The sequence below is a fragment of the Micromonospora sp. NPDC047620 genome, from assembly GCF_043205005.1.
In the GTDB taxonomy this organism is placed as follows: Bacteria; Actinomycetota; Actinomycetes; order Mycobacteriales; family Micromonosporaceae; genus Micromonospora.
This window is the reverse complement of the sequence record NZ_JBIDDG010000024.1, coordinates 1-55417: the sequence shown is the minus strand read 5'-3', so window position 1 is coordinate 55417 and position 55417 is coordinate 1. Positions and strand designations below refer to the sequence as shown.

60 protein-coding genes and 1 riboswitch (1 of these 61 cut by a window edge) are annotated in these 55417 nt (G+C 73.6%); of the genes, 38 read left to right on the top strand and 22 right to left on the bottom strand.

Annotated features, from left to right (window positions below):
* On the top strand, positions 1-772 hold the 3' portion of the coding sequence (gene holA / locus ACGF5C_RS25605) for a DNA polymerase III subunit delta (protein ID WP_393305585.1). It extends 209 nt beyond the left edge of the window; 772 of the gene's 981 nt are visible here — the last part of the coding sequence; its start codon lies beyond the left edge, outside the window; its stop codon occupies positions 770-772.
* On the top strand, positions 769-1209 hold the full coding sequence (locus ACGF5C_RS25600; protein ID WP_393305514.1) for a hypothetical protein: 441 nt from the start codon (positions 769-771) through the stop codon (positions 1207-1209). The genes holA and ACGF5C_RS25600 overlap by 4 nt, the downstream gene beginning before the upstream one ends.
* A gap of 191 nt (positions 1210-1400) precedes the next feature.
* On the opposite strand, the gene rpsT is transcribed toward ACGF5C_RS25600, so the two are convergent.
* Positions 1401-1667, bottom strand: a complete 267-nt coding sequence (gene rpsT / locus ACGF5C_RS25595; RefSeq protein ID WP_091104033.1) for a 30S ribosomal protein S20 — start codon at positions 1665-1667, stop codon at positions 1401-1403.
* Positions 1668-1901: 234 nt separating this feature from the next.
* Complete coding sequence (locus tag ACGF5C_RS25590) at positions 1902-3113, bottom strand: phosphotransferase (RefSeq protein WP_393305512.1); 1212 nt, start codon at positions 3111-3113, stop codon at positions 1902-1904.
* Between ACGF5C_RS25590 and ACGF5C_RS25585 the strand changes: the two genes are divergently transcribed.
* The 8 genes from ACGF5C_RS25585 (at position 2995) to ACGF5C_RS25550 (ending at position 10788) form a co-directional block, all read left to right on the top strand.
* Positions 2995-3531 carry a DUF4240 domain-containing protein gene (locus ACGF5C_RS25585; protein WP_393305510.1) on the top strand — a complete coding sequence of 179 codons (537 nt, stop codon included), beginning with the start codon at positions 2995-2997 and terminating at the stop codon, positions 3529-3531. The genes ACGF5C_RS25590 and ACGF5C_RS25585 overlap by 119 nt on opposite strands.
* Positions 3532-3709: 178 nt before the next feature.
* Positions 3710-5587 (top strand): translation elongation factor 4, encoded by a 1878-nt coding sequence (lepA, locus tag ACGF5C_RS25580; RefSeq protein WP_393305509.1) that lies wholly within the window; start codon positions 3710-3712, stop codon positions 5585-5587.
* A gap of 292 nt (positions 5588-5879) precedes the next feature.
* Positions 5880-6101, top strand: coding sequence for a hypothetical protein (locus tag ACGF5C_RS25575; protein WP_393305507.1), 222 nt, complete (start codon positions 5880-5882; stop codon positions 6099-6101).
* A gap of 315 nt (positions 6102-6416) precedes the next feature.
* Entirely contained in the window at positions 6417-6704 is a 288-nt protein-coding gene (locus ACGF5C_RS25570; protein ID WP_091104043.1) for a GlsB/YeaQ/YmgE family stress response membrane protein, read from the top strand.
* Positions 6705-6918: 214 nt separating this feature from the next.
* Positions 6919-8208: a sugar ABC transporter substrate-binding protein gene (locus ACGF5C_RS25565; protein ID WP_393305506.1), complete on the top strand. Its 1290-nt coding sequence runs from the start codon at positions 6919-6921 to the stop codon at positions 8206-8208.
* The gene (locus ACGF5C_RS25560) at positions 8205-9191 is read left to right on the top strand and encodes a carbohydrate ABC transporter permease (protein ID WP_393305504.1); all 987 of its coding nucleotides are present in this window, start codon (positions 8205-8207) and stop codon (positions 9189-9191) included. Before ACGF5C_RS25565 ends, ACGF5C_RS25560 begins: the two co-directional genes overlap by 4 nt.
* Before the next feature lie 23 nt (positions 9192-9214).
* Entirely contained in the window at positions 9215-10045 is an 831-nt protein-coding gene (locus ACGF5C_RS25555; protein WP_357704552.1) for a carbohydrate ABC transporter permease, read from the top strand.
* A 101-nt stretch (positions 10046-10146) separates the two neighbouring features.
* Positions 10147-10788 carry an MOSC domain-containing protein gene (locus ACGF5C_RS25550; protein WP_393305502.1) on the top strand — a complete coding sequence of 214 codons (642 nt, stop codon included), beginning with the start codon at positions 10147-10149 and terminating at the stop codon, positions 10786-10788.
* A 133-nt stretch (positions 10789-10921) separates the two neighbouring features.
* Here the strand turns inward: ACGF5C_RS25550 and ACGF5C_RS25545 are convergent, their stop codons facing one another.
* From ACGF5C_RS25545 to ACGF5C_RS25535, 3 genes are all read right to left on the bottom strand, one after another.
* Positions 10922-11857 (bottom strand): phytanoyl-CoA dioxygenase family protein, encoded by a 936-nt coding sequence (locus ACGF5C_RS25545; protein WP_350710905.1) that lies wholly within the window; start codon positions 11855-11857, stop codon positions 10922-10924.
* 248 nt (positions 11858-12105) lie between these two features.
* Positions 12106-12969, bottom strand: coding sequence for a hypothetical protein (locus tag ACGF5C_RS25540; protein WP_393305500.1), 864 nt, complete (start codon positions 12967-12969; stop codon positions 12106-12108).
* Positions 12970-13203: 234 nt separating this feature from the next.
* Positions 13204-14007 carry an enoyl-CoA hydratase family protein gene (locus ACGF5C_RS25535; protein WP_393305498.1) on the bottom strand — a complete coding sequence of 268 codons (804 nt, stop codon included), beginning with the start codon at positions 14005-14007 and terminating at the stop codon, positions 13204-13206.
* Positions 14008-14026: 19 nt separating this feature from the next.
* Between ACGF5C_RS25535 and hemW the strand changes: the two genes are divergently transcribed.
* Positions 14027-15250, top strand: coding sequence for a radical SAM family heme chaperone HemW (gene hemW / locus ACGF5C_RS25530; protein ID WP_357704548.1), 1224 nt, complete (start codon positions 14027-14029; stop codon positions 15248-15250).
* 85 nt (positions 15251-15335) lie between these two features.
* On the opposite strand, the gene ACGF5C_RS25525 is transcribed toward hemW, so the two are convergent.
* Entirely contained in the window at positions 15336-15998 is a 663-nt protein-coding gene (locus tag ACGF5C_RS25525; RefSeq protein ID WP_393305497.1) for a DUF4870 domain-containing protein, read from the bottom strand.
* 245 nt (positions 15999-16243) lie between these two features.
* On the opposite strand from ACGF5C_RS25525, the gene hrcA reads away from it, so the two are divergent.
* From hrcA to ACGF5C_RS25510, 3 genes are all read left to right on the top strand, one after another.
* Entirely contained in the window at positions 16244-17266 is a 1023-nt protein-coding gene (gene hrcA, locus ACGF5C_RS25520) for a heat-inducible transcriptional repressor HrcA (RefSeq protein ID WP_393305495.1), read from the top strand.
* Between the two features lie 73 nt (positions 17267-17339).
* Complete coding sequence (dnaJ, locus tag ACGF5C_RS25515) at positions 17340-18485, top strand: molecular chaperone DnaJ (RefSeq protein WP_350710901.1); 1146 nt, start codon at positions 17340-17342, stop codon at positions 18483-18485.
* Between the two features lie 150 nt (positions 18486-18635).
* Positions 18636-19370 (top strand): 16S rRNA (uracil(1498)-N(3))-methyltransferase, encoded by a 735-nt coding sequence (locus ACGF5C_RS25510; protein ID WP_393305493.1) that lies wholly within the window; start codon positions 18636-18638, stop codon positions 19368-19370.
* A 3-nt stretch (positions 19371-19373) separates the two neighbouring features.
* Here the strand turns inward: ACGF5C_RS25510 and ACGF5C_RS25505 are convergent, their stop codons facing one another.
* On the bottom strand, positions 19374-20135 hold the full coding sequence (locus ACGF5C_RS25505; RefSeq protein WP_393305491.1) for an SDR family NAD(P)-dependent oxidoreductase: 762 nt from the start codon (positions 20133-20135) through the stop codon (positions 19374-19376).
* 93 nt (positions 20136-20228) lie between these two features.
* Here ACGF5C_RS25505 and ACGF5C_RS25500 point away from each other — a divergent pair, with 93 nt between their 5' ends.
* The 8 genes from ACGF5C_RS25500 (at position 20229) to ACGF5C_RS25465 (ending at position 27897) form a co-directional block, all read left to right on the top strand.
* Complete coding sequence (locus ACGF5C_RS25500; protein ID WP_357702713.1) at positions 20229-20588, top strand: histidine triad nucleotide-binding protein; 360 nt, start codon at positions 20229-20231, stop codon at positions 20586-20588.
* The gene (locus tag ACGF5C_RS25495) at positions 20585-21961 is read left to right on the top strand and encodes a serine hydrolase domain-containing protein (protein ID WP_393305489.1); all 1377 of its coding nucleotides are present in this window, start codon (positions 20585-20587) and stop codon (positions 21959-21961) included. The genes ACGF5C_RS25500 and ACGF5C_RS25495 overlap by 4 nt, the downstream gene beginning before the upstream one ends.
* A gap of 308 nt (positions 21962-22269) precedes the next feature.
* Positions 22270-23328, top strand: a complete 1059-nt coding sequence (locus tag ACGF5C_RS25490) for a PhoH family protein (RefSeq protein ID WP_393269360.1) — start codon at positions 22270-22272, stop codon at positions 23326-23328.
* Positions 23329-23346: 18 nt separating this feature from the next.
* Positions 23347-23817: an rRNA maturation RNase YbeY gene (gene ybeY, locus ACGF5C_RS25485; protein ID WP_350684821.1), complete on the top strand. Its 471-nt coding sequence runs from the start codon at positions 23347-23349 to the stop codon at positions 23815-23817.
* A complete protein-coding gene (locus ACGF5C_RS25480; protein ID WP_393305583.1) occupies positions 23793-25205 on the top strand; it encodes a hemolysin family protein in 1413 nt (470 codons plus the stop codon). Before ybeY ends, ACGF5C_RS25480 begins: the two co-directional genes overlap by 25 nt.
* Positions 25198-25584, top strand: a complete 387-nt coding sequence (locus ACGF5C_RS25475; RefSeq protein ID WP_350710790.1) for a cytidine deaminase — start codon at positions 25198-25200, stop codon at positions 25582-25584. The genes ACGF5C_RS25480 and ACGF5C_RS25475 overlap by 8 nt, the downstream gene beginning before the upstream one ends.
* 40 nt (positions 25585-25624) lie before the next feature.
* Complete coding sequence (gene era, locus ACGF5C_RS25470; protein ID WP_393305487.1) at positions 25625-26521, top strand: GTPase Era; 897 nt, start codon at positions 25625-25627, stop codon at positions 26519-26521.
* Positions 26522-26688: 167 nt separating this feature from the next.
* Positions 26689-27897: an acyltransferase gene (locus ACGF5C_RS25465; RefSeq protein ID WP_393305485.1), complete on the top strand. Its 1209-nt coding sequence runs from the start codon at positions 26689-26691 to the stop codon at positions 27895-27897.
* Here ACGF5C_RS25465 and ACGF5C_RS25460 read toward each other — a convergent pair.
* Complete coding sequence (locus ACGF5C_RS25460; RefSeq protein WP_393305483.1) at positions 27884-28714, bottom strand: DUF4097 domain-containing protein; 831 nt, start codon at positions 28712-28714, stop codon at positions 27884-27886. The two genes, ACGF5C_RS25465 and ACGF5C_RS25460, sit on opposite strands and share 14 nt — an antisense overlap.
* 100 nt (positions 28715-28814) lie before the next feature.
* On the opposite strand from ACGF5C_RS25460, the gene recO reads away from it, so the two are divergent.
* The 5 genes from recO to ACGF5C_RS25435 all read left to right on the top strand — a co-directional run bounded on the left by recO (position 28815) and on the right by ACGF5C_RS25435 (position 32050).
* Positions 28815-29657: a DNA repair protein RecO gene (recO, locus tag ACGF5C_RS25455; protein ID WP_350710784.1), complete on the top strand. Its 843-nt coding sequence runs from the start codon at positions 28815-28817 to the stop codon at positions 29655-29657.
* Between the two features lie 8 nt (positions 29658-29665).
* Positions 29666-30466 (top strand): isoprenyl transferase, encoded by an 801-nt coding sequence (locus ACGF5C_RS25450; RefSeq protein ID WP_357460517.1) that lies wholly within the window; start codon positions 29666-29668, stop codon positions 30464-30466.
* A 64-nt stretch (positions 30467-30530) separates the two neighbouring features.
* Positions 30531-30716 (top strand): hypothetical protein, encoded by a 186-nt coding sequence (locus ACGF5C_RS25445; protein WP_393305481.1) that lies wholly within the window; start codon positions 30531-30533, stop codon positions 30714-30716.
* A gap of 280 nt (positions 30717-30996) precedes the next feature.
* Positions 30997-31218 (top strand): thioredoxin reductase, encoded by a 222-nt coding sequence (locus ACGF5C_RS25440; protein WP_350710780.1) that lies wholly within the window; start codon positions 30997-30999, stop codon positions 31216-31218.
* Between the two features lie 70 nt (positions 31219-31288).
* On the top strand, positions 31289-32050 hold the full coding sequence (locus ACGF5C_RS25435) for a pirin family protein (RefSeq protein ID WP_393305479.1): 762 nt from the start codon (positions 31289-31291) through the stop codon (positions 32048-32050).
* A gap of 147 nt (positions 32051-32197) precedes the next feature.
* Here the strand turns inward: ACGF5C_RS25435 and gndA are convergent, their stop codons facing one another.
* Positions 32198-33640, bottom strand: a complete 1443-nt coding sequence (gene gndA, locus ACGF5C_RS25430; RefSeq protein WP_393305477.1) for an NADP-dependent phosphogluconate dehydrogenase — start codon at positions 33638-33640, stop codon at positions 32198-32200.
* 400 nt (positions 33641-34040) lie between these two features.
* On the opposite strand from gndA, the gene ACGF5C_RS25425 reads away from it, so the two are divergent.
* Positions 34041-34277, top strand: coding sequence for a hypothetical protein (locus ACGF5C_RS25425; protein ID WP_393305475.1), 237 nt, complete (start codon positions 34041-34043; stop codon positions 34275-34277).
* 117 nt (positions 34278-34394) lie between these two features.
* On the opposite strand, the gene ACGF5C_RS25420 is transcribed toward ACGF5C_RS25425, so the two are convergent.
* From ACGF5C_RS25420 to ACGF5C_RS25410, 3 genes are all read right to left on the bottom strand, one after another.
* Positions 34395-35195 (bottom strand): energy-coupling factor transporter transmembrane component T family protein, encoded by an 801-nt coding sequence (locus ACGF5C_RS25420; RefSeq protein WP_393305473.1) that lies wholly within the window; start codon positions 35193-35195, stop codon positions 34395-34397.
* Positions 35196-35295: 100 nt separating this feature from the next.
* Positions 35296-36711, bottom strand: coding sequence for an ABC transporter ATP-binding protein (locus ACGF5C_RS25415; protein ID WP_393305471.1), 1416 nt, complete (start codon positions 36709-36711; stop codon positions 35296-35298).
* A gap of 110 nt (positions 36712-36821) precedes the next feature.
* Positions 36822-37412, bottom strand: coding sequence for an ECF transporter S component (locus ACGF5C_RS25410; RefSeq protein WP_393305469.1), 591 nt, complete (start codon positions 37410-37412; stop codon positions 36822-36824).
* 72 nt (positions 37413-37484) lie between these two features.
* Positions 37485-37590: riboswitch (TPP riboswitch) on the bottom strand.
* A gap of 199 nt (positions 37591-37789) precedes the next feature.
* Between ACGF5C_RS25410 and ACGF5C_RS25405 the strand changes: the two genes are divergently transcribed.
* The 6 genes from ACGF5C_RS25405 to ACGF5C_RS25380 all read left to right on the top strand — a co-directional run bounded on the left by ACGF5C_RS25405 (position 37790) and on the right by ACGF5C_RS25380 (position 44149).
* Positions 37790-38791 carry a permease gene (locus ACGF5C_RS25405; protein ID WP_393305581.1) on the top strand — a complete coding sequence of 334 codons (1002 nt, stop codon included), beginning with the start codon at positions 37790-37792 and terminating at the stop codon, positions 38789-38791.
* Positions 38788-39615, top strand: a complete 828-nt coding sequence (locus ACGF5C_RS25400; protein ID WP_393305467.1) for a TIGR03943 family putative permease subunit — start codon at positions 38788-38790, stop codon at positions 39613-39615. Before ACGF5C_RS25405 ends, ACGF5C_RS25400 begins: the two co-directional genes overlap by 4 nt.
* Before the next feature lie 29 nt (positions 39616-39644).
* Positions 39645-40475, top strand: coding sequence for an alpha/beta fold hydrolase (locus tag ACGF5C_RS25395; protein WP_393305465.1), 831 nt, complete (start codon positions 39645-39647; stop codon positions 40473-40475).
* A gap of 71 nt (positions 40476-40546) precedes the next feature.
* Positions 40547-41296, top strand: a complete 750-nt coding sequence (locus tag ACGF5C_RS25390; protein ID WP_393269401.1) for a sugar isomerase domain-containing protein — start codon at positions 40547-40549, stop codon at positions 41294-41296.
* Positions 41297-41427: 131 nt separating this feature from the next.
* Complete coding sequence (locus ACGF5C_RS25385) at positions 41428-41931, top strand: DUF6328 family protein (RefSeq protein WP_350710755.1); 504 nt, start codon at positions 41428-41430, stop codon at positions 41929-41931.
* A gap of 115 nt (positions 41932-42046) precedes the next feature.
* A complete protein-coding gene (locus ACGF5C_RS25380; protein ID WP_393305463.1) occupies positions 42047-44149 on the top strand; it encodes an acyl-CoA dehydrogenase family protein in 2103 nt (700 codons plus the stop codon).
* Between the two features lie 59 nt (positions 44150-44208).
* Here ACGF5C_RS25380 and ACGF5C_RS25375 read toward each other — a convergent pair whose 3' ends face one another.
* From ACGF5C_RS25375 to ACGF5C_RS25335, 9 genes are all read right to left on the bottom strand, one after another.
* Positions 44209-44376: a hypothetical protein gene (locus ACGF5C_RS25375; RefSeq protein ID WP_350684698.1), complete on the bottom strand. Its 168-nt coding sequence runs from the start codon at positions 44374-44376 to the stop codon at positions 44209-44211.
* A gap of 31 nt (positions 44377-44407) precedes the next feature.
* On the bottom strand, positions 44408-45754 hold the full coding sequence (locus ACGF5C_RS25370; RefSeq protein ID WP_393305579.1) for an RNA-guided endonuclease InsQ/TnpB family protein: 1347 nt from the start codon (positions 45752-45754) through the stop codon (positions 44408-44410).
* A gap of 137 nt (positions 45755-45891) precedes the next feature.
* Positions 45892-46497, bottom strand: coding sequence for a hypothetical protein (locus ACGF5C_RS25365; RefSeq protein ID WP_393305461.1), 606 nt, complete (start codon positions 46495-46497; stop codon positions 45892-45894).
* Positions 46498-46666: 169 nt separating this feature from the next.
* Positions 46667-47059 (bottom strand): Fur family transcriptional regulator, encoded by a 393-nt coding sequence (locus ACGF5C_RS25360; RefSeq protein ID WP_393305459.1) that lies wholly within the window; start codon positions 47057-47059, stop codon positions 46667-46669.
* Positions 47056-47355 carry a metalloregulator ArsR/SmtB family transcription factor gene (locus ACGF5C_RS25355; protein ID WP_091104136.1) on the bottom strand — a complete coding sequence of 100 codons (300 nt, stop codon included), beginning with the start codon at positions 47353-47355 and terminating at the stop codon, positions 47056-47058. Before ACGF5C_RS25355 ends, ACGF5C_RS25360 begins: the two co-directional genes overlap by 4 nt.
* A 43-nt stretch (positions 47356-47398) precedes the next feature.
* Positions 47399-48265 (bottom strand): metal ABC transporter permease, encoded by an 867-nt coding sequence (locus tag ACGF5C_RS25350; protein ID WP_393305457.1) that lies wholly within the window; start codon positions 48263-48265, stop codon positions 47399-47401.
* A complete protein-coding gene (locus ACGF5C_RS25345) occupies positions 48265-49026 on the bottom strand; it encodes a metal ABC transporter ATP-binding protein (RefSeq protein WP_393305455.1) in 762 nt (253 codons plus the stop codon). Before ACGF5C_RS25345 ends, ACGF5C_RS25350 begins: the two co-directional genes overlap by 1 nt.
* Positions 49023-49994 (bottom strand): metal ABC transporter substrate-binding protein, encoded by a 972-nt coding sequence (locus ACGF5C_RS25340; RefSeq protein ID WP_393305453.1) that lies wholly within the window; start codon positions 49992-49994, stop codon positions 49023-49025. The genes ACGF5C_RS25345 and ACGF5C_RS25340 overlap by 4 nt, the downstream gene beginning before the upstream one ends.
* A gap of 54 nt (positions 49995-50048) precedes the next feature.
* Complete coding sequence (locus ACGF5C_RS25335; protein ID WP_393305451.1) at positions 50049-50306, bottom strand: hypothetical protein; 258 nt, start codon at positions 50304-50306, stop codon at positions 50049-50051.
* A 26-nt stretch (positions 50307-50332) separates the two neighbouring features.
* On the opposite strand from ACGF5C_RS25335, the gene ACGF5C_RS25330 reads away from it, so the two are divergent.
* The 3 genes from ACGF5C_RS25330 (at position 50333) to ACGF5C_RS25320 (ending at position 52769) form a co-directional block, all read left to right on the top strand.
* The gene (locus ACGF5C_RS25330; protein WP_393305449.1) at positions 50333-50674 is read left to right on the top strand and encodes an antibiotic biosynthesis monooxygenase family protein; all 342 of its coding nucleotides are present in this window, start codon (positions 50333-50335) and stop codon (positions 50672-50674) included.
* A gap of 126 nt (positions 50675-50800) precedes the next feature.
* Positions 50801-51274 carry a hypothetical protein gene (locus ACGF5C_RS25325; RefSeq protein WP_393305577.1) on the top strand — a complete coding sequence of 158 codons (474 nt, stop codon included), beginning with the start codon at positions 50801-50803 and terminating at the stop codon, positions 51272-51274.
* Between the two features lie 115 nt (positions 51275-51389).
* Positions 51390-52769 (top strand): glycine--tRNA ligase, encoded by a 1380-nt coding sequence (locus ACGF5C_RS25320; protein ID WP_350710736.1) that lies wholly within the window; start codon positions 51390-51392, stop codon positions 52767-52769.
* A 71-nt stretch (positions 52770-52840) separates the two neighbouring features.
* Here ACGF5C_RS25320 and ACGF5C_RS25315 read toward each other — a convergent pair whose 3' ends face one another.
* The gene (locus tag ACGF5C_RS25315; RefSeq protein WP_393305447.1) at positions 52841-53815 is read right to left on the bottom strand and encodes a type IV toxin-antitoxin system AbiEi family antitoxin domain-containing protein; all 975 of its coding nucleotides are present in this window, start codon (positions 53813-53815) and stop codon (positions 52841-52843) included.
* A 177-nt stretch (positions 53816-53992) separates the two neighbouring features.
* On the opposite strand from ACGF5C_RS25315, the gene dusB reads away from it, so the two are divergent.
* Entirely contained in the window at positions 53993-55165 is a 1173-nt protein-coding gene (gene dusB, locus ACGF5C_RS25310; protein ID WP_393305445.1) for a tRNA dihydrouridine synthase DusB, read from the top strand.
* Positions 55166-55417 lie beyond the last annotated feature (252 nt).

Genomic DNA, 55417 nt, shown 5'->3' with positions numbered 1-55417 from the left:
GCTGGTGCTCCGCGCCGGCCAGGACGCCCGCAAGGACCTGGTGGCGGCCCTGCTGGCGTACGCGAAGAACCCCGACCCCGAGGTGCAACTCGTCGTGCTGCACCTCGGCGGGGCCAAGGGCAAGGCGTTCGCCGACGGGCTGAAGGCGGCCGGCGCGACGGTCGTGCCGGCGGCCAAGCTCAAGGGGCACCGCGACCGGGTGGCGTTCGTCCGCGACGAGATCCGCCGCGCCAGCGGGAAGTGCACCGACGACGCCGCCGAGGCGCTCATCGCGGCGGTCGGCAACGACCTGCGCGAGCTGGCCGCCGCCTGTTCCCAGCTGATGGCCGACACCGACGGCCGGATCGGTGCCGACACGGTCGCCCGCTACTACCGGGGCCGGGTCGAGGTGAGCGGCTTCACGGTCGCCGACGCCACCATGGTCGGCGACGTGCCGGCGGCCCTGGAGGCGCTGCGCTGGGCGCTGCACGTCGGGGTCGACCCGGTGCCGATCTCCGACGCGATCGCCGACGGCGTGCGCACCGTGGCGCGGGTCGCGTCCGCCGGGCGGGGCAGCCCCTACCAGTTGGCGAGCAGCCTGGGCATGCCGGCGTGGAAGATCGAGCGGGCGCAGCGCCAGGGGCGCGGATGGACGCCCGAGGGCCTGGTCGAGGCGATGCGGGCCGCCGCCGAGTGCAACGCGGCCGTCAAGGGCGGGGCGGACGACCGGGCGTACGCGCTGGAGCGGGCCGTCTTCTCGGTCGCGGCCGCCCGGCAGGGTGGCGCCCGGTGAGCGGAGCCCTCCGCGGCTCGTGGGCCACGATCCCCGCCGACGAGGAGCGCTACCGGCCGCTCTACGCCCGGGTCCTCGGGCTGCGCGTCGTCAACCCGGGCGGGGTGCTCTGCTTCCTCTTCTTCGAGGGTGCCGTCGCGCTCGCCGCGCTGCTCGCCCTCGCCGAGCTGGTCACCTGGTGGGCGGTGCTGATCCTGCCCGCGACGGTGGCGGTGATGGTGAAGTTCAACGACATGGTGGCCGCCATGGTGGTCCGGTCCGCGGCCCTCGTGCCGGAGCAGGAGCGGGACCGCTTCCGCCAGCAGATGCAGCCCGTGGTCGGGCGGGCCAGGGTCGACTGGATCACGCACAGCGTGCCCGGCGTGGTCGTCACGGCCGAGCCGGTGGCGCGGGCGGCCAGCGACGGGACGGAGACCGGTCGGCCCGCTCGGCCATGATCGTCGGCCCGCCTAGCCGTGATCCGCGGCCGCTCGGCCGTGATCCGCAGCCCGCTCAGCCGTGATCCTCGGCATGCCGGAGGCCCGGCCGGGTTCTCCCGGCCGGGTGGTGGTGCGGAACGCAGAAGGGGCAGACAGCCGGAAGCCCCGGGCAGTGCCCGGGGCTTCCGGTCAGGTCTGAGGTCGCCGCGTCAGGCGGAGAGCGACACCACGCGCTTGGCGATCGCGGACTTGCGGTTCGCGGCCTGGTTCGAGTGGATCACGCCCTTGCTGACCGCCTTGTCCAGCTTGCGCGAGGCGTCGCGCATGAGGATGGTGGCCTTCTCGACGTCACCAGCCTCCGCGGCCTCGTGGAACTTCCGGACGGCGGTCTTCAGCGACGACTTGACCGACTTGTTACGCAGCCGGCGCTTCTCGTTCTGCCGGTTGCGCTTGATCTGGGACTTGATGTTCGCCACGCGACAGCCTCGTCTTGATAGCTCGGGTTGGTCTGCTTCTGCGCGCGACGAGCATGCGTCATCGCTGCGCGAAAAGCCAGGTTACCAGGTCGTCCGGGACGAGCCAAAACGGCTCCGCTCGGTCCTGGTGGGGCGGGCCGGTCGGGAGCCGGAACCGACCGGGCACGGGCAGCCGGGGCGGGAGTCCGGCCGGCGCGTGCGGCGAGGCCCCGGTGCCGGCCGAGGGCACGGGGATCAGGCCCAGCCCTGCCGGCGGGCGAGCCAGGCGAGTGACTGCTCGCCGCTCCACCGCTGGTGCGCCGGCAGGTGCGGCGACGCCGTCGCGGGCGCCGAGGCGGCTGTGGTGAGAAAGTAGCCGGACAGGGCGGCCAGCGTGACGTCCAGCGCGTCCGGGGGCGCGCCCACCGCCGCCGGATGCCGGGCGAAGTGCGCGTCGGCGTCCAGGCCGCCGGCGTGCGCGGTGAGGAGCAGGCTGGCCAGGTCGAACCAGGCGGGACCGTGGCAGAGCCAGGTCCAGTCGCAGAGCCAGGCCCGGCCGGTCCCGTCGATCAGCACGTTGTCCAGCCGGAGGTCGCCGTGGATCAGGCCGCTCGCCCCGGCGGCGTACCCGGGGAGGCGGGACTCCAGCGCGACCAGGTCCGGCAGGCGGTCGCGCACCCGCTCGGGCAGCGGCGGCGACGGCTCCCGGCCGGCGGCCACCTCGCCCCACCAGAGGATGTCCTCGCGGGCCAGGTCGGCGAGGTGGGGCAGCCCGAGCGCGGCCAGCGGGGCCGGGGGCGCGGCCAGCGCGGCGGCGACCTCGGCGTACGCGGCGAGGGTGGCGGTCAGCTCGGCCGGGTCCCAGGGCAGCCGGGGCGTGTGGCCGTCGACGGCGTCCAGGCAGAGCGCGAACCAGCCGGCCTCGTACAGCGTCCAGCGGGGCCGGGGAGCCGGCAGGCCGTCCGGGAGCCGGTCGAGGATCGCGGCCTCCCGGGCGTACCAGTCGACCAGGCGCGGTTGCTCGGCGGCGGACGCGGCCTTGACGAAGGCCCGGTCCCCGGCGGCGGTGGTGAGGACGGCGGCGAAGCCCCGGGTGAAGCCGGCGCCGGCCACGCGGGCGGCGACCACCGGGGCGCCGATCCGGGCGGCGATCGCGGTGCGCAGGGCCGCGGGCAGCGTCTCCCACGCCGGCCGGCGGGCGGTGGCGTGGTACGGCACCGGGGGTGGGAACGTCGGGGTCACGCCACAATGCTGCACGGGCACGGGGCACCGTGACACGGGCCGCGACTCGTCGGGGGTGTTCCCGCTGCGGCCGGACGGGCGGCGCGGTCTGCCAGACTGCCAGGCCATGAGGACCGACGACTTCTGGCAGTTGATCGACCGGGCCCGGGCGGGCGGCGGGGGAGAGCCGCACGCGGTCGCCGCGCGGGCCGTCGCCCTGCTCGCCGAGCGCGACCCGGACGACATCGTCGGGTATGCCCGCCACCAGGCCCGGGTGCTGTCGGCCTCGCACAAGGCCGACCTCTGGGGCGCGGCCTACCTGATCAACGGCGGGGTGTCCGACGAGGGCTTCCACCATTTCCGGGGCTGGCTGATGGCCCAGGGCCGCGAGGTCTTCGCCCGCGCCGTCGGCGACCCGGACTCGCTGGCCGGGCTGCCGCAGGTGCGGGCGGCGTCGCTCAGCGGCGAGGAGTTCTCGGCCGAGGAGATGCTGGCGGTGCCGTGGGACGCCTACCGCAGGGCCACCGCCACCGAGCTGCCGGCGGACCGGGAGCCGGCGCCGGTGCCGGACCTCAACGACTTCTGGGACTTCGACGACGAGGAGGAGGCCAGGCGGCGGTTGCCCCGGCTCGCCGCCCTCTTCGTCGAGCCGCCCGCCGAGTGACGCCGGCCGGGGCATCGGCGCAGTGACGCCGTGCGCCGGCGTGCCCGGCGCGGGGTCCGTAGGTGATCCTCGGCGGCGGGGATCGCCCGCGCAGCGGGCGCGCGGCGGCGACGTGGGAGCATAGAGGGGGCCGGCGTCGCGCCGGCCCGCTCACGTCAGCCGACCAGAACGGACCGCTGTGCCACCGACGCTCGATTCCGGCGCGAACGCTCCTGGTGCCACCGACCCGGCGCGCATCAGGAACTTCTGCATCATCGCCCACATCGACCACGGGAAGTCGACCCTGGCCGACCGGATGCTGCAGCTCACCGGCGTGGTCGACCCCCGGCAGATGCGTGCGCAGTACCTCGACCGGATGGACATCGAGCGCGAGCGCGGCATCACGATCAAGAGCCAGGCCGTCCGGATGCCCTGGACCGTCCGGGAGGGCGACCGGGCCGGCGAGACCGCCGTGCTCAACATGATCGACACTCCGGGCCACGTCGACTTCACCTACGAGGTGTCCCGGTCGCTGGCGGCCTGCGAGGGCGCGATCCTGCTGGTCGACGCCGCCCAGGGCATCGAGGCGCAGACCCTGGCGAATCTCTACCTGGCGCTCGAGAACGACCTGCACATCATCCCGGTGCTCAACAAGATCGACCTGCCGGCCGCCCAGCCGGAGAAGTACGCCGAGGAGTTGGCGCGCCTCATCGGCGGCGACCCGGCGGACTGCATCAGGGTCTCCGGCAAGACCGGCGAGGGCGTGCCGTACCTGCTCGACGAGATCGTCCGGCAGTTCAAGCCCCCGGTCGGCGACGCCGAGGCGCCCGCCCGCGCGATGATCTTCGACTCGGTCTACGACGTCTACCGTGGCGTGGTCACCTACGTCCGGGTCATCGACGGGCGGATCAGCGCGCGTGACCGGATCAAGATGATGTCCACCGCCGCCGTGCACGAGCTGCTGGAGATCGGCGTCATCTCGCCGGAGATGGTGAAGGCCGACGCGCTCGGCGTCGGCGAGGTGGGTTACCTGATCACCGGCGTGAAGGACGTCCGCCAGTCCCGGGTGGGTGACACGGTCACCATCAACTCGCGGCCGGCTACCGAGGCCCTGGGCGGCTACAAGGACCCGAAGCCGATGGTCTACTCGGGCCTCTACCCGATCGACGGCTCCGACTACCCCAACCTGCGCGAGGCGCTCGACAAGCTCAAGCTCAACGACGCCGCGCTCGACTACGAGCCGGAGACGTCGGGTGCGCTCGGCTTCGGCTTCCGCTGCGGCTTCCTCGGCCTGCTGCACCTGGAGATCATCCGGGAGCGGCTGGAGCGCGAGTACAACCTCGACCTGATCTCGACCGCGCCGAACGTGGTCTACCGGGCCATCACGGAGGACGACCAGGAGATCGTCGTGACGAACCCGAGCGAGTACCCCACGGGCAAGATCGCCGAGGTGTACGAGCCGGTCGTGCGCGCCACCGTGCTCACCCCGAACGACTACGTCGGCGCGGTGATGGAGCTCTGCCAGGGCCGCCGGGGGAGTCTGCTCGGCATGGACTACCTCTCCGCCGACCGGGTGGAGCTGCGCTACACGCTGCCCCTCGCGGAGATCATCTTCGACTTCTTCGACCAGTTGAAGAGCCGCACCAAGGGCTACGCCTCGCTGGACTACGAGCCCTCGGGTGAGCAGTCGTCCGACCTGGTCAAGGTCGACATCCTGCTGCACGGCGAGCCGGTGGACGCGTTCAGCGCGATCGTGCACAAGGACAAGGCGTACAACTACGGGGTCACCATCGCGGCGAAGCTGCGCAACCTGATCCCGCGCCAGCAGTTCGAGGTGCCGATCCAGGCGGCCATCGGCAGCCGCGTGATCGCCCGGGAGACCATCCGCGCGATCCGCAAGGACGTGCTCGCCAAGTGCTACGGCGGTGACATCAGCCGCAAGCGCAAGCTGCTGGAGAAGCAGAAGGAGGGCAAGAAGCGGATGAAGATGGTGGGCCGCGTGGAGGTCCCCCAGGAGGCCTTCATCGCCGCGCTCTCGTCCGACTCCGGGGACGGCAAGGCCCCCGGCAAGAAGTGACGCGCCGCCGGTCCGCCGGCGGATGACGACGTACGACGGCCGGCGCCCCCGGCCGGGCAGCGGACCTCGGTGGTCCCGCCCGGGCCGGGGCGCCGGCCGTTCGCGTCCGGAGAATTCTTGCGGCCCGCCCCGAGGACGGGCCGGCCCGCGACGGGACGGGCCGCCACCTGCGCGGACGGTTCCGCGGCGGTATCCGGCCGGCCCGGCCCTCACCTTCGGGCCAGCGGCGTGGCGCGCATTCACCGCGGCGCGCCATTGACAGCCGACGCCGCCTGTCCGGGTGCGAACCGGTTTGGCTTTTCCACGACTCGGGCACATTGCGGTCACGACAGGAACACCACAGATCGGTGTCGGCGCCGCGCTGCTGGGCACCGTCCTGGCTCGGGCGATGGGCATCGCCACCGAGACCGCCGGTATCGACTGGGGGGAGCTGCTGGTCCAGGTCGTGCTGGCGGCCATCGCCGTGGCGCTGGTCGCCGGCGTGGGTGGTCGCCGCAGCGTCACCCACCGGTAACTCCCGCACCGCGTTCGACGGGCGTCCGACCACCGGGTCGGGCGCCCGTTTCACGTGCGCCGACGGTCGGCCTCCCGGACGCCCCGGGCGGGGCCGGCCGGTGGGGGCGCGGCCCGCGTGAGCACGTGTCCGGTCTCCGCCTTCCGGGGGTGACGCCGCCTCGGCCCTTTTCGCGGTCGGCGTCCCGTCTGGGTGGGCGGGCCATCCGGTGTTCCGGAAAGCCGGTTTGGGGCTGTGGCGGGCAGGGAACCTATCGGTCACGACAGGAACACCACAGATCGTGGAACTCATTTCTTTCATCCGAAGGAGGGCGACGTGGAGCTCACCGTTTGGGGCATCATCACTGCGCTCATCGTTGGTCTGATCGTCGGCGCTCTGGGTCGCCTGCTCGTGCCGGGCCGCCAGAACATGCCGATGTGGCTGCACATGCTGATCGGTGTCGGCGCCGCGCTGCTGGGCACCGTCCTGGCTCGGGCGATGGGCATCGCCACCGAGACCGCCGGTATCGACTGGGGGGAGCTGCTGGTCCAGGTCGTGCTGGCGGCCATCGCCGTGGCGCTGGTCGCCGGCGTGGGTCGTCGCCGCAGCGTCACCCACCGGTAACAATCACAGCTGAACTCGACGGGCGTCCGACCGGCAGGTCGGGCGCCCGTTCGCGTGGGTACGACCTGATTCGCCCCGCTGCCGACCCCCGCGGGATCCTCCCCTGCGGTACCGTCGCCTCTCTTCCGCCGAACCGCCCACTGTCGTAAAGGATTTTTTCCTACTAAGGTGCGGCGGAGAAGGTTAGTGCCAAGTGGCGCGAGGGAGATATGGCGTGAACAGGTGGAAGCGGCTGGCCCCGGTCACCGCCGTCGTGGCCTCGGCCGCGATGGTGCTGGCCGGCTGCGGTGGCTCCGATGACGAGAAGGCCGCGGACAACAGCAAGCTGACGGTCTGGATGATGGGCGAGGGAAGCGAGGCCCAGACCAAGTTCCTCGACGGCGTCGAGGCCGAGTTCCGGCAGAAGCACCCGGACACCGACGTGGTGGTCCAGTACATCCCCTGGCTCGAGGCGCCGAAGAAGTTCCAGGCCGCCCTCGCCGGCGGTGAGGGGCCGGACGTCACCGAGCTGGGCAACACCGAGACCCAGGGCTGGGCGGCGCAGGAGGCGCTGGCCGACGTCACCGACAAGATGAACGGCTGGGCCGAGGGCAAGGACATCCTCCCCGACCTGGTGAAGAACGCCCAGCTCGACGGCAAGCAGTACGGCGTGCCGTGGTACGCCGGCGTCCGGGCGATGTACTACCGCACCGACTGGTTCGCCGAGGCGGGCGTGAAGCCGCCGACGAACTGGGACGACCTGGTGGCCGCCGCCAAGGCCGTGCAGGCCAAGAAGCCCGGCACCTACGGCATCGCCCTGCCGGGCAACTCCGAACTGCCCTTCTACTCCTTCCTCTGGGGCGCCGGCGCGGAGATCGCCACCCAGCAGGGCGACACCTGGAAGTCCGGCTACACCACGCCGGAGGCCCAGAAGGCCGTCAAGTTCTGGACCGACCTGGTGACGGTGCACAAGGTGGCGCCGCCGGCCGCCGCGGGCTGGAACGAGATCGACGCCCGGACCCAGTTCGCCACCGGCAAGGCGGCGATGGCCTTCGGCGGCAGCTGGCAGCAGGGCGCCATCAAGAAGGACAACCCGGAGATCGAAAAGGTCTGGGGCACGTTCCCGATCCCCGGCCCGGACGGCAAGGCCGCGCCCGGCTTCGCCGGCGGCTCCGACATCGCGATCTGGAAGGACAGCGAGCGGCAGAACCTCGCGTGGGACTACCTGACCGTGCTGCTGAGCAAGAAGAACGACCAGGCCTTCGCCGACAGCCTCGGCTTCTTCCCGGTCTACAAGGACCTGGTCGGTGGCGACAAGTACGCCAGCGACAAGATCATGGCGGCGTTCGCCACCACGATGCAGAACACCAAGCTCACGCCGCTCACCCCGAAGTGGGTGGAGGTCAGCCGCACCAAGACGGTGACCCAGGCGATGAACAGCTCGGTCATGAAGGGTCAGAAGACGGTCGAGAAGGCTACCGCCGACGCGGCCGCGGAGATGGAAAGCATCCTCAACGCCAAGTGACCACGCTGACCGAGGCGCCGGAGGCGGCCGCCGCGCGGGAGACCCCCGCGCGGCGGCGCCGCCGGGTGGACCGCCTGCCGTACCTGCTGCTCCTGCCCTGCCTGGTGATCATCGGCGTGCTGCTGCTCTGGCCGCTCGGCCAGGTGGTGGTGATGTCCTTCCACCAGCTCAACAACGTCCGCCAGCTACGCGGTGACCGCGAGTGGCCGTGGGTGGGGCTCGGTAACTACGCCGAGATCCTCGGCGACCCGTTCTTCCTGACGGTGCTGCGCAACACCGTCCTCTTCGCCGCCGCCAACGTCGTGCTCACCATGATCCTGGGCACCCTGGTCGGGCTGCTGCTCAACCGGCTCGGCAAGCGGATGGCCACCTTCGTCGCCAGTTGTGTGATGCTCGCCTGGGCCACCCCGGCGCTGACCGGCACGATCGTCTGGAAGTGGATCTTCGACGACACCAGTGGCCTGGTCACCTGGCTGTTCAACGCGCTGCCCGACGGGCTTTCGCAGAGCCTCTTCGGGCGCAGCGACTGGACCGGGTACGGCTGGTTCAACTCGCCCCTGTTGTTCTTCTCGATCCTGACCCTGGTGGTGGTCTGGCACTCGTTCCCGTTCATCGCGGTCAGCGTGCTGGCCGGGCTGAAGAGCGTGCCGAGCGAGCTGCACGAGGCGGCGCGGGTCGACGGCGCCGGGCCCTGGAGGGTGTTCTGGAAGATCACCTTCCCGCTGCTGCGGCCGGTGTTCGGGATCCTGATCGTGCTCTCCACCATCTGGGACTTCAAGGTCTTCACCCAGCAGTTCGTGCTGGCCGGCGGCACGCAGGACCGGCCGACGTTCATGCTCTCCATCTACTCGTACGCGGAGGCGTTCTCGCCCCCGCCCAAGTACGGCCTCGGCGCGGCGATCGCGGTGATCCTCACCCTGATCCTGCTGGTGGTGACCGGCCTCTACGTCCGCATGGTGCTCAAGCAGGAGGAGGACGCGTGACGCGACGCGCAGGCGGTGCAGGCGTGAAGCGGATCGCCCTCAACGGCGCGGGACTGCTGGTCGCGCTCTTCGCCGCGTTCCCGGTCTACTGGATGATCGCCACCTCGCTGAAGCCGAGTTCGGAGATCTTCTCGTCCACGCCCCGGCCGGTGCCGTCCGAGCCGACGCTGGAGCACTACCGGCAGATCCTCACCGGCAACCTGATCCCGGGCGTGACCTTCGCCGACTTCTTCCTCAACAGCGCGCTCGTCGCGGTCTCCACGGTGCTGCTCAGCGGCCTGGTCGCGTTGCTCGCCGCCACCGCCGTGGCCCGGTTCCGGTTCAAGCTGCGGACCACCTTCCTGATCATGCTGCTGGTGGTGCAGATGATCCCGCTGGAGGCGCTGGTCATCCCGCTGTTCCTGATGATCCAGCGGCTGGGGCTCTACAACACCCTGCCCAGCCTGATCCTCACCTATCTCGGCTTCTCGCTGCCGTTCGCGGTCTGGATGCTGCGGGGATTCGTCGCCGCCGTGCCGAAGGAACTGGAGGAGGCCGCCGCCATCGACGGCGCGAGCCGGGCGCAGACCTTCCGGAAGGTCCTCTTCCCGCTGGTGGCCCCCGGCCTGGTGGCGACGAGCATCTTCTCGTTCATCACCGCCTGGAACGAGCTGATCTTCGCGCTGACCTTCATCAACGACCAGGAGAGCTACACCCTGCCGGTCGCGATGACGTTCTTCTTCGGCCGCGACGACACCGCCTGGGGCCCCGTGATGGCCGCCTCCACGCTGTTCACCCTGCCGGTGATCATCTTCTTCCTGCTGGTGCAGCGGCGGATGGTTTCGGGCCTGGTGGCCGGCGCCGTCAAGGGCTGACACCCGCGTAAGGGAGGGCACCGCGTCGACGCACAGGTCGACAGGGGCCCTCCCTTCGCCCTCTCCGGGCGCGTCCGCGGGGCGGGGCTAGGCTGGCCGCCATGACGGGCAGGCTGGTATCGGTGAACCTCGGCGGCGTGACCGAGGCGGAGTGGGCGGGCGACGCGAGCGGGCGTACCGGCATCGACAAGCGGCCGGTGGATGGCCCCGTGCTGCTGCGCGCCGACGGGGTGGCCGGCGACTTCATCGGCGAGCGTGCCCACCACGGCGGACCGGACCAGGCGGTCTACGCGTACGCCGAGGAGGACGCCGGCTGGTGGGCGACCGAGTTGGGCCGCGCCATCCGCCCCGGCGGGTTCGGCGAGAACCTGACCACGTACGCGGTCGACGTGACCGGCGCGGTGATCGGCGAGCAGTGGGCGATCGGGTCGGCGCTGCTCCAGGTGACGAAGCCCCGCACGCCGTGCAGAACCTTTGCCGGGTTCTGGGGCGTACGGGACCTGATCAAGCGGTTCACGGTGCGGGCGACGCCCGGGGCGTACCTGCGGGTGCTGCGCGAGGGAGAGGTCGGCGCGGGCGACCCGGTCGAGGTGGTCGACCGGCCCGCGCACGGGGTGACGATCGGCGAGGTGTTCCGGGCGTTGAACCTGGAGCCCGACCTGCTGCCCCGGCTGCTCGACGCGACGGACCTGCCCGAGCCGATCCGGGAGAAGGCGCGCCGCCGCCTCGCCCGCCGCAGCTGAGCCGCCGCCTCGCCGGCTGAGCCGCCGCCTCGCCGGCGGTACGGGCGTCGGAGGCGTGGGAACGCGGAACGGGCCCCGTCCCGTGGGGGAGGGGCCCGTTCGGTGTCGCCTCGGCGGGAGCCGGGTTACCGGCTCAGCGGAGCCAGGGGATGCTGCGGTCGAGCAGGCCGCGCTGCTTGAGTTCCTTGCGCAGCGGGATCTCGTCGTCGATGTAGCCGTCCCAGTTGATGCCCCAGTAGTTGGCGGTGTGGGTGCCCTCGCCGCAGAGCTGGCGCTGCACCGGCGTGCGGTTGGCCCACCACTCGCCGTCCTTGTCGATGTGCAGCTCGTCCAGCGGGCGGATCCACCGGTAGGTGTAGCCGACGAAGAGCATCTTGCGCGTGATGGTCGACAGGTTGGTCGACCGGGAGTGCCACTGGCGGCGGTCGAAGATGAAGGCGTCACCGGGGTTCGCGGTGATCTCCACCGTGCCCTCCGGGTCCGGGTTGTGCACGGAGGTGTCCTCCGGGCGCGGCAGCGAGTTCCACAGGTGGCTGCCCGGGATCACCTTGGTGGCGCCCCGGCCGTTCTCCGACAGGTCGGAGAGCACGTAGGCCACCTTGAGGGAGAACATCGGCCGGGGGAGGTTCGGGTCCATCGTCTCCGGGTCGGAGTTCTGCCGGTACCCGTCCTGGTGCCAGCCCCAGTACGGCTTCTCCGGCTCCAGCGCCGGCGGGGTGACGTCCAGGTGGTTGTGGTGGGTGTAGATGTTCCAGCCGGCGAGGCCCCACATGTACGGGAAGGCGATCGGGTGGGTCAGCAGGTCGCCGAAGAGCTCGTCCCGCTCCAGGAAGCCCAGCAGGTGCAGGGTGCCGTCCTTGGTGGTGTTGCCCTTGGCCTTCTCCTCGGCGTAGACGCGGTCGACCGCCGCCTCCAGCGCCGCCCGGTGGTCCTCCGTCAGGACGTTGCGCAGCAGGAGGAAGCCCTGCTCGTGGAACTCCTTGCGGTCGGTGTCACTGATCGGTTCGTAACCGGTCCGGTCGCCGTAGTCGAACACCTCGACGTCCCCTCCCCATCGGGCGAAAACCATTGCTGGCACAGGCCGCCGATCGTAACGCGCTGGTTCCGGTGCGGGGTACTGCCCCGCGTGATATGCGACCGTTGCCCGAACCGTGGGGAGTTGAGCCGCTACAATCCGTTGCTCCGAAAGGAGTCGGCGGGGCTTCTGTCCTGGAATGACGGATTGTGCGGTGACTGCCGGTAAGGAGATGGGAGTCGCTACGCCTCGGGCCGCCGCCACGCCTGCTCCGCCTCCGTGGCGCCACGCCCGCTGGATCGTTACGCCTCGGCGAAGACCTCGGCGACCACCCGGTCGCCGGTGGCCGCATCGTCACCGACGTCGTTCCAGGTGCCGTCGCGGGCGGTCCACTCCAGGCCGCCGAAGCGCACCCGCTTCACCCCGTGGTCGTGGGCGTGGGAGACGAGCCAGTGCGCGTACCGCCAGCCCCGGCGCTCGTCGGCGGCGGGGACCGTGAGGCCGGTCAGGTCCGCCGCGGTGGTGGCGGCGGCCAGGCCCCAGTCCAGCGACAGCCCGCGGGTCAGCGCGGCCGCCGCGGCCACCCCGCGCATCGCCGGGTCGCGGCCCACCGTGCAGGCCACCGCGCCGGTAACGTGCCCGAGCAGGGCCCGCGTCAGCACCTCCGACTCGTCCGCCCACTTCTGGTACGCCTCTGGGAAGGCGGAGCGCTGCACCTTCTGCGCCGCGTCGGTGACCCGCATCCGCTCCCAGCCGCGCACCTTCTTCAGCGCGGCGTAGAACCGGTTCGCCGCGTACCGGGGGTCGCGGATCTCCTCCGGACTGCCCCAGCCCTGGCTCGGGCGCTGCTGGAACAGCCCCACGGAGTCGCGGTCGCCCCCGGCGAGGTTGCGCAGGCCGGATTCCTGGTACGCGGTGGCCAGCGCCACCACGACGGCCCGCTCGGGCATCTTCCGCTGGATGCCGATCGCCGCGATCGTCGCCGCGTTGGCCATCTGGTCGGCGTCCAGGGCCACCCGGCCGTCCGCCTGCACCGTGCACGTCCGGCTGGACAGCGGCAGGCGCAGCTGCCCGCCCACCTGCCGGATGACGAGCCAGATTCCGACCACGGCGACGAGGACGAGGACGACGCCGCCCGCCACGACTGCCCGAGTTCGCACCCACACCCCCTGTTCGACAGTCCGACAAGCGTACGTCCCCCGTGGTGCCTGCCGGGGTCGTCCGACCGGTTCCCGCCGGCCGCCGCGCGTGACACCGGCCGGCAGGGCCCGCCCGAGAGCGCCGAACGGCCCCGGGGCGGGCCCGGATGTTCCCGTTTCCCGCGCGGCCTCACCTCTCCCGACGGCCGCGGTTGACGGCGCGCCCACTGCCGCCTATCGGTCGACGGCGTCCCCGCCCGCCTACCGGCCGACGGCGTCCCCGTCGGCGGCGGGAACCCAGCGGGCCCGCCGCTTCTCCCGGAACGCCAGCACGCCCTCGCGGCCCTCCTCGGAGAGGAAGTACCCGGTCGAGAGGGTGGACAGCCCGGCGATCTCCTCCCGCAGGTCGGTCGCGGGCGGCCGGCGCAGCAGTTGCTTCGCCCCGGCCAGCGCGCCCGGCGCGCCCCGGACCAGCGAGTCGCAGTAGGTGGCGACGGCGGCGTCCAGCCCGTCGGCCGGCACGGCGGCGGTGACCAGGCCGATCTCCGCGGCGCGCCGGCCGTCGAAGGTGTCCCCGGTCAGGTAGAGCTCGGCCGCCGCGCGGGGGTGCAGCCGGGGCAGCACGGTCGCGGAGATCACCGCCGGGATCACCCCGATCCGCACCTCGGTGAAGGCGAACGTCGCCTCCTGCGCGCACACCGCCAGGTCGGCCGCCGCGATCAGGCCCAGCCCGCCGGCCCGCGCCGGGCCGGCCACCCTCGCCACCACCGGCTTCGGGCACTCCCAGACCGCCGCGAGCACGTCACCCAGCATCCCGGCCGGCACGCTCCCGCTGGCGTACGCGGCGGCGGTCTCCTTGAGATCCGCCCCCGAGCAGAAGACCGGCCCGGTGTGGTCCAGCACGACCACGCGTACGGCGTCGTCGGCGACCGCCTCGGACAGGCCGGCCAGCAGCTGGGTCATCAGCGGCGTGGAGAGCGCGTTGCGGTTGTGCGGGCTGTCCAGGGTGAGGGTGGTCACCCCACGGGCCGTGGCGGCCCGCACGAGCACGTCGGGAGAGGTCATGCCGGGCACACTAGTGGCCATGCCCGGCGTCCTTCCAGAAGGCGAATCCGTCCCCGTCGACGGCTCGCTGCCCGCCGCCGCCACCCGCGCGGTCGGCGCACGCGGCTTCGGCGTGTACGTGCACGTCCCGTTCTGCGCCAGCCGCTGCGGCTACTGCGACTTCAACACGTACACCGCCGCCGAGCTGGGTGGTGGGGCGAGCCGGGAGGGGTACGCCGACACCGTGCTGGCCGAGCTGGCGCTCGCCGGCCGGGTGCTGGGCGACGCCCCGCCGCCCCGGGTCGACACGGTCTTCGTCGGCGGCGGCACCCCGACCCTGCTTCCCGCCGACGACCTGGCCCGGATCCTCGACGGCATCGATCGCACCTGGGGGCTCGCGCCCGACGCCGAGGTGACCACCGAGGCCAACCCGGAGTCGGTGACCCCGGAGTCCCTGCGGGCACTGCGGGCGGCCGGCTACACCCGGATCTCGCTGGGCATGCAGTCCGCCGCGCCGGGGGTGCTGGCGATCCTCGACCGGACGCACAGCGCCGGCCGGGCCACCGCCGCCGCGCGGGAGGCCCGCGACGCCGGGTTCGAGCACGTCAACCTCGACCTCATCTACGGCACGCCGGGGGAGAGCGAGGACGACTTCGCCGCCTCCCTCGACCAGGTCGTCGCCGCCGGGGTGGACCACGTCAGCGCGTACGCCCTGATCGTGGAGGACGGCACCCGGCTCGCCGCCCGGATGCGGCGTGGCGAGCTGGCGTACCCCTCCGACGACGTCGCCGCGGACCGCTACCTGGCCGCGGAGGCCGCCCTCGACGCGGCCGGTTTCTCCTGGTACGAGGTGTCGAACTGGGCCCGCGGCGACGCGGCCCGGTGCCGGCACAACCTGCTCTACTGGACCGGCGCCGACTGGTGGGGCCTCGGCCCGGGGGCGCACAGCCACGTCGGCGGCGTGCGCTGGTGGAACGTGAAGCATCCCACGACGTACGCGAAGCGGCTGGCCGGCGGCGAGTCGCCCGGCCTGGCCCGGGAGGTGCTCACCGCCGACGAGGCGCACATGGAGGACGTCATGCTCCGGCTGCGGCTCGCCTCCGGGCTGCCGCTGGACGCCCTCGACGACGCCGGCCGGGCCGGTGCCGAGCGGGCGCTCGCCGACGGCCTGCTGGCCGGCCCCGACCACGCGGCGGGCCGGGCCGTGCTGACCCTGCGGGGGCGGCTGCTCGCCGACGCGGTCGTCCGCGACCTGCTGCCCTGAGGCGGGCAGGCCTCCGCCGTGTGGTGGCGCGGGCGGCAGGCCTCCGCCGTGTGGCGGCGCATGGCCGGGGGACGGCCGGCCCGGCTCACCTGGTGAAGCTGTAGGCCATCGGGTAGCGGTAGAGCACGCCCTCGTTGGCCTTGACCCCGGCGACGATCCCGAAGATCAGCGGCACCAGCCAGACGAGCATCGGGACGAAGAACAGGATCCCGCAGGTGATCAGGGTGAGCACCCAGCTCAGCACGCCCACGACCGCCCAGGTGATCTGGAAGTTCAGCGCCGCGACGGCGTGCGCCCGGACGGTCGGCGACTGTTGCCCCCTGGCCATCAGCGCGATGAGCGGCGCGACCCAGCCGAGCAGGCCGCCGCCGACGACCACCCCGGCCGCGCCGCCGAAGTGGGCGATCAGGGCCCAGTTCTTGTCCTCGTTGTTGGCGTAGCCGCCGGTGGGGGCGCCGTAGCCGCCGCCGGTCGGATAGCCGACCCCCGGCGGGGGGTAGCCGCCCGGCGGGGGATAGCCCCCGGGCGGCGGGTAGCCACCCGGCGGAGGGTAGCCGCCCGACGGCGGTTGGTCACCGGTGGGCGGCGGATAGCCGCCGGGCGGGGGATAGCCGCCCGGGCCGGGTGCCCCGGACAGTGGTGCGGTGGGTTCGTCGGAGCCGGCCGGCCCGGGAACCCCCGACGGAGCGGCCGGGTCCGGCAGGTCGCCGGGGTCCCCCGCTCCGGGAGGGCGAGGTGGTTCAGTCATGGACGTCACGGTAGGGGCCGCGGGCAAGGCCGCACCAGAGCGACTCCGACCGGGATGTCCGGATGATCGGCTCTGGCGCCGCCGCCTCCACGGGCGGTGTGGCGCCGGTCGGATCGCCGTCCCAGGTTGATCATCGCGTCGGCGGGCGTGTCGACGTAGACTGGCACTCGTCTGTAGCGAGTGCCAGCAACCCGCCCGCCCCTCGGGGCGCGGGAGGTCCGACGTGCGACAGGAGGTGGGGAACGATGGGTCTCGACGACCGCAAGCTCGCCGTGCTGCGCGCGATCGTCGAGGACTACGTCGCCACGCAGGAGCCCGTCGGCAGCAAGGCGCTGGTCGAGCGGCACCAGCTCGGGGTCTCCCCGGCGACCGTCCGCAACGACATGGCCGTGCTGGAGGAGGAGGGCTACATCCGCCAGCCGCACACCAGCGCCGGCCGGGTGCCCACCGACCGCGGCTACCGGCTCTTCGTGGACCGGCTGTCCAGGGTCAAGCCGCTCAGCCCGGCCGAGCGCCGCGCGATCGAGCGCTTCCTGGTCGGCGCGGTCGACCTCGACGACGTGGTGCACCGCACCGTACGGCTGCTGGCGCAGCTGACCCGGCAGGTCGCCGTGGTGCAGTACCCGAGCCTGGCCCGCTCCTCCGTCCGCCACCTGGAGCTGGTGCCGATCTCCACGACCCGGCTGATGCTGGTCATGATCGCCGACACCGGCCGGGTCGAGCAGCGGCTGGTCGAGCTGCCCGGGCCGATCCCCGCCGACGACGTCACGGACCTGCGCCGGCTGGTCAACGAGAAGCTGGTCGGCACCCGGCTGTCCGAGACCCCGCCGCTGGTGCAGGCGCTGGTCGACGAGTCGGTGCCGCACCTGCGGCCGGCCATGGCCACCCTCTCCACCGTGCTGCTGGAGACGCTGGTCGAGCGGCACGAGGAGCGGATCGCGCTGGCCGGCACGGCCAACCTCACCCGCGGCGGCCTGCTCGACTTCCAGGGCTCGCTGCGCCCCATCCTGGAGGCGTTGGAGGAGGAGGTCGTGCTGCTCAAGCTCATCGGTGAGGCGGAGCCGAGCACGACCCGGGTGCTGATCGGCGATGAGAACGAGATCGACAACCTGCGCGCCGCCTCGGTGGTCAGCACCGGCTACGGGCCGGGCGCGACGATCGTGGCCGGGCTCGGCGTGCTCGGGCCGACCCGGATGGACTACCCCGGCACCATCGCCACGGTGAGGGCCGTGGCACGCTACGTGGGCGAGCTGCTGGCCCAGAACTGACCAGTCAGGGCCGACGGCCGACTCCGGCCGACGACCGGCGCAACGCGAGACGAACATGAGGACACGGAACGCAGTGGCCAGGGACTACTACGGCATTCTCGGGGTGAGCCGGGAAGCCTCCGACGACGAGATCAAGCGCGCCTACCGGAAGCTGGCGCGGCAGTTCCACCCGGACGTCAATCCGGACCCGGAGGCACAGGAGAAGTTCAAGGACATCAACGCCGCGTACGAGGTCCTCTCGGACGACCGGAAACGGCAGATCGTCGACCTGGGCGGCGACCCGCTCGCCCCGGGCGGCGGGGGCGCGGGCGGCCCGGGCGGCCCCGGCGGCGCCGGCCCGTTCGTCGGCTTCCAGGACATCATGGACGCGTTCTTCGGCGGCGCGGCCGGCGGGTCGCGGGGCCCGCGACCGCGGACCCGGCCGGGCGCCGACGCGATCCTGCGGCTGGAGCTGGACCTGAACGAGACCGCGTTCGGCGTCGAGGCGCCGATCACCGTCGACACCGCCGTGCTCTGCACCACCTGCTCCGGCGCCGGCACCGCGGCCGGCACCCACCTGGCCACCTGCGAGGCGTGCGGCGGCCGGGGCGAGGTGCAGTCGGTGCAGCGCACCTTCCTCGGTCAGGTGGTCTCCGCCCGCCCCTGCACCGTCTGCCAGGGCTACGGCACCACCATCCCGCACCCCTGCCCGACGTGCGCCGGCGACGGCCGCGTCCGCACCCGGCGTTCGCTGACCGTCAAGATCCCCGCCGGGGTCGAGGACGGCATGCGCATCCGGCTGGCCCAGCAGGGCGAGGTCGGCCCGGGCGGCGGCACCGCCGGCGACCTCTACGTCGAGATCCACGAGCGGCCGCACGACGTCTACTCCCGCAAGGGCGACGACCTGCACTGCCGGGTCACCGTGCCGATGACCGCCGCCGCCCTCGGCACCCGGCTGACCATCAAGACGCTGGACAGCGAGGAGACGGTCGACGTCAAGGCCGGCACCCAGCCGGGCAGCACGCTGCGGCTGCGCGCCCGGGGCGTGCCGCACCTGCGCGGCACCGGCCGGGGCGACCTCTACGTCCACCTCGACGTGCGCACCCCGACAAAGCTCGACGCCGACCAGGAGCGGATGCTGCGCGACTTCGCCAAGACCCGGGGCGAGGAGGTCGCCGAGCTGACCAAGCAGGGCGGCTTCTTCTCCCGGATGCGCGACGCCTTCAACGGCCACGCCTGACCCGCACGCCCCGGGCCGCCGCGCTCCGCGGCAGCCCGGTCGGCTCCGCGGCCTGCGTGGCCCGTGGCCGGCGCCGCGGGCCTCGCGGCCCCGGTCGGCTCCGCCGCCCTCGCCGCCCCGGCGGCCGCCGGGACAGCTAGCCTGATCGTCGTGTCCGCGCCGCTGTTCCTGGTCGAGTCGCTGCCCACCGCCGACCGGCTGACCCTCGACGGCCCCGAGGGGCACCACGCCGCCACCGTGCAGCGGCTCCGCGTCGGCGAGGAACTGCTGCTCGCCGACGGGCGGGGCGGCACCGCCGCCGCCGTGGTCACCGCCGTCGGCCGCGGCACCCTCGACCTGGAGATCACCTCCCGGGGGTACGTCGACGCGTCCGTCCCGCGCCTGGTCGTGGTGCAGGGCATCGCCAAGGGCGACCGGGGCGAACTGGCCGTGCAGGCGATGACCGAGGTCGGGGTGGACGAGATCGTGCCCTGGGCGGCGGCCCGCTCGGTCACCCAGTGGCGCGGCGACCGGGGCGTACGGGCGCGGGAGAAGTGGGCGGCGACCGCCCGGGAGGCGGCCAAGCAGGCCCGCCGCGCCTGGCTGCCCGTGGTGGCGGGGGCGCCGGACGAGTCCACCGCCCGGGTCGCGCGCCGCATCGGCGGGGCCGCCGCGGCGTTCGTGTTGCACGAGGAGGCGCAGGAGCGGCTGACCACCGCCGAGCTGCCGGCCACGGGCGAGATCGTGCTGGTCGTCGGGCCGGAGGGCGGGATCGCCGACAGCGAGCTGGACACCTTCACCGGGGCCGGGGCCCGCGCGATCCGCCTGGGCCCGTCGGTGCTGCGCACCTCGACGGCCGGCGTGGCCGCCCTCGCGGTGCTCGCCACCCGCCTCGCCCGCTGGTGACGCTCAGCTGCGCAGGTAGGAGGCGCCGTTCAGGTCGACGATGGTGCCGGAGGCCCACTCCGCCTGCGGGGAGGCGAGCCAGTGGACGGCGGCGGCGATCTCCTCGGGGCGGGCCACCCGGTTGAACGGGCTCTGCGCCCGGATGGCGGCGCCCCGCTCCCCGCGCAGGTGCTCCGTGGTCATGTCGGTCTCCACGAAGCCCGGGGCCACCGTGGCGACGGTGATGCCGTACGGGGCCAGGGCCACCGCCAGCGACTGCCCCAGCGCGTTCAGCCCCGCCTTGCTCGCCCCGTACGCCGGCTGCTCCGGCTCGCCCCGGAAGGCGCCCCGGGAGGAGACGTTGACGATCCGGCCGCCCCGGTCGCGCATGTGCTGGGCGGCGCACCAGATGACGTTGCCCGCGCCGGTCAGGTTGGTCTCCACCACCTGCCGCCACCGCGCGCGCCACTGCGCGTAGGAGGCGCCGAAGACCGGGTGCGGGGCGTCCCGGTCGCCGTACACGCCGGCGTTGTTGACCAGCACGTCCAGCCCGCCCAGCAGGCCGGCCGCCTCGTCCACCATGGCCCGTACGGCGTCCGGGTCGGTCAGGTCGGCGCGGACCACGACGTGCCCCTCGCCGGGCAGTTCGGCACGCAGCCGCCCGGCCGCCTCCGCCGAGTCGCGGTGGTGGATCGCCACCCGGTCCCCGCTCGCCGCGAACGCCGTCGCCACCGCCCGCCCGATGCCGCCCGAGGCCCCCGTCACCAGTACCGCTCGTGAAGTCACGCCGGCCATCCTGCCCGGTCGGCCCCCGGTGTAAGGAAGGGGCCCTTCCTCTACCGAAAGCGATAACAAGGTGCCCTTCCTTACACTGCCCCGATGGGAACCGACTGCCTGTTCTGCCGCATCGTCGCCGGGGAGATCCCGGCCACCGTCGTGCGGGAAACCGCCACCACGCTCGCCTTCCGCGACATCGGCCCGAAGGCGCCGGTGCACGTGCTGGTCATCCCGAAGGAGCACTACGCCGACGTGGCGACGCTCGCCCAGGGCGACCCGGCGCTGGCCGGCGAGGTGCTCGCCACGGCCGCCGCGGTGGCCGAGGACGAGGGGCTGCTCGGCGACGGCTTCCGGCTGATGTTCAACACCGGCGCGTACGGCGGCCAGGAGGTCTTCCACGCGCACGCGCACGTGCTCGGCGGGGCGCCGTTGGGCCCGATGCTGGCCCGGGACCTCGCGTGACGACTGTCGACCACCGCCTGTCCCGGCTGGTGCGTCAGGTCCAGGCGCAGGCCCGGGTGCCGGCCGTGTCGGCGGCCCTGCACCGGGCCGACCGCCCGCTGTGGACGTGCGCGGTCGGCGGCACCGGCAACGACACCGAGCTGGGGCCGGGCACCCGGTTCCGGATCGGCTCGGTCACCAAGACGTTCACCGCCGTGCTGACCCTCCAGTGCCGCGACGACGGCCTGCTCGACCTGGACGACCCGCTGAGCCGCCACCTGGACCTGCCGGCCCACGGCGAGCTGACCGTGCGCCGGCTGCTGTCGCACACCGCCGGCCTGCAACGGGAGCCGTACGGCGACGTCTGGGACAGCCTGCGCGCGCCCGACGTCGACGAGCTGGTCGCCGACCTCGCCAGGGCCGAGCGGGTGCTGCCGCCGGGCCGCCGCTACCACTACTCCAACCTCGGCATGGCGCTGCTCGGCCGGCTCGTCGGCCACCTGCGGGGCGGCACCTGGGCGGAGGCGCTCGCCGACCGGGTGCTGACCCCGCTGGGGCTGGCCGACACCTCGGTGACGCCGGGCCCGCACGCCGCGACCGGTTTCCTGGTCGACGCGTACTCCGACGAGGCGCACCCGGAGCCGCCCACCGACTTCGGCGCGGTGGGGCCGGCGGCGCAGCTCTGGAGCACGGCCACCGACATGGCCCGCTGGGCGGCCTTCCTCGCCGACCCGGCGGCGCTGGATCCGGCCGGCGCGGTGCTCGCCCCGGCCACGCTGGAGGAGATGCGCTGGCCGGCGACGGTCACCGACGAGACGCTCTGGTCGGGCGGCTTCGGGCTCGGGCTGATCCTGGTGCCGCAGGGCAAGCGGATCATGCACGTCGGGCACGACGGCGCGATGCCCGGCTTCCTGGCCGGCGTCTACGGCCGGCGCGGCGGTGAGGGGACGCCCGGTGCGATGGGCGTCGCCGTGCTCGGCTCCTCCGGCACCGCCGGCGAGGTCCTGGACCTGCCGCACCGGCTGCTGGCCGCCGCCGTCGAGCACGACCCGGCCGACGTCGCGCCGTGGCGGCCGGGCCCACCCGCCCCGGAGGGCGTACGCGGGCTGCTCGGCCGCTGGTGGGGCGAGGGCTTCGGGTACGTCTTCTCGTGGCACGACGGCGCGCTGCGGGCCCGGGGCGCCGACGACCCGGCGGGGAAGCCGCCGGCGGTCTTCGCGCCGCTGCCCGACCAGCCGGACGTGTACCGCACGGTCTCCGGGCGTGAGGTGGGCGAGCTGCTGCGGCTCACCCGGGACGAGCACGGCGCGGTGATCCGGATGCACTGGGCGACCTACCGGTTCACCCGTACCCAGGAGACCTTCGACCGGTACGACTTCCGCGCCGGCTCCTGACGGCGGCGCGTACGGGCGGGGCGGGGCCGACGCGGGCCGCGTCCCGTCCGTGCCGTCGTGTGCCGTCCCGGCGTCGAACGGCAGTGTCCCGTACAGGATCGCGGCGCGTGCCCGCCCGGCCGGTGTCGTGGTGCCCCGCCGTGCCCGGTCCGGGTCGGTCACGGCGGGCGGGCCGTCCCGCACGCGCGGAAATGGACACGATGCCGCCGCTGTTGAGCAGATACGATGGGGGCAACGTCAGCGCGCCGCGCCAGCAGGCCCGGCGCCGAGATCGAGAGCAGGTGGCGCAGGGCCCCTCGGCCCGACCTATGACCGGCACCCCACCTCCCGGCCCGCCCCGGGTGCAGACCAGGATCACCGTTCCGGATTCCAAGATCATGGTCAACCTGCTCGGCGCGGGTGACGAGATCCTGCGACTGGTCGAGCGCTCGGTCAACAGTGACGTGCACGTCCGGGGCAACGAGATCACCATCACCGGCGCCCCCGCCGACAATGCCCTCGCCGAGCGGATCTTCAGCGAGCTGCTCGAACTCATCGAGAAAGGCGAGACCCTGACCACTGACGCCGTCCGGCGTACCGTCGGCATGCTCGAGCAGGGCGGCGCCGAGCGGCCCGCCGAGGTCCTGACGCTCAACATCCTCTCCCGGCGCGGGCGCACCATCCGCCCCAAGACGCTGGGGCAGAAGCGCTACGTCGACGCGATCGACGCGCACACCATCGTCTTCGGCATCGGCCCCGCCGGCACCGGCAAGACCTACCTGGCCATGGCCAAGGCCGTCCAGGCGCTCCAGGCCAAGCAGGTCAACCGGATCATCCTCACCCGGCCGGCGGTCGAGGCGGGGGAGCGGCTCGGCTTCCTGCCCGGCACGCTCAACGAGAAGATCGACCCCTACCTGCGCCCGCTCTACGACGCGCTGCACGACATGCTCGACCCCGACTCCATCCCCAAGCTGATGGCGGCGGGCACGATCGAGGTCGCGCCGCTGGCGTACATGCGGGGGCGTACCCTCAACGACGCGTTCATCATCCTCGACGAGGCACAGAACACCACGCCCGAGCAGATGAAGATGTTCCTCACCCGGCTCGGCTTCGGTTCCAAGATCGTCGTCACCGGTGACGTCACCCAGGTGGACCTCCCCGGCGGCACGACCAGCGGCCTGCGGGTGGTCCGGGAGATCCTGGAGAACGTCGAGGACGTGCACTTCGCCCAGCTCTCCAGCTCGGACGTGGTCCGCCACCGGCTGGTCGGGGAGATCGTCGACGCGTACGCCCGCTGGGACGCCGAGCGGGAGAACCAGCAGGCGCAGAGCGTGCACGCCGTGCCCGGGCGGACAGCCCAGGGCGGCCGGGCCGGCCGGCGCCGCTAGACCACCGAGGGAAGACTGTTGTCCATCGAGATCGCCAACGAGTCCGGCGTCGACGTCGACACCGACGCCGTGCTCGCCGTCGCCCGGCACGCCCTCGACGAGATGGGGGTCAACCCCCTCGCCGAGCTGTCCGTGCTGCTGGTCGACATCGACTACATGACCGAGCTGAACCACCGGTGGATGGGCGGCGACGGCCCGACCGACGTGCTCGCCTTCCCCATGGACGAGGGCAGCGTTGACCACGGGCCCGGCGAGTCGACCGCCGCCGGCGAGCCGGCGCTGCTCGGCGACATCGTGCTCTGCCCGGAGGTGGCGGCCAAGCAGGCGGCCACCGCCGGCCACTCCGCCGCCGACGAGCTGCACCTGCTCACCGTGCACGGCGTGCTGCACCTGCTCGGCTACGACCACGCCGAGCCGGAGGAGGAGCGGGAGATGTTCGCGCTCCAGGCCCGACTGCTGGCGAGCTGGCGGTCGACCCGGTCCCGGTGATGGACACCCCGACACTGGCGGCCGGCGCCACCGGCCTGCCCGACCTGCAACTGCTGGTCTCCGCGGCCGGCCTGGTGGTGCTGGCCGGCCTGATCGCGATGACCGAGGCGGCCCTCGCCGCGGTCTCGCCCGCCCGCGCCGCCGAGCTGGCCCGCGACGGCGTACGGGGCGCGCGCACGCTCCAGGCCGTCGCCGGGGACGTGGTCCGCCACCTCAACCTGCTCCTGCTGCTGCGGCTGCTCGCCGAGCTGACCGCCACCACGCTGGTGGCGCTCGTCGCGGTGGACACCTTCGGCGCGGGCTGGCGCGCGGCGCTGGTCACCGCCGGCGCGATGACCGTGATCAGCTTCGTGGTGGTCGGGGTCGGCCCGCGCACCCTCGGCCGGCAGCACGCGTACGTGGTCGGGCGGTCCGTCGCGCCCCTGGTCCGCTGGCTGGGCCGGGCGCTGAACCCGCTCGCCTCGCTGCTGATCCTGATCGGCAACGCGGTCACCCCGGGGCGCGGCTTCCGGGAGGGGCCGTTCGCCACCCAGGTGGAGCTGCGCGAGCTGGTCGACCTCGCCGAGCAGCGCGGCGTCGTGGAGCACGGCGAGCGCCAGATGATCCACTCCGTCTTCGCGCTCGGCGACACGATCGCCCGCGAGGTGATGGTGCCGCGCACCGAGATGGTGTGGATCGAGGAGCGCAAGACGCTCTCCCAGGCGCTGGCGCTCTTCCTGCGCTCCGGGTTCTCCCGGATCCCGGTCATCGGCGAGAGCGTCGACGACGTGCTCGGCGTGCTCTACCTCAAGGACCTGATCCGGCGCACCCAGGGCGGCGCCCCGGAGGACCGCCAGCTCCCGGTCGCCGAGCTGATGCGCCCCGCCACCTTCGTGCCGGAGTCCAAGCCGGTCGACGACCTGCTCTCGGAGATGCAGGCTGCCCGCAACCACCTGGTCATCGTCGTCGACGAGTACGGCGGCACCGGCGGGCTGGTCACCATCGAGGACATCCTGGAGGAGATCGTCGGAGAGATCACCGACGAGTACGATGTCGAGCGCCCGCCGGTCGAGCACCTCGACGACGGGGCGGTGCGGGTCACCGCGCGGCTCCCGGTGGAGGATCTGGGCGAGCTGTTCGACACCGAGCTGCCCACCGACGAGGTGGAGACCGTCGGCGGCCTGCTCGCCCAGTCCCTGGGCCGCGTCCCGATCCCGGGGGCGCAGGTCGAGGTCGCCGGGCTCCGGCTGATCGCCGAGGGCACCACCGGCCGACGCAACCGGATCGACACCGTGTTGGTGAGCCGGGTGGAGTCGACCGACACGCAGGACGGCCCGGGCCGCGGCGAGCACGCCGAGCCCCGGGGCGACACGAACCGATCCGAGGAGAGGCAACCCGCCGATGCCTGAGTCACCCGCCGTACCGGCCGCCCGGCCCACCCCGTCCGACCCGATCGAGCTGAGCGCCGAGGACGGCAAGCTGGTCGTCCTGGCCCGGGGCGCACGCGGCCGGGTGGGCGCCGTGGAGGGCGCGGCGGTACGCGACCAGGACGGGCGGACGTACGCCGCGGCCAGCGTCTCGCTGCCTTCGCTGACGATCACCGCGCTCCAGCTCGCGGTGGCCTCGGCGGCGGCGGCCGGCGCGAGCCGGCTGGAGGCCGCCGTGGTGGTGACCGAGGCGTCGACGCTGGACGGCGCCGGGCACGCGGCGGTGCGGGACCTCGCGGTTGACGCGCCGATCCACGTGGCCGCGCCGGACGGCACCGTCCTGGGCACGGTGGTCGAGTGAGCGGGCGGACGGCTGCCGGCGAGCGGGGCGGGGTCGCGGCGTGAGCGACCTGGAGCAGCGCCCCTACCGGGCCGGTTTCGCCTGTTTCGTCGGCCGCCCGAACGCCGGGAAGTCGACGCTGACCAACGCGATCGTCGGGCAGAAGATCGCCATCACCTCGAACAAGCCGCAGACCACCCGGCATATCATCCGGGCCGTCCTGCACCGCCCGGACTCCCAGCTCGTGCTGGTCGACACCCCGGGCCTGCACCGCCCCCGCACGCTGCTCGGCGAGCGCCTCAACGACATGGTCCGACAGACCTGGAGCGAGGTCGACGTGATCGGCCTCTGCATCCCGGCGGACGAGCCGATCGGGCGCGGCGACCGGTTCATCACCGGCGAGCTGGCCGAGCTGAAGGCCACGGTGCTGGCGGTGGTCACCAAGACCGACCTGGTGGACCGCAGGCGGCTGGCCGAGCAGTTGCTCGCCGTCAGCGAGCTGGGCGAGTTCGCCGAGGTGGTGCCGGTCAGCGCGGTCTCCGGGCACCAGGTGGACACGCTCGTCGAGGTGATGACCCGCTACCTGCCCGAGTCGCCGCAGCTCTACCCGGACGACATGCTCACCGACGACCCGGAGCAGGTGCTGGTCGCCGAGCTGATCCGGGAGGCGGCCCTGGAGGGCGTCCGTGACGAGCTGCCGCACTCCATCGCGGTGGTCGTCGAGGAGATGGTCCCCGAGGGCAAGCTCATGAAGATCTACGCCGACGTGTACGTCGAGCGGCCCAGCCAGAAGGCGATCGTGATCGGCCACCGGGCCAGCCGGCTCAAGGAGGTCGGCACGACCGCGCGGCGGCAGATCGAGGAGCTGCTCGGCACCCGGGTCTACCTCGACCTGCACGTCCGGGTGGCGAAGGACTGGCAGCGGGACCCGAAGCAGCTGCGCAAGCTGGGATTCTGACCGGTCGCCGGGCCGGGTGCGCCCCGGCCCGGCGACCCGGGCATGATCGATGTCGGTCGGCCGGGTGGAAGATGTCACGTTCGCGTGGGGTGCCGGCGGTTTGCCGGGACCGCTCCGGAGGGTAGGGGAAGGACCAGCCCCGTACCCCCGGACATTGATGCAGGCTGATGCGAAACCGATACCTTGACCTGCTCCGCTTCCTGGCCATCGTTCGAGTCGTGGTCTACCACGTCACCGGATGGGCCACCCTGACCCTCGTCTTCCCGGCGATGTCGGTGATGTTCGCGCTCGCCGGCTCGCTGATGGCCGCCTCGCTGCAACGGTGGGGGCCGGGAGCGGTCGTACGCCGGCTGCGTCGCCTGCTGCCGTCGCTCTGGGTGGTCGCCGCGGTCTTCGTACCCGCCATGCTGCTCACCGGGCTGCCGCTGAGCCCGAAGGCGCTGCTCTGGCTCTTCCCCGTCGCCGACCCGCCGGCCAACGGCTGGGGTGCGATCGCGCTGAGCGTGATCTGGTACCTGCGCGACTACCTCTGGTTCGTGCTCGCCTCCCCGGTCGCCCTCTGGCTGTTCCGGCGCGCCCCGGTGCCCACGCTGGTCGCCCCGTACGCCGTGCTCGCCGCGGCCGAGCTGGGCCTGCTGCCGGCGCTGCCGGGGGCGCTGCACCACTTCGGGCTCTACTTCGGCGCCTGGCTGCTCGGCTTCGCCCACCAGGCCGGCATGCTGCGCCGCCTGGCCACCCGGGTGCTGGTGCCCGTCGCGCTGGCCCTCGCCACCGCCGGGGCCGCCTGGATCGTCACCCACCCCGGACCCCGCGGGTACGACCTGAACGACAACCCCCTGGGCAACGCCCTCTGGTCGGCGGCCTTCGTCCTCGTCCTGCTCGGCCGGGCGCCGGCGGGCGCGCGCTGGGTGGACCGCAGCGCCGTGTTCGGCCGGGTCGTGACCGTGTTCAACCGGCGGGCGCTCACCGTCTACCTGTGGCACATGCCGTTCGTGGCGGCGCTCACCCCGCTGGTGGACGTGATGGGCTGGTCGCACCAGGATCCGGTCGGCCTGGCGATCCGGGTGGCCCTGGTCTTCGCCCTGGTCGCGGTGGTGACCGCCCTGGTCGGCTGGGTGGAGGACGTGGCGGCCCGCCGGCCGCCGGAGCTGGTCCCCGGCGGCTCCCGCCCCGCACCGGCCCGCACCGGGCCAACCGCCCCGACCGGCCCCGGTTCACCCGCCCCGACCGGCCCCGGTTCACCCGCCCCGGCCGGCACCGGGCCACCGCCCGCCCCGGCCCCCGCCGCGCGGCCCGGTCCGGCCACCCGGCGGGCCGGCGTGCCGGCGCCGCGCGTCGCCCCGGATCCGCAGACCGTCGAGATCAGCGCTGGGTGACCGTCTGGTTGCCGCCGCCGGTGGAGATGTCGAGCACCAGCGAGGCGGTCGGATCGTGGGTAACGCCCAGCCGGGTGTCGCCGCCGCCGGCCGTGGAACGGATCTGGTAGCGGCCCGCGGGCACGACGAGCTTGATGTCGCCGCTGGAGGTGTGCGTACGCGCCGAGGCAGGCGCGGCCAGGTCGACGGTGATGTTGCCGGAGCCCGCCTCGGCGTCCACCCCGGCGCCGAGGCGGCGCCCGGTGATGTCGCCGGAGCCGGCGCGCAGGGTCACGGCGGCCGGGGCGTCGTCCACGTCGATGTTGCCGGAGCCGGTCGTGACCGTGACCGCGCCGGCGGCGCCGGTCACCCTGACGTCACCCGAGCCGGTCTCCGCCACGACGGGGCCGTCGGCGCCGGTCACCCGGACGTTGCCGGAACCGAGCCGGATCTCCACCGCGCCGACCTTGGTCAGGTGGACGTCACCGGAGCCGGTCTCGCCCGTCACGCTCACCCCCTGGGGGGCGGTGACGTCGTAGGAGACGCTGCAGTCGTCGCCGCAGTCGGTGTCCAGCACCAGTTCGGCGCCGTTGATCTCGTACGTGGTGTCGGGCTGGCCGCCGTGGTAGCGCACCACCCGCTTGATCCGCACCTCGTCGTCCGTGCCGGTGGTGCGGACGGTCACGTCGCCGGACCCCGGAAGTACCCGGATGGCGGTGATCCGGGCCGCTTCGGTGTTGTCGTAGTCGAGCCGACGGGAGGCCAGGTTGTCGCACCCGGTGGAGACGATCAGGGTGGCTGCCACGGCGATCGTGGCGGCGGTCCGGTGGAGAGCCATGCGAGCACGCTACGAGGCACGGCGCGCGCCGCGCATCGGGGTTCTTCGCGCGTCCACCCCGAGCCGACCCTGATTTCGCACCCCGAGGGAGAATGGTCCGATGGCCGGGTACCGCCGACAGCTCTACCGCGACGACGCGGTGGTCCTGCGCGTGCAGAAGCTCGGCGAGTCCGACCGGATCATCACCCTGCTCACCCGCCGGCACGGCCGGCTGCGGGCGGTGGCCCGCGGGATCCGCCGCACCACCAGCAAGTTCGGCGCCCGGCTGGAGCCGTTCGGGCACGTCGACCTCCAGCTCGCCGGCGACCCGAAGGGCAACCAGGGCAGCTCGCTGCACACGGTCAGCCAGGTCGAGGGCATCGACCTCTACGGCAAGCGGTTCCTCGGCGACTATCCCCGCTACACGGCCGCCAGCGCGATCGCCGAGACCGCCGAGCGGCTCACCCCGGTGGAGCGGGAGCCGTCGCTGCGGCTGTTCCAGCTCACCCTCGGCGCGCTGCGGGCGCTCGCCGAGGGCAGCCACGACACCACCCTGGTGCTCGACGCGTACCTGCTGCGCGGGATGGCCCTCGCGGGCTGGGCGCCGGCGTTGACCGCCTGCGCCGTCTGCGGCACGCCCGGGCGGCACCGGGCGTTCTCCGTACCGGCCGGGGGAGCGGTCTGCCCGGACTGCCGGCCCCCCGGCGCGGCCCATCCCGCCCCGGCCACCATCGACCTGATGTCCGCGCTGACCAGCGGCGACTGGCGGGTCGCGGACGCCACCGAGACCGGCGTACGCCGGGAGTGCAGCGGCCTCGTCGCGGCGCACCTGCAGTGGCACCTGGAGCGCGCGCTACGCTCGCTGCCGCTGGTCGACCGGGGTGCCCCGGCGGCCGGCCCGGTCCCGCCGCCGCGTGGGGTGGGGGCCGGAGCGGATGGCGTGAGCAGGGAGAGAGCCGAGTGATCCGATCGATGAGGGCCGGCCGGCGCGAGCCGGTGCCGCCGACACCGCACCCCTCGGGCGCCCGGCCGCCGGCGTTGCCCGCCGAGGCGGTGCCCCGGCACGTCGCCGTGGTGATGGACGGCAACGGCCGGTGGGCCAAGGAGCGCGGGCTGCCCCGCACCAAGGGCCACGAGGCGGGGGAGTTCTCCCTGTTCGACACCATCGAGGGCGCCATCGAGCTGGGCATCCCCTACCTGTCGGCGTACGCCTTCTCCACCGAGAACTGGCGGCGCTCGCCGGACGAGGTCCGGTTCCTGATGGGCTTCAACCGGGACGTCATCCGCCGCCGCCGCGACCAGCTGGTCGACCTGGGAGTGCGGGTGGTCTGGTCCGGCCGGGCCGGCCGGCTCTGGAAGAGCGTCATCTCCGAGCTGCAGACGGCGGAGGAGATGTCCCGGGGCAACTCCACCCTGACCCTCCAGTTCTGCGTCAACTACGGCGGGCAGGCCGAGATCGCCGACGCCGCCGCCGCGATCGCCCGGGACGCGGCCGCGGGCAGGCTCGACCCGGCGAAGGTCACCGAGAAGACGGTGGCGAAGTACCTCTACCACCCGGAGGTCCCCGAGGTGGACCTCTTCCTCCGTCCCTCCGGCGAGCAGCGGATCTCCAACTACCTGCTCTGGCAGACCGCGTACGCCGAACTGGTGTTCCTCGACACGCTGTGGCCCGACTTCGACCGCCGGCACCTCTGGTACGCCTGCGAGCTGTACGCCCAGCGGGACCGCCGCTTCGGCGGCGCGCTGCCCAACCCGGTCGCCCCGCCGTCCTGAGGCTTACCGCTCCGCCGCGCGGGGTACCCCTCCGGTCAGCAGCCACTGACGGAGGTGAACCCACATGATCCAGAAGCGTATTGCCCAGTGGGCGTTGATGGCGGTCGCGGTGCCGCTGGCGGCGGCCGGCGCGCGTCGGCTCAGCCACACGCTGGAGGCCCGCCGCGGCCCGTCCGGGGTGAGCCGCCTGCTCGCCAAGGGTGCCGACATGCTCCGCCCGCGGAAGGCGAAGCGCCGCCGCTTCTTCTGACCCAGCCGGTCAGCGTCGCGGGGGGCGACGCTGACCTCCCCTCCCCGTCCCCGCCGCCACCCCGCCTGGCGATGATGCGGTGGTGGTGCCTCGCGAAAGCGTCCTACCGGGATCCGTCGCCTGGGGTGCGATCCTCGCGTTCGCCCTGGAGGCGGCCACCGGAATCGCATGATCGGCTGGCGGGGCGGGGTTCGGGGTTTCGGGGTGGGCGAGGGGTGGGGGTGCCTAGGATCGGGGGCGGGGTGGGTGCCCCGGACCGCGTCGAGCCTCGGGGGTGGGGATGCGGGATCTCCGGTACAAGATGATCATGGCGCTGAACGCCGCCGATCTCGGTGACCCGATCTGCGCGCAGGTGGCCGAGATCTGCGCCGAGATCGCCGAGCAGCACTGCCACGAGCTCGGCCACGCGCCGCAGCCGCGCTCCGGCGAGATCGGCGAGCTGGCCACGGGTGAACCGGCGCTCACCTGGGCGCCGACCGAGACCGGGCAGCGTGCCTGGTGACGCCTCCCGCCGACCCGCCGGCCGCGCCGGTCGATTCCGGGGCGGCGTCGGGCCGCCGACCGGTGACGCGGTGACCGCCCCCGCTCCGGCCGTCGACGTCCGGCGGGCCGACGACCGCTTCGCCACCCGGATCTCCTGGCTCGACTCGAAGCACTCGTTCTCGTTCTCCCGGCACTACGACCCGGCCAACACCCACCACGGTCTGCTGCTGGTCAACAACGACGACGTGGTCCGGCCGGGCGCCGGCTTCGAGACCCACCCGCACCAGGACATGGAGATCGTCACCTGGGTGTTGCGCGGGTCGCTGGTGCACCAGGACTCCACCGGCCACTCCGGCGTGATCTACCCGGGGCTGGCGCAGCGGATGAGCGCCGGCACCGGCATCCTGCACTCGGAGAAGAACGACTCCTGGCGGCTCGACGGCCGCGACCCGCACACCGATCCCGTCCACTTCGTGCAGATGTGGGTGCTCCCGGACGAGCAGGGCGTCGACCCCGGCTACGAACAGCTCGAGATCCACGACGAGCTTTTGCGCGGCGGCCTGGTGCCCGTCGCCTCCGGGATGGACCGCCACGACGGTGCCGCGGCGATCCGGATCCGGAACCGCTTCGCCGCCCTGCACGCCGCCCGGCTCCGCCCCGGCGACGAGGTCGATCTCCCGGACGCGCCCTTCGTCCACCTCTACGTGCCGACCGGCGCGGTCACCCTTGAGGACGGCGGCCTGCTCGGCACCGGCGACGCCGCCCGGCTCACCATGACGGGCGGGCGACGGGTCACCGCCACCGAGCCGGCCGAGATCCTGGTCTGGGAGATGCACGCCACCATCGCCTGACCCCCCACCCCCTCATCCCCCCGGGGTTTCTCGCCTCACACTCGGCGATCTTGCGGTTTCGGCCGCGTATTGCGGCTTCCGGGATGATTCGCCTGGGCGAAAAGTGCAAGATCGCGGGGCGCGGGGTGGGAGTGGGGGTGGGGTGGGTTAGGCCTGGATTTCGGAGCGGTCGGCGGACCAGAGGGTGTGGAAGGTGCCGTCGCGGTCCACGCGGTGGTAGGTGTGCGCGCCGAAGTTGTCCCGCAGCCCCTGGATCAGCGCCGCCGGGAGGCGCTCGGCGCGCAGCGCGTCGAAGTACGCCAGCGACGAGGCGAACGCCGGCGCCGGCACCCCGGCCCGGGCCGCCTCGGCAACCACCCTGCGCCAGCTCGGCACGCCGCCGTTGACGGTGTCCGCGAACCACGGCGCGACCAGCAGCGTCGGCAGCTCCGGCCGCTCGTCGTACGCCTGCCGGATGCGGTCGAGGAAGCGGGCGCGGATGATGCAGCCGCCCCGCCAGATCGTCGCGGTGCCGCCCAGGTCGATGCCCCAGTCGTACTCCTGCGAGCCGGCCCGGATGTGGTCGAAGCCCTGCGCGTACGCGACGATCTTGGAGGCGAGCAGCGCGCGGCGGACGTCCTCGACGAAGGTCTCCCGGTCGCCGACCTGCCACGTGTCGCCCGCGTCCGGGAACGCCCCGCGCGCCGCCGCCCGCTGGTCGGCGTGCCCGGACAGCGACCGGGCGAACGTCGCCTCGGCGATGCCGGTGATGGGGATGCCCAGGTCGAGGGCGCTCTGCACCGTCCAGCGGCCGGTGCCCTTCTGCTCGGCGCGGTCCAGCACGACGTCCACGAACGCCCGCCCGGTGGCCGCGTCGGTGTGCGCCAGCACGTCCCCGGTGATCTCGATGAGGAAGGACTCCAGCTCGCCGGAGTTCCAGTCGCGGAAGATCTCCGCGATCTCCGCCGGCTCCGCGCCCAGCCCCGCCCGCAGCAGGTCGTACGCCTCGGCGATGAGCTGCATGTCGGCGTACTCGATGCCGTTGTGCACCATCTTGACGAAGTGCCCGGCGCCGTCCGGCCCGATGTGCCGGCAGCACGGCACCCCGTCCACCTGCGCGGCGATCCTCTCGAAGATCGGGCCGAGCGTGCGGTAGGACTCCGCCGACCCGCCGGGCATGATGCTCGGGCCGCGCAGCGCACCCTCCTCGCCGCCGGAGACGCCGGTGCCGACGAAGTGCAGCCCGTGGGCCCGCAGCGCCTCCTCCCGCCGGCGGGTGTCGGCGAAGTGCGCGTTGCCGCAGTCCACGACGATGTCGCCGGGGTCGAGCAGCGGCACCAGTTCGTCGATCACGGCGTCGGTGGGCCCGCCCGCCTTGACCATCACGATCACCGCCCTCGGCCGCTCCAGCGAGGCGACGAAGTCCGCCATCGACTCGGCGGGGAGGAAGGTCCCCTCGTCGCCGTGCTCCGCGACCAGGCTGCGGGTGCGCTCCGGCGAGCGGTTGTGCAGCGCCACGGTGAAGCCGTTGCGGGCCAGGTTCCGGGCCAGGTTGCGGCCCATCACCGCCAGCCCGGTCACGCCGATCCGCGCCGTCGCCCGCTCGGCCATCCGTCCGCCGCCTTCCGTCGTCCGTGCCTGCCGCTGTGACCGTATCGCGGCGGGTGGCGGGCGCGGTGCGGTGTTCGGCAGCCCGTCACCGCAGGGTCGCCGTGCGCTCGCGGTCGGCCAGGCCGATCGTGCCGGTAATTCGGATGCGCGCGGCCTGCGGTGGGGTTAGCGTGTGGGCATGCGCAACTGACGCCCCATCTCCGAGCCGGCCCGCCGCCCTGCTGCCGTGGGTCCGCGTGCTCCCGGGCGTCCGCATTCCCACCCTGCCGCCGAGGCGCGGTGTCCGTCGTGGTCGCACCCGGGGAGCAGTCCCGATTCCGCCCGACCGTCGTGCGACGGTCACCGACCGGCGGCCCGCCCCGTCCGACGACGGGACGGCCCGCAGACCGAGGAGGCCCGGATGCCCGCCAAGCGCAACCCGAAGAAGTCCCGTACCGTCACGCCGAAGCCGACCGTCGCGGACCTGACGCCCGCCAACCTCGGCGAGGTGGCGGTCGCGCCGGTCACGCCGGTGCTGCCGCTCGACCGGCCGGCGGCGCCGAAGGCCGGTCCGCCGGTCTCCGGCGCCGCCCGCTCCGGGTCGCTGCGCGGCCAGCGGGCGGGCCAGGCCCGCCGGTACGCCTTCCGGCGCAGCTGACGGGGCCCGCCGGGTGGGGTTGTCGGCGCCCGGCGACAACCCCACCCGGACCGGCTCCCGGCCCTGCTGTGGCCGGCTGCCCTCGCCGACGTGTCACGGTGGGCGCCGGTGTGCGGTTCAGCCGATCAGGGGCCGGAACGTGCCGAGCAGCACGCTGACCGCCAGCGCCGCGCCGGCCAGCAGCGCCGCCCCGGCGATCAGCAGCCCGTCGGCGGCGACGAAGCGTTGCCGCCGGGCGACCGTACGCGGGGTGCCGGCGTCGAAGCCGCGGGCGTCCATCGCCACGGCCAACCGGGTGCCCCGGCGGATCGCCCCGACCAGCAGCGCGAAGGCGGTGGAGGCGAACAGCCGCAGCTTCGCCAGCGGGCTGCGTCCCGCCGTCACCCCGCGGGCGCGGCGGGCCATGGCGATCATCTGCCACTCCTGGCCGAGCAGCGGCACCAGCCGGAACGCCGCCAACGCCCCGATGGCGAACCGGGCCGGCGCCTTCGCGTTCTGGATCAGGGCGTCCGCCAGGTCGGTGGGGTCGGTGGTGGCGAACACGATCACGCCGGGCAGCGCCACGGCGAACATGCGCAGCACCAGGCCGAGCGCGGTGAGCAGCACCCCGGAGGTGACCACCGCGGGGCCGGCCTCGACCAGCACCCGGCCGGAGCGCTCGGCCGCGAAGAGCACCAGCGTCACCACGATGCCGACTGCGCCGACCAGCAGCGGCCCGGCCCGCCCGGCCAGCACCCGGAAGCGGACCCCGAACAGCGGCAGCACGGCCAACTCGACGGCGATGGCGATCGCCGGGGCCACCGGGTCCAGGGTGGCGACGAGGATGAACGAGAACACCAGCGCCGCGGCGAGCTTGGCCACCGGGTTGCGCCGGGCCAGCGGCGCGTCGGGGGCGGCGACCGGTTCGAGGGTGATCACGGTCGCTCCGGGACGGGACGGGCGGGGCGCGCGGCCGGCGCCGGACCGGTCATGGTCCGGCGACGCCGCGGGCGCGCGGCCGGCGCGTCGTGCGAGCTGGTCACGGCCGCTCCAGGGTGACGCGCCGGTCGGCCAGGGCGGCCACGAACTCCGGGTCGTGGGTGACGGCGACCAGGCCGTGCCCGGCGTCGCGCAGCTCGGCGAAGAGGTCCACCAGCTCCAGCCAGGTCCGCCGGTCCTGGCCGAAGGTGGGTTCGTCGCAGACGAGCAGGCGGGGCGCGGTGGCCAGGGCCGTCGCCACGCTCAGTCGCCGCGCCTCCCCACCGGACAGGGTGTACGGGTTGGCCGCGGCGAGCTTCGTCAACCGCAGCCGGGACAGCAGGCCGTCCACGGTGGACCGGACCGCCGTCTCGGGCTGGCCGGTGCGGCGCGGGCCGAGGGCCAGCTCGTCGAAGACGGTGGTGGCGACGAACTGGTGCTCCGGGTCCTGGAAGACCGAGCCGATCCGCCGGGCCAGCGCCGGTGCGCGCCAGCGGTGCGGGGGAGTGCGGGCGTCGGAGCCGGCCAGTGCCGCCGTCGCCGCGACCCGGCCGGCTCCCGGCTTGAGCAGCCCGCCGAGCAGCAGCGCGAGGGTCGACTTCCCGGCCCCGTTCGGGCCGAGCACGGCGAGCGCCTCGCCGGCGCGTACCGCCAGGTCGACGGCGGCCAGCCGGGGCGGCAGGCCGAGCCGGTCGGCGGTGAGCAGCAGGTCGCCGGCCGGCGCGGTGGCGTGGCGGGGCGGCACGGGCCGGCCGGGCACCCAGACGCCCGCGGCGGCGAGCGCGTCGCCGTGGGCGCCGAAGACGGCCTCAGGCGTGCCGTCCGCGCGGACGCCGCCGGCCGGTTCGAGCACGACCACCCGGTCGACCAGCGGCAGCGCCTCGGCGACCCGGTGCTCGACCAGGATCAGCGTGGTGTCGGCGTCCAGCGCGCCGGCCACCGCCGCGCGGATCAGCGCCGCGCCGGTCGGGTCCAGGTTGGCGGTCGGTTCGTCGAGCAGCAACAGCCCGGGCCGCAGGGCCAGCACCCCGGCCAGGGCGAGGCGTTGCTGCTCGCCGCCGGAGAGGGCCGCGGTGGGCCGGTCCCGGTGGTACGGGAAGCCGACCCGGGCCAGCGCCTCGTCGACGCGGGGCCAGATCTCCTCGGCGGGGACCCCCCGGTTCTCCAGCCCGAACGCCACGTCGTCGCCGCTGCGGGCCATCACGAGCTGGGTTTCCGGGTCCTGGAAGACGATGCCGACCCGTTCCCGGCCCTTGCGGGGGTCGAGCCCGTCGATCTCGACGGTGCCCTCCTGTTCGCCCGAGTCCTCGGGCAGCAACCCGGCCAGCGCGGCGAGCAGGGTGCTCTTGCCGGCGCCCGACGGCCCGAGCAGCAGCACCCGCTCGCCGGCCTCGACGCGCAGGTCCACCCCGCGCACGGCCCACGCCCGACGCCCGGCGTGCCGCCACCCGAACCCCCGCAGTGTCACCGCCCCCACGCCGTCCCCCTTCCGGCCCGCGCGCAGGCGTCGATCATGAGGTTGGCGGCACCCACGGAGATCCACGTCGCCGTCCACCTCATGATCAACCCCGATTCCGGTGGTGCGGGTCAGATGGCGGCGCGTTCGCGGCCGGCGGGGAAGCGGTCCAGGACGCCGGTGCCCGCCAGGGCGCGGGTGAGGGCCCAGCCGCCGGCGCCGGCGACGGCGGCGGCGCTGACGACGGTGAGCAGGGCGTACGGGACCCGGTAGCTGCCGAGCGCGTAGTCGACGTTCCAGACGAAGAAGTCGAACAGCGCCGCGCCGAGGCCGGTCAGCGCACCGGCGAGCAGCGCGGTGGGCAGCCGGAACGAGCGGTACCGGAACGCGGCGAAGGCCACCTCGGCGCCGAGCCCCTGGATGAGGCCCTGGACGATGGTGATGCCGCCCCACTCCGAGCCGAGCAGCGCGGAGACCGTCGCCGCCACCGCCTCGCAGAAGAGCGCCGCGCCGGGCTTGCGGATCACCAGGCCGCCGAGCACGGCCGGGACCAGCCAGACGCCGTACATGATCGCCTGGCCGGCCGGGAAGAACGCGAACGCCGGGTCGACGGCCCGCCACAGCAGGCCCCAGGCCCAGAAGATGACGCCGAACGCCACCGCGATCACCGCGGCGATGACGACGTCGAGTGTGCGCCACCGGGTGGTCGTGTTGTCTCGCATGATTGCTCCCAGTCCTGAACGCGAACCAGGAGAAGACGCACGCCGCGCCCGGTGTGCCCGGACGGCGGCGCGGCTGGAGGTCGACCGAACTCCCTGCGCTGGCATTACCCAGATCAGGTTCGAGGGTCTGCGGGCGGTGCCCGCACTCTCAGCGCTGTGCGCTCCCCTGTCGGATGTGAAGTTGTCGCGCCGACGCTAACACCTTTGAAGATCATCGGGCAAAGTGATCTTTCCGCAGGTCATGAGCGCGTTCGCTCGATCCCGTCGGTTCCGGCCGGTACTCTCAGGCGGCCACTGGCGGAATCGGCGGAGGAAACCACGTGACATCCGAGGTTGACCGCTCCGTGCCGGACGGGCGCGCCCCGGGGGCGGTCGGTGTGGCCGCGCCGGGCGTACCCCCGCACGAGCCGGCGGGCGGCGGCGGGAGCGCCTGGCGGGTCGGGTCGGTCGAGGTGCTCGCGGGCCTGCTGGTCCTGCTGGTCGTCTTCCGTGAGCCGCTCGCCGGGGCCCTGTCCGCGCCCCGGCTGCAGACCTGGACCACCGTCTTCGTCTCGGTCATGGTGCAGGCGGTGCCGTTCCTGGTCTTCGGGGTGCTCCTCTCCGCCGTGATCGCGGTCTTCGTGCCCCGGTCGTTCTGGGCCCGGGCGCTGCCCCGGCACCCCGCGCTCGCGGTGCCCGTGGCGAGCGCGGCCGGCGTGGTGCTGCCCGGCTGCGAGTGCGGGTCCGTGCCGATCGCCGGGTCGCTGATCCGGCGCGGGGTCACCCCGGCCGCCGCGCTGGCCTTCCTGCTCGCCGCCCCGGCCATCAACCCGATCGTGCTCACCGCCACCGCGGTGGCCTTCCCCGACGCCCCGGAGATGGTCCTCGGCCGCGGCGTCGCGAGCCTGGTCGTCGCGATGGTGATGGGGTGGCTGTGGCTGCGCCTCGGCCGGGCCGACTGGATCCGGCTGCCGCGCCGGCCGGAGCTGGACGACGGCCCGCGCGGGCGGGCGTTCTGGGCGGCGGTCCGGCACGACGTCACCCACGCCGGCGGGTTCCTGGTGGTCGGCGCGGCGGCCGCCGCCACCATCAACGTCGTCGTGCCCGAGCGCTGGTTGCAGACGCTCGCCGAGGACCCGGTGCTCTCGGTGCTCGCGCTGGCCGTGCTCGCGGTGCTGCTCTCCCTCTGCTCGGAGGCCGACGCCTTCGTGGCCGCCTCGCTGTCGCAGTTCTCGCTGACCGCCCGACTGGTCTTCCTGGTGGTGGGGCCGATGGTCGACCTCAAGCTCATCGCGATGCAGACCGGCGTCTTCGGCCGCCGGTTCGCGCTGCGGTTCGCCCCGGCCACCTTCGCGGTGGCCGTCGCGGTCGCCGCCGCGACCGGGGCGGTGCTGCGGTGAACCGGCAGGCGCAGGCCGTCGTCCTGCTGCTGCTCGGGGGCGCCGTGGTCCGGGCCAGCCTCACCGACCTCTACCTGCGCTACGTCAAGGAGGGGCTGCGCCCCTTCCTGGTCGCCGCGGGCCTGCTGCTGGTCGTCGCCGCGGTCATGACCCTCTGGTACGAGCTGCGTCCCGCCCTCCGGCGCGACGCCGTGCCCCCGACCGCCGACGGCAAGCACGACCGCGCCCCTGCGCCCCCGACCACCGACGGGGACCACGACCCCGCCGACGGCGAGCACGAGCGCGCCGGCCGGGACGACGCCGCCGACCACGGGCACGGCCACCACGAGCCGCGGATCGGCTGGCTGCTGATCCTGCCGGCGCTGGGTCTGCTCCTGGTCGCCCCGCCCGCCCTCGGCTCGTACGCGGCCGGGCAGGCCGGCACCGCACTCTCCGCCCGGCAACAGCCGTCCGACTACCCGCCCCTGCCCGACGGCGATCCGGCACAGGTCAGCGTGCTCGACTACGCCTCGCGGGCGCTGTTCGACCGGGGCGCGTCGCTCGGCGGGCGCCGGGTCCGGCTGACCGGTTTCGTCACCACCGGCCCCGACGGCCGACCGCTCCTGGCCCGGATGGTGCTCTCCTGCTGCGCGGCCGACGGGCGGCCGGTCAAGCTGGGCCTGACCGGCGCCGCCCCCGAAGGGCTCGCCGACGACACCTGGATCGAGGTGACCGGCCGCTACAGCGACCGGATCGCCCGGGACCCGGTCAACGACGCCGAGATCCCCTACCTCGACGTGGAGTCCTGGCGGCAGGTGCCCACCCCCAAACGCCAGTACGAGTGACCCCGCCAGCCCTGGGTAGGCTGGCGATCATGCGGATCGAGGCGCGGGGGCTCACGTTCGACGTACGCGTCGGCGGTCCCGAGGGCGGCGCGCCCGTCCTGCTGCTGCACGGCTTTCCCCAGCACGGCGGGGAGTGGGACGACGTCGTCCCGCCACTGCACGCCGCCGGCCTGCGCACGTACGCGCCGGACCAGCGCGGTTACTCGCCGGGCGCGCGGCCCGAGGCGGTCGAGGCGTACCGGATGCCGGAGCTGGTGGCCGACGCGTTGGCCGTGCTGGACGCGCTGGGCGTCGACGCGGCGCACCTCGTGGGGCACGACTGGGGCGCGGTGGTGGCCTGGGACCTGGCCGCCCGCCACCCGGAGCGGGTCCGGACGCTGACCGCGGTCTCCGTGCCGCACCCCGCCGCGATGGCGCACGCGCTGGCCGAGGACCCGGGGCAGAAGGCGCGCTCGGCGTACATCGTGCTGTTCCGCAAGCCGGGCAGGGCGGAGAAGGCGCTGTTGGCGCTGGGCGCGACCGGGCTGCGCCGGATGCTGCACGGGGTCGGCGACGACGAGCGGGTGGCCGCGTACGCGGCCCCGATGCGCGAACCCGGCGCGCTGACGGCGGCGCTGAACTGGTACCGGGCGATGTCCCGGCGGGACATGGCGGCCACGGGGCCGGTGCCGGTGCCGACCACCTTCGTGTGGAGCGACCGCGACATCGCGATCGGCCGGACCGCGGCCGAGGCGTGCGCCGGCCACGTGAGCGCCGACTACCGCTTCGTCGAGCTGCCCGGGGTGAGCCACTGGATCCCCGACGAGGCGCCCGCCCCGCTGGCCGAGGCGATCCTGGCCCGGGTGCGGGGCCCGGCCTGACCGGTGCGGCGTCGCCCCGCCGGGGTGGCCGGGCGTTCCCGACGGACGTACGACATGGACGGAGGAGAGACATGACGGTGAGCGCCGAGGACTACCTGGCCGTGGTGACCGAGACGATGCAGCGGGTGGCCACGAGCCAGCGCGAGGCGGTGGGGCGGGCCGCCGACCTGATCGCCGACGCGGTGCGCGCCGACGGGGTGGTCCACGCGTTCGGCACCGGCCACTCGGAGGCGCTGGCGATGGAGATCGCGGGCCGGGCCGGCGGGCTGGTGCCCACCAACCGGATCGCCCTGCGGGACCTGGTGCTGGTCGGCGGCGCGCCGGCCGACGTGCTCGGGCCGCTGCTCGAACGTGATCCGTCGGTGGCGCACCGCCTCTACGAGCTGGCCCCCGTCAGTCCCGGGGACGTCTTCGTGCTGGCCTCCAACTCCGGCGTCAACGGCGCGATGGTGGAGTTCGCGTCCCTGGTCAAGGAGAAGGGGCACGGGCTGGTCGCGATCACCTCGGCGCAGCACTCCGGGCAGATGACCTCGCGCCACCCGTCGGGGCGCAAGCTCGCCGACGTCGCCGACGTGGTGCTCGACAACGGCGCCCCGTACGGCGACGCGACGCTGCCGCTGCCCGGCGGCGGCGCGGTCGGCGCGGTCTCGTCGATCACCGCGGCGCTGCTGGCGCAGCAGATCACGGTCGAGGTGGTGGCCCGGCTGCTCGCCGCGGGGGAGCGGCCTCCGGTCTACCTGTCGGCCAACATCGCCGGCGGCGACGAGCACAACAACGCCCTGGAGGCCCGGTACGCCGGCCGGATCCGCCGCGGCTCCTGAGCGGAGCGGGCCGGCGTGTGCCGGGCTCGCGCGGGCGACGTGAGCCGGTTTCGCGGCTCCACCGGTGGGGCATCAGCGTTGCTGCCGACGGGCGCACCCCGTCGGCAGTACCGTCTGACCGGAGGTAGCCCGTGTCCAAGGAAACCGAGCGGCAGCGCTGGCAGCGCAACTTCGCCGACCTGTTGCAGGAGCTGCGGGTCGCGCAGACCGGTGTGCAGATCCTCTTCGCCTTCCTGCTGACCCTGCCGTTCAGCAACGGGTTCACCAGGACGAGCGGTTTCCAGAAGGACGTCTACATCGTCTCGTTGCTCGCGGCCGCCGCCGCGACCGCGATGATCATTTCCCCGGTGGCGTTCCACCGCGCGCTGTTCCGGCAGGGCCGCAAGCCGGAGCTGGTCCGGTTCGCCCACCGGATGGCCAGCGCCGGCCTCGCCTTCATGTTGATCTCGATGGTCAGCGCGGTGTTGCTGATCACCGACTTCGTGCTGGACCGGGGCGTCGCCCTGCTGCTCAGCGGCGCGACGGCGATCTGGTTCCTCACCTTCTGGGTGTTCCTGCCGTTCGCCCGGCGTAACTGGGGCGAGGACGACATCGACGACGAGGACGACGACCCGCGGCACCTCCCCGGCGACTGACCCGGGTCGACGAAACTCGATCTTTACCGAACGCTACCCCTGGGTAACACCCGGGGGTAGCGTGCTGTTTGTCGAGCACGTCGACGCAGCCGGACCGAGGTTCGAGGGGGCAGCCGTGACCACGACGCAGAACAGCCGACCCACGCCGGACGGATCCGGCGCCGACCAGCCCGCGGCGAAGGACACCGAAGGCGTGCCGACGGCCGCCGTCGACCGGCCCGCACCGCCCGGGGGCGCGGCGGCCGGCACCGGGCAGGCCGCGACGGCCGCCGCCGGGGGCAGGCCGACGGCCGGCGCGGCCGGGCCGCTGCCGAAGGAGGCGGGACAGGTCTCGGAGAAGGAGGCCCGCCAGGTCGCCGAGGCGGCCCGCGAGTCCTCGTGGGACCGACCCAGCTTCGGCAAGGAACTCTTCCTCGGCCGCCTCCGGCTCGACCTGATCGACCCCTGGCCGCGTCCGGACGCGGCGGACGTCGCCCGGGCCGACGAGTTCCTCGGCCGGTTCCGCGAGTTCCTCACCTCCGAGGTGGACGGGGCGGCCATCGAACGGGACGCGTCCATCCCGGACGACGTGTTCCACGGCCTGGCCCGGCTCGGCGCGTTCGGCATGAAAATCGACCGGTCTTACGGCGGGCTCGGGCTGAGCAACCTGCACTACTGCCGCGCGCTCATGCTGGCCGGCTCGGTCAGCCCGGCGATCGGCGCGCTGCTGTCGGCGCATCAGTCCATCGGGGTGCCGCAGCCGCTGAAGATGTTCGGCACCGCCGAGCAGAAGCAGCGCTTCCTGCCCCGCCTCGCGGCCGGCGAGGTGTCCGCGTTCCTGCTCACCGAGCCGGACGTCGGCTCCGATCCGGCCCGGCTGGCCACCACCGCCGAGCCGACCCCCGACGGCACCGGCTACCGGCTCAACGGGGTGAAGCTCTGGGCCACCAACGGCACGGTCGCCACCCTGCTCGTGGTGATGGCCCGGGTCCCCGCGGCCGAGGGGCGGCGTGGCGGGATCACCGCCTTCGTCGTCGAGGGCGACGCCGAGGGCATCACGATCGAGCGGCGCAACGCCTTCGTCGGCCTGCGCGGCCTGGAGAACAGCCTCACCCGTTTCCACGACGTCTTCGTGCCGAAGGAGAACGTCATCGGCGGCGAGGGCAAGGGCCTGAAGATCGCGCTGACCACCCTGAACACCGGGCGGCTGTCGCTGCCGGCCATGTGTGTGGGCGCCGGCAAGTGGGCGTTGAACGTGGCCCGGGAGTGGGCCGCCGACCGGGTGCAGTGGGGCCGGCCCGTCGGCGAGCACGAGGCGGTGGCCCAGAAGCTGTCCTTCGTCGCCGCGACGACGTACGGCATGGAGACCATGCTCGACCTGTGCTGCCTGCTGGCCGACGACGACCGCAACGACATCCGGATCGAGGCGGCGCTGGTCAAGCTCTACGCCAGCGAGATGGCCTGGAAGATCGCCGACGAGCTGGTCCAGATCCGGGGCGGTCGCGGCTACGAGACGGCCGACTCGCTGGCGGCGCGGGGCGAGCGCCCGGCCGCGGTCGAGCAGTTGCTGCGCGACCTGCGGATCAACCGGATCTTCGAGGGCTCGACCGAGATCATGCACCTGCTGATCGCCCGGGAGGCGGTCGACGCGCACCTGTCCGTCGCCGGCGACATCATCGACCCGGACGCCGGGCTCGGCCGCAAGGCGAAGGCCGGCGCGCGGGCCGGCGTCTTCTACGCGAAGTGGCTGCCCACCCTGGCCGTCGGCAAGGGCCAGCGCCCGTCGGCGTACGGCGAGTTCGGCCCGCTCGCCGGCCACCTGCGGCAGGTCGAGCGCGCCTCGCGCAAGCTGGCCCGGTCGACGTTCTACGCGATGTCCCGGTGGCAGGGGAAGATGGAGCGCAAGCAGGCGTTCCTCGGCCGGGTGGTGGACATCGGCGCGGAGCTGTTCGCGATGTCCGCCGTCTGCGTGCGCGCCTACGCCGAGCGGGACACCCGGCCGGAGAACGTCGAGCTGGCCGACCTGTTCTGCCGGCAGGCCCGGGTTCGGGTCGACGCGCTCTTCACCGCCCTGTGGGACAACACCGACTCGGTCGACACGGCCGCCGCGAAGCGGATCCTGGCCGGGCGCTACGCCGGCCTGGAGGAGGGGGTGATCACCCCGGCCGACGACCTGCCCTGGGTGGCGCGCTGGTCGCCCGGCCCGTCCGCCGCCCCCGACGTCCGCCGCCGGGTGTAAGGAAGGGCACCTTCCTAACGTTTTTTGTATAGGAAGGTGCCCTTCCTTACACCCGGCCCTCAGCTGGCGATCGCCCAGGCCAGGATCGCGGCGAGGATCAGCCCGTTGAGCACGGCCAGCCCCAGGTACGCCGCCGGCGGGATCTTGCGGCCCTTGCGGACGTAGTTGACCAGGACGGCGGCGTAGCCGAGCAGCAGGATGGCGATGACGACCAGGAAGTAGAACACCCGACGACCTTAGTGCGGTGTCCACCAACGTTCACCAGGAGTCCGGTGGTGTGTTGTGGATCCTCGCCGTGTGGGCGAGCGACTCCCCACTGGTTGGTGGGGCGGGCCACCGCGGGCCATCTGGACCCTCGCGCCGCCCGGGTGGGCGGCGGGGGTCACGTCGGGACCGGCCGGTGCCGGGTAGGTGCCGGCCGGCTCGACGGTGCGTGACCACCCCGGGCAACACGACAGGTGTGGGGGTGGTGGATCCGCCGCCCGGGGTGCGGGTGGCGATGCTGGCCGCCGCGACCAGGTCGCGATGGCCCGAGAACTGGCAGTGTGGGCAGGTCAGGGTCCGGCCACGCGGCTTCGGTATCCGCCGGTGGCAGGTGGGGCAGGTCGACGAGGTGCCGCGTTCGTCGACGAGGTGGACGGTGATGCCGGCGAGGGTGGCCTTGTCGGTGAGGATCTGTAGGAGTCGGCCGATCTGCCACTGCCGTAGCCGCAGGTTGTGCCGCCGCCCCGCCGACTGGTCGAGGACGCCGCGGGGGTCGCCGATGTGCAGCACCCCGACCCGCTGACCGACGGCCCAGCCGACGACGGCGCGGGCGGCCTCGTGCTGGGCCTGCCGCACCCGCCGCCGATGCCGCCCCTCCACCACCCGAGTGCGGGCCCGGTACTGCCGCCACCGCCGTGACCCCCGCTGACCCGGCTTCGGGGCCCGGCGGGCGACGGCGCGGCCGCGGGCTTTGGTGTCGGCCAGGTGCATGCGATGCTCGGCGCGGATCGCCCGCCCCGACACCAACAACCCCTCCCCGCCGGGGCCGGCGACGGCGTACGGGTGGATGATCCCCACGTCGACACCCGCCACCCTGGCCGGGTCCGGCCCCTCATTAGGCAGGTACACCGCTACCGGAACCTCAGCGGTGACGTCGAGAAACAACCGGCCGCCCTCGCACAGCAGGGTGATCGAGCGGACCTGCTCCACCGGATACGGCACCTGACGCGCCAGACGCACCCACAACGCGCGCGTACCCTTCGCGGTCGGGATGCGCACCCGGCGGCCGTCGAGGGTGAACGTGCCGTGGTACCAGCGCACCGGCACCAACCCCCGCCGCCGACGCGGGAACCCCGCCGACGCGTTACCGGCCTTGCGGCGTTTCGCCGCCGCGAACCACGCATCCGAGAACCGCCGCAACACCGACCGCGCCCCGGTCGTGTCCAGCTCGGCGAACGTGCCCGGCCCGGACGCCGACAACTCCCGGCACAACTCCTGATAGCCCGTCAACGGTGGGGCGTGGTGGCGGCGCCGCCACGCGTTGACCTCCAACACGCACGCCCACACATCACCAGCCGAGCGCAACAGCCCGAAACACCGCCGCCGCTGCGCGGGCGTCACCCGCACCGCCACACGAGCGGTGCGATACACCACCGGCAGTGCTGCGGGATCCCGACGACGAGGCACGAACCAAAGCCCACACCACCGGTACGACAATCTCACCGCCGACGACCCCGGCGAAGTTCGTGGACACCGCCTTAGCGGCCGGCGCGCAGGCCGAGTTGGCGCAGCTCCAGTTCGGCGAGCGCGTCGACGGTGGCGTCGTCGCCGCGCCGCCACGCCTCGGCCACGTCGGGCGCGATCCGGGTCAGCCGCCCGAGCGGCTGGGTGGCCAACGCCCGCAGGGCGAGCAGGTCCCGGCCGGCGGGCACGGCGGCCAGCCTGGCCGCCGAGGCGGCCCGGCGCATCCAGCGCACCCGCAGCGGCAGCCAGCCGAAGAGCACCAGGCCGAGCGGGAAGACCAGTACGGCGACGGCCAGCGCGAGGGCGAGCTGGTCGACCAGCTCCTGCTGGTCCCGTCCGGCCTCGGCCAGCGACCGGGCGGCGCCGGCGGCCCGCTCGAACGGCGCGGTCAGCTCGTCGCCCACCAGCGGCACCCGGCCGACCTTGCCGCCCGCCTCGGCCAGGTTGTCGGCCAGGCCGCCGCCGGCCCCCTCCAGCTTCTGGCCGGGTACGGCGAGCTTCTGGACGAGGTCGTGCAGCCACAGCGCGCCGCGGACCGCGCCGTACACCCAGGCGACGACGAGCAGGTCGGTGATCAACTGTCGGACGGCGGTCGGGAAGCGATCGGCGTAGATCTTCACGCCGGACAGCGTGCCACGCGCGACCGATCCGGGCACCTGCGCGGACGGCCGGCACCGCCGCGCCCGTCCGGCCCGCTACGGCCGGATCTCGCGCGGGTCCCGGACAGTCTGACCAGCCGCCGGCAGGCCGGGCTGCGCCTGGTGTCGGGCTGACCCGTCGTGGCGGGTCTCAGCGGGCGCAGGCCGGGCAGGTGCCGAAGATCTCCAGGGTGTGGCTGACGTCGGCGTAGCCGTGCTGCGCCGCCACCCGCTCCGCCCAGCTCTCCACCGCCGGCCCGGCCACCTCCACGGTGCGGCCGCAGCCGCGGCAGACCAGGTGGTGGTGGTGCCCCTCGCTGCACCGGCGGTAGAGGTGCTCGCCGCCCGGCGGGCGCATCACGTCGATCTCGCCCGTGTCGGCGAGCCCCTGGAGGGTGCGGTAGACCGTGGTCAGCCCGACCCGCTCGCCGCGCTCGCGCAGCATCGCGTGCAGCTCCTGCGCGCTGTGGAAGCCCTCCATCTCGGCGAGCAGCGCGCTGACCGCCGAGCGCTGCCGGGTGTTGCGGACCGCCGAACCCGTCATGACCCCTCCCCGGCGTGGCTGACCGCGTCGGCCACGATGTGCGCGACGTGCTCGTCGACCAGGGCGTACGCGATCTCGCGCCCCCGTCGCGAGCCGCGCACCACGCCGGCGCCCCGCAGCACCCGCAGGTGCTGGGAGACCAGCGGCTGCGCGGCGCCGAGCTTGTCCACCAGCTCGTGCACGCAGCGTTCGCCCTCGGCGAGCTCGCTGACGATGGCCAGCCGGATCGGTGCCGACAGGGCACGCAGCAGCTCGCTCGCCCCCTCGAAGGCATCGTAGCCTGATCCGCCGGTCACCCCGTAACGGTAACCAATCCCATCGGCACGTCGCTGACCAGGATCAGCGGAGCACGACCTCGTGCGGCTCGGGCGCGGGCGCGGCGGCCGGGGTGCGCCGCCGGCGAAGCACCCGCCAGGCCGCGCCGAGGAGCGCGACCACCCCGAACGAGGCGATCGCCATCAGCACCACCGACGCGCCGGGAGCGGTGTCGGCGTTCGCCGCCACCCAGACCCCCGAGCCGGCGGCGAAGAGGCCGAGCGCCGTCGCCGCCGCCATCGTGCTGCGGAACCCCCGGGTCACCTGCTGCGCCGTGGCCACCGGCACCACCATCAGCGCGCTGATCAGCAGCACGCCGACGGCCCGCATGGCGATGGTCACGGTGACCGCGGTGGCCACCGCGAGCAGCATGTTGAGCGTGCGCACCGGCAGCCCGGAGACCCGGGCGTACTCCTCGTCGTGGCAGACCGCGAACAGGGCCGGGCGCAGGGCCAGCATGGTGACCAGGATCGCCGCGCCGAGCACCGCGATGGTGGTCAGGTCCCCCGGCGAGATCGTGGTCAGCGACCCGAACAGGTAGGCGTTGAGGTTGGCGCTGGTGCTGTCGGAGAGCCCGACCAGCATCACGCCGCCGGCGATGCCGCCGTAGAAGAGCAGCGCCAGGGCCAGGTCGCCGGAGGTGCGCCCCCGGGCGCGGACCATCTCGATGGTGACCGCGCCGACGGTCGCCACGACCACCGCGACGAGCACCGGGGACCGGTTGAGCAGCAGGCCCGCGCCGACGCCGGTGAGCGCCACGTGCCCGACCCCGTCGCCGATCAGCGCGAGCCGCCGCTGCACCAGGTAGATGCCGAGCGCCGGTGCCGCCAGGCCGATGACCAGCGCGCCGATCAGGGCGCGCTGCATGTAGGGGTACTGGAAGAGTTCCATCAGCTGCTCCACAGCCCGGCGGGCTCGTCGGGACCGTGCGGGTGCACGTGGTCGTGGTCGGGCTCCGCGTGGTGGCCGGCGGGTTCGGGCACCACGCCGTCGTGGCAGATCCCACCCTGGTGTACGACGACCGCCCGGCTGATCAGCGGCCGCAGCGGCCCGAGCTCGTGGGCCACCAGCAGCACCGTGCCGCCGCCGCCCACGAAGTCGTGCAGCGCCCCGGCGAACGCCTCCTGGCTGGCCGCGTCCACCCCGGCGGTCGGCTCGTCGAGGACGAGCAGCTCCGGCTGGCCGGCCAGCGCCCGGGCGATCAGGGTGCGCTGCTGCTGCCCGCCGGAGAGCGTGGCGACCGGGTCGCCGGCCCGGTCGGCGAGCCCGACCGCCGCCAGCGCCGCGTCGACGGCGGCCCGGTCGGCGCGCCCGGGCGGGCGCAGGACGCCCCGGCGGGCCAGCCGGCCGGAGGCCACCACCTCGCGGACGGTGGCCGGTACGCCGCTGCCGGCGCCGAGGCGCTGTGGGACGTACCCGACGCGGTGCCACTGCCGGAACCGGCGCAACGGGCGGTCGAAGAGGGTGACCGACCCGGAGCTGAGCGGCACCAGGCCGAGCACGGCGCGGATCAGGGTGGACTTGCCGGAGCCGTTGGCGCCGAGCACCGCGACCACCTCGCCGGTGGTCACGGTCAGCGAGACGTCACGCAGCACGGGGCGGCCGTCGTAGCCGACCACCCCGTGCGTGACGGTGATGACTGGGGATGTCACGAGCAGCTCAACGCCGTCCGCAGGGTCTGCAGGTTGGTACGCATCACCGAAAGGTAGTCGCCGCCCTCGGTCGACAGCCCTTCCAGCGGGTCGAGCACCGCGGTCTTCGCGCCGACCTGGTCGGCGATGGTCTGGGCCACCTTCGGGCTCACCAGCGTCTCGAAGAAGATCGTCGTGGCCTTGTGCTTCCGGGCCTCCTCGATCACCTCGGCGAGGCGCTGCGGGGACGGCTCGTTCTCCGGGCTCAGCCCGGTGATGCCGATCTGCTCCAGCTGGTAGCGCTCGGTCAGGTAGCCGAACGCCGTGTGGCTGACCACGATCTCCCGCCGCTGGCAGGTCTTCAGGCCGGTGGTGAAGTCGGCATCCAGCTTCGCCAGCTCGGTGCGCAGCGCCGCGGCGCGGGCGGTGTAGTCGGCGGCCCGCTCCGGGTCGGCCTTGCCGAGCCGCTCGGCGAGCCTGTCGCCGACGGTGGCCAGGCGGGTCGGGTCGAGCCAGAGGTGCGGGTCCTTGCCACCGCCCTCCTCCTCGGCGTGGGGCTCTTCGGTCGCGCCCGCCTCGCCCTCGTGCCCGTGGTCGTGGTCATGCCCACCGGCCGCCGCGTCGCGCAGCGGCTGCACGGTGGCCACGTCGAACGCGCGGTCCCCGGCGTTCTGCTCGACGGCCTCGTCCACGTTCGGCTGGAAGCCCTTCAGGTAGACGACCAGCTCGGCCTGGCTGACGTCGCCGACCTGCCCCGGGTTGAGCTCCAGGTCGTGCGGCTCCGCCCCGGGCTTGGCCAGGTTGGTGACCTTCACCGCGTCGCCGCCGATCCGCTCGGCGAGGAACTGGAGCGGGTAGAAGGCGGCCACCACGTCGACCCGCTGTGGGTCGGTGCCGGCCGCGTCGTCGGAGCAGGCGGCGACGCCGCCGAGGGCGAGCAGGGCGGTGGTGGCGGCGGCCAGGGTGCGCGGGGCGGAGCGGATGTTCATGACATGAACTCTCCGCGACAACGACAATGATTGTCAAAAACGCATGCTTGCATGTCAGAGCAGCTTCACCAGGCCCGCGGTGACCAGCAGGGTGAGCACCACCAGCCGGATCGTCCGGGTCGGCGCCGTCTGCACCGACCAGGTGGTGACCAGCAGCGCGGCGACGGCCGCGGCGAGCAGCAGGGTGAGCAGCCCGCCCACCACCCCGGGGGTGAAGAACGCGACCAGCGCCAGCACCAGGGTGACCAGGAACACCGTCGTCGGGTTCGCCCGCGCCAACCGGGCCGGCAGGGGGCTCTGCGTACGCTGCATCCCACAGACTCTACGAGGAGGAACCCGTGCTGGTGACGAACCGGTTCGTGGTGGACGTCGATGTCGCCGACGACTTCACCGAGCGGGCGCACGCCGCCCTCGCCGCGCTCGCGGCCCGTCCCGGTTACCTGCGCGGGCAGCTCGTCCGGGCGCTGGACGACCCGCGCCACTGGTGCCTGGTCACCGAGTGGGAGTCCGTCGGCACCTACCGGCGTGCCCTCGGCGGCTTCGACGTCAAGGTCACGGCGGTGCCGCTGCTCGCCGAGTCGGTCGACGAGCCGTCCGCGTACGAGGCGCTCGCCAGCGCGGCGCCGGGCGGGGACGTGGTCGTGGCGGCCAGCGATCGGGCCGCTGGTCCGTACCACTGAGCCCGCGGGCACTAGATTGCTCTCATGACCGCTCCCGGATCGGCGGCACCGCCGCCGTATTCTTCGCTGCCCGGCCAGGAGGGGGCGCAGCCGCCCGTCGTGCCCGGCCCGCCGGCAGATCCGGGCGTGCCCGCCCCGCCGCCCGGCCCCGGGGTGGCCCCGCCGTTCGCGGCGCCGCCCACCGAGGGGCGCAACACCCGGCTCTGGCTCGGGCTGGGCGCCGGGGCGCTCGCCGTGCTGCTCTGCTGCGGTGGCGGCGGCGCGGCCGTGGTGGGCCTGGCGGTGTCCGGGGTGCAGGCCGTGCGGGAGCAGGGGCGCACCGTCTCCACCGACTACTACCAGGCGCTGGTCGAGCGGAAGTACGGCGCCGCGTACGACCAGCTCTGCGACGACGCGCAGCGGCGCGAGTCGCGGCGGGAGTTCGAGCGCCGGGTCGCCGCCGAGCCGCAGATCACCGCCTTCCGGGTGGGCGACGTGGACACCACCACCCTGACCGTGCCGGTGGACGTGACCTACACCGGCGGCCGGCAGGACCGGCAGGAGGTCGTCCTGGGGCAGGACCGGCAGACCGGCGGCATGGAGGTGTGCGGGGTCAACTGACCCGCCCCCGGTATTCTGCTGGGCTCGGGCTGGTGCTGGTCGTACCGTTGTCCCGAACTGCTCGTTCCGTCCTTCACCGCGTCCCCGCCGACCGCCAGTCGGCGTAGGAGGAAACATGCCAGCCGACCGTATCGACGCCGTCGTCAGCCTCGCCAAGCGCCGAGGCTTCGTCTTCCCCTCCAGCGAGATCTACGGAGGCACCCGGTCGGCGTGGGACTACGGTCCGCTCGGCGTGGAGCTGAAGGAGAACGTCCGCCGGCAGTGGTGGAAGACCATGGTCCAGCAGCGCGACGACGTGGTCGGCCTCGACTCCGCCGTCATCCTGGCCCGGGACGTCTGGGCCGCCTCCGGCCACCTCGACGCCTTCGTCGACCCGCTGACCGAGTGCCAGTCCTGCCACAAGCGGTTCCGGGCCGACCACCTCGAGGAGGCGTACGAGGCCAAGCACGGCAAGCCGCCGGCCTCGCTGACCGAGCTGAACTGCCCGAACTGCGGCAACAAGGGCACCTTCACCGAGCCGAAGATGTTCAACGGCCTGATGAAGACCTTCCTGGGCCCGGTGGAGAGCGAAGAGGGCATGCACTACCTGCGCCCGGAGACCGCGCAGGGCATCTTCGTCAACTACAAGAACGTCGAGACGGTCGCCCGCAAGAAGCCGCCGTTCGGCATCGCGCAGACCGGCAAGTCGTTCCGCAACGAGATCACCCCGGGCAACTTCATCTTCCGCACCCGCGAGTTCGAGCAGATGGAGATGGAGTTCTTCGTCGAGCCGGGCTCCGACGAGCAGTGGCACGAGTACTGGCTCCAGGAGCGCTGGAACTGGTACCTCGACCTGGGCCTGTCGGAGGACAACCTGCGCTTCTACGAGCACCCCAAGGAGAAGCTCTCCCACTACTCGAAGCGCACCGTCGACATCGAGTACCGCTTCCAGTTCGGCGGCACGGAGTTCGCGGAGCTGGAGGGCATCGCCAACCGCACCGACTTCGACCTGTCCACGCACAGCAAGCACTCCGGCGTCGACCTGTCCTACTTCGACCAGACGAAGCAGGAGCGCTGGGTGCCGTACGTCATCGAGCCGGCCGCCGGCCTCACCCGGGCGGTGCTGGCCTTCCTGCTCGAGGCGTACGACGAGGACGAGGCGCCGAACACCAAGGGCGGCGTGGACAAGCGCACGGTGATGCGGTTCGACCCGCGGCTGGCCCCGGTCAAGGTGGCGGTGCTGCCGCTGTCGCGCAACGAGGCGCTCTCGCCCAAGGCGAAGGGCCTCGCCGCGGACCTGCGCAAGCGCTGGGTGGTGGAGTTCGACGACTCGCAGGCGATCGGCCGCCGCTACCGCCGTCAGGACGAGATCGGCACGCCGTTCTGCGTGACGGTCGACTTCGACACCCTCGACGACAACGCGGTGACCGTGCGGAACCGGGACACCATGGCCCAGGAGCGCATCTCCCTGGACCAGGTCGAGCGCTACCTGATCGAGCGCCTCCCCGGCTGCTGAGCTGTGTAAGGAAGGGCCCCTTCTTAACGTTTTCAGTAGAGGAGGGGCCCCTTCCTAACATCCCGGAGCGCTCACCCGTCGTTACCCGGCACGTCAATGGGCTGGACGCGGACCCGGTTCGTGGCGCCGAGGCCGCGCCGCGATTCGTACGCATCCTCCACGGTGCGGCGGACTCGCGCCGGGTCGCGACGGATCTGCGCCGGGGTGAAATGCAGGATCAGGATGCCGTGCCGGCTCAGTTCGTTGTGCCGGTCGAGCGTTCGCGCCCAGTCACCGGGACTGAAGTGGTACTCCTGCGAGTCGACCTCCAGCGCCACCGCCGAGTCGGCGAGATATCCGTCGGGAGTCGGCAGCGACGTGCCGTTGCCGGCGGTCAGGCGCGGATTCCACCGGATCTCCGGCAACACCGGACTGCTGGTCAGACACTCCCGCAACTCCGCCTCCGGCGCCGACCGGACGCCGTGGACAACCTCGGAGAACGCCTTCCTGACCAGCGCGGTCCGGCTGCGCCGGGCCCGGCCGATCTCCTCGTCCAGCCGGGCGAGATCGGTGAACCCGCGCTGCACGGCCTCGGCGACGATCGCGCGTACCGGACGCAGGTGGCGCAGGTCGCGCGCCGCGTCCACGACCGCCCGCGCCGGCGAGCACACCCGGTAGACCGACGCCTGCCGGGCCTTGGCGTCCAGGGCAAGGGCCCGCGCGACCCGGGCGAATCCCGCCGAGCTGCGCCGTGCGTGGTGCGGCACGATCAGGTGTACGTCGTCAGTGCGCGGGCTTTGCCGGAAGCCGTACCAGATCAGCGCGGCGAGCCCCGTGAGCTGTGCCTCCGGCCCGGCGTAGAGCGCCGCCGCGATCCGTCGCTGCTCGTCGGTCAGGGTGCCGGTGACCAGGGCGTACGTACCGGGCAGGACGCGCTGCCACTGGCTGCGCCGGGTCTGGCGGTACAGGTACATGTCGTCGAAGCCCGCGGCCAGCAGTTGGGCCCGGGTGACGATCTGCTGCTGTCGCTCCGCCGCGTCGGCGAGTTCGGGTGGCTGCTCACGCATGAGGCGCAGCATGGGCGCAGGATGATCCCATGTCCCGCCCGACCGATCGGTCTGTGGACGGCGCTGCCCGCTGTGGAGAACGCCCGCCGCCGCCCCGATTGTGATATGCGTCGTGTTAGCAGGGGACCCCTCCTCTGCACCAGACGTTAGGAGGGGGCCCTTCCTTACACTTGTGCGGTGACCGCGCCGACCGTTCCCGCACTGCGCCCGCTGACCCTCGGGCGGCACCAGGTGTGGCCGCCGGTGGTGCTCGCTCCGATGGCGGGCATCACCAACGTCGGCTTCCGGCAGCTCTGCCGGGAACAGGGCGGCGGCATCTACGTCTGCGAGATGATCACCACCATCGCGCTGGTGGAGCGGAACCCGAAGACGCTGCGCATGATCGCCTTCGGCGGGGACGAGCGGCCCCGCAGCCTCCAGCTCTACGGCACCGACCCCGAGATCACCGCCGCCGCCGTGCGGATCGTGGTCGAGAAGGACCTCGCCGACCACATCGACCTCAACTTCGGCTGCCCCGTGCCCAAGGTCACCCGCAAGGGCGGCGGATCCGCGCTGCCGTGGCGGCGCCGGCTCTTCGCCCGCCTGGTCAGGGCCGCGGTGGACGCCGCGTCGCCCGCCGGGGTGCCGGTCACGGTCAAGATGCGCAAGGGCATCGACGACGACCACCTGACGTACGTCGAGGCGGGCCTCGCCGCACAGGACGCCGGCGTGGCGGCGGTCGCCCTGCACGGGCGTACGGCGGCGCAGCGCTACTCGGGCACCGCCGACTGGGACGCCATCGCCACGCTCAAGCAGGCGCTCGACGTGCCGGTGCTCGGCAACGGCGACATCTGGGAGGCCGACGACGCGTTGCGGATGGTGGCGCACACCGGCGTCGACGGGGTGGTGATCGGCCGGGGCTGCCTGGGCCGCCCGTGGCTCTTCGCCGACCTGGAGGCCGCGTTCAACGGACGCCCCGAGCGCCGGCTGCCCAGCCTGGGCGAGGTCGCGCAGACCATGCGCCGCCACGCCGAGTTGCTGGTCGACCAGTTCACCGCGGGCGCGCGCAACCCCGCGCGGGGCGAACGGGACGGCTGCACCGACTTCCGCAAGCACGTCGCCTGGTACCTCAAGGGCTTCCCGGTGGGCAGCGAACTGCGCCGCGAGCTGGCGATGATCGAGAGCCTGGCCCAGCTCGACGACCTGCTCGGCAAGCTCGACCCGTCCGAGCCCTTCCCGGTCGCCACGCTCGGGCAGCCGCGCGGGCGCACCAACTCGCCCGGCAAGGTCTTCCTGCCCGACGGCTGGCTCGCCAGCCGCGACGACGACACCGTGCCCGAGGGCGCCGAGCTGGCCGACTCCGGCGGCTGACCGGACCGGGCGGACGAGGGTTGGCACCCGCCTGTGCGGGCAGCTCGACAGCGGAACACGGCCGGCAGGCCCGTACCCACCCACCCCGACGTCCGGTGTGCGTTGCTGCGAAGCTGGCGGTGAGGCACCGGTGCGGATACGGAGACGACGACAAGGACCGGCCCCGTTCGGGGCCGGCCCTTGTCGGTGGTGTCGGGTTCTGGATCAGGCGGCGTAGCCGCGGGTGGCGATCCAGTCGGCGAGGGCCTCGGT

What these genes read in the sequence shown, in the direction of transcription:
- ACGF5C_RS25585 (WP_393305510.1), top strand. Translation starts at nt 2,995, where the DNA reads ATGAGGACCGACGACTTCTGGCAGTTGATCGACCGGGCCCGGGCGGGC.
- ACGF5C_RS25590 (WP_393305512.1), bottom strand. Translation starts at nt 3,113, where the DNA reads ATGTCGTCCGGGTCGCGCTCGGCGAGCAGGGCGACGGCCCGCGCGGCG.
- ACGF5C_RS25550 (WP_393305502.1), top strand. Translation starts at nt 10,147, where the DNA reads ATGACGGGCAGGCTGGTATCGGTGAACCTCGGCGGCGTGACCGAGGCG.
- ACGF5C_RS25545 (WP_350710905.1), bottom strand. Translation starts at nt 11,857, where the DNA reads ATGGTTTTCGCCCGATGGGGAGGGGACGTCGAGGTGTTCGACTACGGC.
- ACGF5C_RS25535 (WP_393305498.1), bottom strand. Translation starts at nt 14,007, where the DNA reads ATGACCTCTCCCGACGTGCTCGTGCGGGCCGCCACGGCCCGTGGGGTG.
- hemW (WP_357704548.1), top strand. Translation starts at nt 14,027, where the DNA reads ATGCCCGGCGTCCTTCCAGAAGGCGAATCCGTCCCCGTCGACGGCTCG.
- ACGF5C_RS25525 (WP_393305497.1), bottom strand. Translation starts at nt 15,998, where the DNA reads ATGACTGAACCACCTCGCCCTCCCGGAGCGGGGGACCCCGGCGACCTG.
- hrcA (WP_393305495.1), top strand. Translation starts at nt 16,244, where the DNA reads ATGGGTCTCGACGACCGCAAGCTCGCCGTGCTGCGCGCGATCGTCGAG.
- ACGF5C_RS25500 (WP_357702713.1), top strand. Translation starts at nt 20,229, where the DNA reads ATGGGAACCGACTGCCTGTTCTGCCGCATCGTCGCCGGGGAGATCCCG.
- ACGF5C_RS25490 (WP_393269360.1), top strand. Translation starts at nt 22,270, where the DNA reads ATGACCGGCACCCCACCTCCCGGCCCGCCCCGGGTGCAGACCAGGATC.
- ACGF5C_RS25475 (WP_350710790.1), top strand. Translation starts at nt 25,198, where the DNA reads ATGCCTGAGTCACCCGCCGTACCGGCCGCCCGGCCCACCCCGTCCGAC.
- ACGF5C_RS25465 (WP_393305485.1), top strand. Translation starts at nt 26,689, where the DNA reads ATGCGAAACCGATACCTTGACCTGCTCCGCTTCCTGGCCATCGTTCGA.
- ACGF5C_RS25460 (WP_393305483.1), bottom strand. Translation starts at nt 28,714, where the DNA reads ATGGCTCTCCACCGGACCGCCGCCACGATCGCCGTGGCAGCCACCCTG.
- recO (WP_350710784.1), top strand. Translation starts at nt 28,815, where the DNA reads ATGGCCGGGTACCGCCGACAGCTCTACCGCGACGACGCGGTGGTCCTG.
- ACGF5C_RS25450 (WP_357460517.1), top strand. Translation starts at nt 29,666, where the DNA reads ATGAGGGCCGGCCGGCGCGAGCCGGTGCCGCCGACACCGCACCCCTCG.
- ACGF5C_RS25445 (WP_393305481.1), top strand. Translation starts at nt 30,531, where the DNA reads ATGATCCAGAAGCGTATTGCCCAGTGGGCGTTGATGGCGGTCGCGGTG.
- ACGF5C_RS25440 (WP_350710780.1), top strand. Translation starts at nt 30,997, where the DNA reads ATGCGGGATCTCCGGTACAAGATGATCATGGCGCTGAACGCCGCCGAT.
- gndA (WP_393305477.1), bottom strand. Translation starts at nt 33,640, where the DNA reads ATGGCCGAGCGGGCGACGGCGCGGATCGGCGTGACCGGGCTGGCGGTG.
- ACGF5C_RS25425 (WP_393305475.1), top strand. Translation starts at nt 34,041, where the DNA reads ATGCCCGCCAAGCGCAACCCGAAGAAGTCCCGTACCGTCACGCCGAAG.
- ACGF5C_RS25410 (WP_393305469.1), bottom strand. Translation starts at nt 37,412, where the DNA reads ATGCGAGACAACACGACCACCCGGTGGCGCACACTCGACGTCGTCATC.
- ACGF5C_RS25395 (WP_393305465.1), top strand. Translation starts at nt 39,645, where the DNA reads ATGCGGATCGAGGCGCGGGGGCTCACGTTCGACGTACGCGTCGGCGGT.
- ACGF5C_RS25390 (WP_393269401.1), top strand. Translation starts at nt 40,547, where the DNA reads ATGACGGTGAGCGCCGAGGACTACCTGGCCGTGGTGACCGAGACGATG.
- ACGF5C_RS25360 (WP_393305459.1), bottom strand. Translation starts at nt 47,059, where the DNA reads ATGACGGGTTCGGCGGTCCGCAACACCCGGCAGCGCTCGGCGGTCAGC.
- ACGF5C_RS25350 (WP_393305457.1), bottom strand. Translation starts at nt 48,265, where the DNA reads ATGGAACTCTTCCAGTACCCCTACATGCAGCGCGCCCTGATCGGCGCG.
- ACGF5C_RS25340 (WP_393305453.1), bottom strand. Translation starts at nt 49,994, where the DNA reads ATGAACATCCGCTCCGCCCCGCGCACCCTGGCCGCCGCCACCACCGCC.
- ACGF5C_RS25335 (WP_393305451.1), bottom strand. Translation starts at nt 50,306, where the DNA reads ATGCAGCGTACGCAGAGCCCCCTGCCGGCCCGGTTGGCGCGGGCGAAC.
- ACGF5C_RS25320 (WP_350710736.1), top strand. Translation starts at nt 51,390, where the DNA reads ATGCCAGCCGACCGTATCGACGCCGTCGTCAGCCTCGCCAAGCGCCGA.
- ACGF5C_RS25315 (WP_393305447.1), bottom strand. Translation starts at nt 53,815, where the DNA reads ATGCGTGAGCAGCCACCCGAACTCGCCGACGCGGCGGAGCGACAGCAG.